The organism is Micrococcus sp. 093350064-1 (genome assembly GCF_053627955.1).
Genome location: NZ_JBSEYU010000001.1, coordinates 229334 through 286653 on the forward strand (window position 1 = coordinate 229334; position 57320 = coordinate 286653).

The 57320-nt window shown below is 74.4% G+C and carries 53 protein-coding genes (2 of these 53 running past the window's edge); 44 read left to right on the plus strand and 9 right to left on the minus strand.

Going from position 1 to position 57320, the window contains the following annotated elements:
* On the plus strand, positions 1–1075 hold the 3' portion of the coding sequence (locus tag ACUW6W_RS01055) for a thiamine-phosphate kinase (protein WP_052520027.1). Its footprint begins 74 nt before the window's first position; the window shows 1075 of its 1149 coding nt (coding positions 75–1149); its start codon lies beyond the left edge, outside the window; it ends in the stop codon at positions 1073–1075.
* A 27-nt stretch (positions 1076–1102) separates the two neighbouring features.
* On the opposite strand, the gene ACUW6W_RS01060 is transcribed toward ACUW6W_RS01055, so the two are convergent.
* Positions 1103–2569, minus strand: coding sequence for a UDP-glucose dehydrogenase family protein (locus tag ACUW6W_RS01060; protein ID WP_163720888.1), 1467 nt, complete (start codon positions 2567–2569; stop codon positions 1103–1105).
* A gap of 123 nt (positions 2570–2692) precedes the next feature.
* The gene (locus tag ACUW6W_RS01065) at positions 2693–3469 is read right to left on the minus strand and encodes an IclR family transcriptional regulator (protein ID WP_002856418.1); all 777 of its coding nucleotides are present in this window, start codon (positions 3467–3469) and stop codon (positions 2693–2695) included.
* Between the two features lie 229 nt (positions 3470–3698).
* Between ACUW6W_RS01065 and leuC the strand changes: the two genes are divergently transcribed.
* The 6 genes from leuC to ACUW6W_RS01095 all read left to right on the plus strand — a co-directional run bounded on the left by leuC (position 3699) and on the right by ACUW6W_RS01095 (position 10188).
* Positions 3699–5153 (plus strand): 3-isopropylmalate dehydratase large subunit, encoded by a 1455-nt coding sequence (gene leuC, locus ACUW6W_RS01070; RefSeq protein WP_036338082.1) that lies wholly within the window; start codon positions 3699–3701, stop codon positions 5151–5153.
* 3 nt (positions 5154–5156) lie between these two features.
* Positions 5157–5762, plus strand: a complete 606-nt coding sequence (gene leuD, locus ACUW6W_RS01075; protein WP_036338085.1) for a 3-isopropylmalate dehydratase small subunit — start codon at positions 5157–5159, stop codon at positions 5760–5762.
* A 172-nt stretch (positions 5763–5934) separates the two neighbouring features.
* Positions 5935–7263 carry a UDP-N-acetylglucosamine 1-carboxyvinyltransferase gene (gene murA, locus ACUW6W_RS01080; protein WP_002856412.1) on the plus strand — a complete coding sequence of 443 codons (1329 nt, stop codon included), beginning with the start codon at positions 5935–5937 and terminating at the stop codon, positions 7261–7263.
* Positions 7264–7268: 5 nt separating this feature from the next.
* The gene (locus ACUW6W_RS01085; protein ID WP_260845915.1) at positions 7269–8018 is read left to right on the plus strand and encodes a lysophospholipid acyltransferase family protein; all 750 of its coding nucleotides are present in this window, start codon (positions 7269–7271) and stop codon (positions 8016–8018) included.
* Positions 8015–9052: an NAD(P)H-dependent glycerol-3-phosphate dehydrogenase gene (locus tag ACUW6W_RS01090; protein WP_063190354.1), complete on the plus strand. Its 1038-nt coding sequence runs from the start codon at positions 8015–8017 to the stop codon at positions 9050–9052. The genes ACUW6W_RS01085 and ACUW6W_RS01090 overlap by 4 nt, the downstream gene beginning before the upstream one ends.
* The gene (locus ACUW6W_RS01095) at positions 9049–10188 is read left to right on the plus strand and encodes a D-alanine--D-alanine ligase family protein (protein WP_144826028.1); all 1140 of its coding nucleotides are present in this window, start codon (positions 9049–9051) and stop codon (positions 10186–10188) included. Before ACUW6W_RS01090 ends, ACUW6W_RS01095 begins: the two co-directional genes overlap by 4 nt.
* Positions 10189–10205: 17 nt before the next feature.
* Here the strand turns inward: ACUW6W_RS01095 and ACUW6W_RS01100 are convergent, their stop codons facing one another.
* Complete coding sequence (locus ACUW6W_RS01100; protein ID WP_044659164.1) at positions 10206–10685, minus strand: DUF3515 family protein; 480 nt, start codon at positions 10683–10685, stop codon at positions 10206–10208.
* A gap of 89 nt (positions 10686–10774) precedes the next feature.
* Here ACUW6W_RS01100 and ACUW6W_RS01105 point away from each other — a divergent pair, with 89 nt between their 5' ends.
* The 4 genes from ACUW6W_RS01105 to rsmD are packed head-to-tail and all read left to right on the plus strand — an operon-like array spanning position 10775 to position 15685.
* On the plus strand, positions 10775–11899 hold the full coding sequence (locus ACUW6W_RS01105; RefSeq protein WP_044659163.1) for an LCP family protein: 1125 nt from the start codon (positions 10775–10777) through the stop codon (positions 11897–11899).
* Positions 11896–12936: a DAK2 domain-containing protein gene (locus ACUW6W_RS01110; RefSeq protein WP_044659162.1), complete on the plus strand. Its 1041-nt coding sequence runs from the start codon at positions 11896–11898 to the stop codon at positions 12934–12936. Before ACUW6W_RS01105 ends, ACUW6W_RS01110 begins: the two co-directional genes overlap by 4 nt.
* Positions 12926–15118, plus strand: a complete 2193-nt coding sequence (locus tag ACUW6W_RS01115; RefSeq protein ID WP_122054211.1) for an ATP-dependent DNA helicase RecG — start codon at positions 12926–12928, stop codon at positions 15116–15118. The genes ACUW6W_RS01110 and ACUW6W_RS01115 overlap by 11 nt, the downstream gene beginning before the upstream one ends.
* A gap of 3 nt (positions 15119–15121) precedes the next feature.
* Positions 15122–15685 (plus strand): 16S rRNA (guanine(966)-N(2))-methyltransferase RsmD, encoded by a 564-nt coding sequence (rsmD, locus tag ACUW6W_RS01120; RefSeq protein ID WP_063190358.1) that lies wholly within the window; start codon positions 15122–15124, stop codon positions 15683–15685.
* 237 nt (positions 15686–15922) lie between these two features.
* Here the strand turns inward: rsmD and ACUW6W_RS01125 are convergent, their stop codons facing one another.
* Entirely contained in the window at positions 15923–17176 is a 1254-nt protein-coding gene (locus ACUW6W_RS01125) for an aminotransferase class I/II-fold pyridoxal phosphate-dependent enzyme (RefSeq protein ID WP_454179642.1), read from the minus strand.
* 132 nt (positions 17177–17308) lie between these two features.
* Here ACUW6W_RS01125 and coaD point away from each other — a divergent pair, with 132 nt between their 5' ends.
* The 14 genes from coaD to ACUW6W_RS01195 all read left to right on the plus strand — a co-directional run bounded on the left by coaD (position 17309) and on the right by ACUW6W_RS01195 (position 33123).
* Positions 17309–17782: a pantetheine-phosphate adenylyltransferase gene (gene coaD / locus ACUW6W_RS01130; RefSeq protein ID WP_077365999.1), complete on the plus strand. Its 474-nt coding sequence runs from the start codon at positions 17309–17311 to the stop codon at positions 17780–17782.
* A 68-nt stretch (positions 17783–17850) separates the two neighbouring features.
* Positions 17851–18765: a UTP--glucose-1-phosphate uridylyltransferase GalU gene (galU, locus tag ACUW6W_RS01135; protein ID WP_159228093.1), complete on the plus strand. Its 915-nt coding sequence runs from the start codon at positions 17851–17853 to the stop codon at positions 18763–18765.
* Between the two features lie 174 nt (positions 18766–18939).
* Positions 18940–19512: a YceD family protein gene (locus ACUW6W_RS01140; RefSeq protein WP_002856392.1), complete on the plus strand. Its 573-nt coding sequence runs from the start codon at positions 18940–18942 to the stop codon at positions 19510–19512.
* Between the two features lie 2 nt (positions 19513–19514).
* Positions 19515–19718: a 50S ribosomal protein L32 gene (rpmF, locus tag ACUW6W_RS01145; RefSeq protein WP_002856390.1), complete on the plus strand. Its 204-nt coding sequence runs from the start codon at positions 19515–19517 to the stop codon at positions 19716–19718.
* Between the two features lie 73 nt (positions 19719–19791).
* Positions 19792–20454, plus strand: coding sequence for a ribonuclease III (gene rnc / locus ACUW6W_RS01150; protein WP_012750822.1), 663 nt, complete (start codon positions 19792–19794; stop codon positions 20452–20454).
* A gap of 4 nt (positions 20455–20458) precedes the next feature.
* Positions 20459–21376, plus strand: a complete 918-nt coding sequence (mutM, locus tag ACUW6W_RS01155) for a bifunctional DNA-formamidopyrimidine glycosylase/DNA-(apurinic or apyrimidinic site) lyase (RefSeq protein WP_454179644.1) — start codon at positions 20459–20461, stop codon at positions 21374–21376.
* 50 nt (positions 21377–21426) lie between these two features.
* A complete protein-coding gene (locus tag ACUW6W_RS01160; RefSeq protein ID WP_095347292.1) occupies positions 21427–22572 on the plus strand; it encodes an LCP family protein in 1146 nt (381 codons plus the stop codon).
* Positions 22562–23734, plus strand: a complete 1173-nt coding sequence (locus ACUW6W_RS01165; protein ID WP_095347291.1) for a glycosyltransferase family 4 protein — start codon at positions 22562–22564, stop codon at positions 23732–23734. The genes ACUW6W_RS01160 and ACUW6W_RS01165 overlap by 11 nt, the downstream gene beginning before the upstream one ends.
* A gap of 82 nt (positions 23735–23816) precedes the next feature.
* Complete coding sequence (locus tag ACUW6W_RS01170; RefSeq protein WP_078026053.1) at positions 23817–24587, plus strand: hypothetical protein; 771 nt, start codon at positions 23817–23819, stop codon at positions 24585–24587.
* The gene (locus tag ACUW6W_RS01175) at positions 24584–26917 is read left to right on the plus strand and encodes a glycosyltransferase (protein ID WP_454179647.1); all 2334 of its coding nucleotides are present in this window, start codon (positions 24584–24586) and stop codon (positions 26915–26917) included. Before ACUW6W_RS01170 ends, ACUW6W_RS01175 begins: the two co-directional genes overlap by 4 nt.
* Before the next feature lie 175 nt (positions 26918–27092).
* Positions 27093–27728 (plus strand): hypothetical protein, encoded by a 636-nt coding sequence (locus ACUW6W_RS01180; RefSeq protein ID WP_144081946.1) that lies wholly within the window; start codon positions 27093–27095, stop codon positions 27726–27728.
* A complete protein-coding gene (locus tag ACUW6W_RS01185) occupies positions 27721–29913 on the plus strand; it encodes a glycosyltransferase (RefSeq protein WP_073115611.1) in 2193 nt (730 codons plus the stop codon). The genes ACUW6W_RS01180 and ACUW6W_RS01185 overlap by 8 nt, the downstream gene beginning before the upstream one ends.
* A gap of 98 nt (positions 29914–30011) precedes the next feature.
* Positions 30012–31268 carry a UDP-N-acetyl-D-mannosamine dehydrogenase gene (wecC, locus tag ACUW6W_RS01190; protein ID WP_073115608.1) on the plus strand — a complete coding sequence of 419 codons (1257 nt, stop codon included), beginning with the start codon at positions 30012–30014 and terminating at the stop codon, positions 31266–31268.
* Between the two features lie 49 nt (positions 31269–31317).
* Complete coding sequence (locus tag ACUW6W_RS01195; RefSeq protein WP_158183685.1) at positions 31318–33123, plus strand: glycosyltransferase family 4 protein; 1806 nt, start codon at positions 31318–31320, stop codon at positions 33121–33123.
* Positions 33124–33136: 13 nt separating this feature from the next.
* Here the strand turns inward: ACUW6W_RS01195 and ACUW6W_RS01200 are convergent, their stop codons facing one another.
* The 3 genes from ACUW6W_RS01200 to ACUW6W_RS01210 are packed head-to-tail and all read right to left on the minus strand — an operon-like array spanning position 33137 to position 36680.
* The gene (locus ACUW6W_RS01200) at positions 33137–34963 is read right to left on the minus strand and encodes a glycosyltransferase family protein (RefSeq protein ID WP_372970636.1); all 1827 of its coding nucleotides are present in this window, start codon (positions 34961–34963) and stop codon (positions 33137–33139) included.
* Positions 34921–35796, minus strand: a complete 876-nt coding sequence (locus ACUW6W_RS01205; RefSeq protein WP_073115600.1) for an ABC transporter ATP-binding protein — start codon at positions 35794–35796, stop codon at positions 34921–34923. Before ACUW6W_RS01205 ends, ACUW6W_RS01200 begins: the two co-directional genes overlap by 43 nt.
* Positions 35793–36680 carry an ABC transporter permease gene (locus ACUW6W_RS01210; RefSeq protein WP_123243957.1) on the minus strand — a complete coding sequence of 296 codons (888 nt, stop codon included), beginning with the start codon at positions 36678–36680 and terminating at the stop codon, positions 35793–35795. Before ACUW6W_RS01210 ends, ACUW6W_RS01205 begins: the two co-directional genes overlap by 4 nt.
* Before the next feature lie 177 nt (positions 36681–36857).
* On the opposite strand from ACUW6W_RS01210, the gene wecB reads away from it, so the two are divergent.
* A complete protein-coding gene (wecB, locus tag ACUW6W_RS01215) occupies positions 36858–38003 on the plus strand; it encodes a non-hydrolyzing UDP-N-acetylglucosamine 2-epimerase (RefSeq protein ID WP_100057394.1) in 1146 nt (381 codons plus the stop codon).
* A gap of 93 nt (positions 38004–38096) precedes the next feature.
* Here wecB and ACUW6W_RS01220 read toward each other — a convergent pair whose 3' ends face one another.
* Positions 38097–39401 (minus strand): MFS transporter, encoded by a 1305-nt coding sequence (locus ACUW6W_RS01220; RefSeq protein ID WP_206481482.1) that lies wholly within the window; start codon positions 39399–39401, stop codon positions 38097–38099.
* 296 nt (positions 39402–39697) lie between these two features.
* On the opposite strand from ACUW6W_RS01220, the gene ACUW6W_RS01225 reads away from it, so the two are divergent.
* The 18 genes from ACUW6W_RS01225 (at position 39698) to ACUW6W_RS01310 (ending at position 56582) form a co-directional block, all read left to right on the plus strand.
* Entirely contained in the window at positions 39698–41434 is a 1737-nt protein-coding gene (locus tag ACUW6W_RS01225; protein WP_185194693.1) for an alginate lyase family protein, read from the plus strand.
* A 47-nt stretch (positions 41435–41481) separates the two neighbouring features.
* Positions 41482–42690: a signal recognition particle-docking protein FtsY gene (gene ftsY, locus ACUW6W_RS01230; protein ID WP_181816366.1), complete on the plus strand. Its 1209-nt coding sequence runs from the start codon at positions 41482–41484 to the stop codon at positions 42688–42690.
* Between the two features lie 234 nt (positions 42691–42924).
* The gene (locus ACUW6W_RS01235; protein ID WP_044659143.1) at positions 42925–44190 is read left to right on the plus strand and encodes an ammonium transporter; all 1266 of its coding nucleotides are present in this window, start codon (positions 42925–42927) and stop codon (positions 44188–44190) included.
* Between the two features lie 123 nt (positions 44191–44313).
* Positions 44314–45900: a signal recognition particle protein gene (ffh, locus tag ACUW6W_RS01240; protein ID WP_060973685.1), complete on the plus strand. Its 1587-nt coding sequence runs from the start codon at positions 44314–44316 to the stop codon at positions 45898–45900.
* A gap of 200 nt (positions 45901–46100) precedes the next feature.
* Complete coding sequence (gene rpsP, locus ACUW6W_RS01245; protein ID WP_020628324.1) at positions 46101–46547, plus strand: 30S ribosomal protein S16; 447 nt, start codon at positions 46101–46103, stop codon at positions 46545–46547.
* A gap of 2 nt (positions 46548–46549) precedes the next feature.
* The gene (locus tag ACUW6W_RS01250; protein WP_029248213.1) at positions 46550–46789 is read left to right on the plus strand and encodes an RNA-binding protein; all 240 of its coding nucleotides are present in this window, start codon (positions 46550–46552) and stop codon (positions 46787–46789) included.
* A 105-nt stretch (positions 46790–46894) separates the two neighbouring features.
* Positions 46895–47482 (plus strand): ribosome maturation factor RimM, encoded by a 588-nt coding sequence (gene rimM, locus ACUW6W_RS01255; RefSeq protein WP_134416671.1) that lies wholly within the window; start codon positions 46895–46897, stop codon positions 47480–47482.
* 3 nt (positions 47483–47485) lie between these two features.
* Positions 47486–48232: a tRNA (guanosine(37)-N1)-methyltransferase TrmD gene (gene trmD / locus ACUW6W_RS01260; RefSeq protein WP_020625067.1), complete on the plus strand. Its 747-nt coding sequence runs from the start codon at positions 47486–47488 to the stop codon at positions 48230–48232.
* A gap of 248 nt (positions 48233–48480) precedes the next feature.
* Entirely contained in the window at positions 48481–48834 is a 354-nt protein-coding gene (gene rplS / locus ACUW6W_RS01265) for a 50S ribosomal protein L19 (RefSeq protein ID WP_002853821.1), read from the plus strand.
* Between the two features lie 36 nt (positions 48835–48870).
* On the plus strand, positions 48871–49614 hold the full coding sequence (lepB, locus tag ACUW6W_RS01270; RefSeq protein WP_400394667.1) for a signal peptidase I: 744 nt from the start codon (positions 48871–48873) through the stop codon (positions 49612–49614).
* On the plus strand, positions 49611–50210 hold the full coding sequence (gene lepB, locus ACUW6W_RS01275; RefSeq protein WP_095695602.1) for a signal peptidase I: 600 nt from the start codon (positions 49611–49613) through the stop codon (positions 50208–50210). Before lepB (ACUW6W_RS01270) ends, lepB (ACUW6W_RS01275) begins: the two co-directional genes overlap by 4 nt.
* Positions 50207–50959, plus strand: coding sequence for a ribonuclease HII (locus ACUW6W_RS01280; protein WP_454179650.1), 753 nt, complete (start codon positions 50207–50209; stop codon positions 50957–50959). Before lepB (ACUW6W_RS01275) ends, ACUW6W_RS01280 begins: the two co-directional genes overlap by 4 nt.
* Positions 50960–51075: 116 nt before the next feature.
* Positions 51076–51399 (plus strand): DUF2469 domain-containing protein, encoded by a 324-nt coding sequence (locus tag ACUW6W_RS01285; RefSeq protein ID WP_002853817.1) that lies wholly within the window; start codon positions 51076–51078, stop codon positions 51397–51399.
* A gap of 134 nt (positions 51400–51533) precedes the next feature.
* Entirely contained in the window at positions 51534–51953 is a 420-nt protein-coding gene (locus ACUW6W_RS01290; protein WP_036312824.1) for a YraN family protein, read from the plus strand.
* Positions 51950–53554 carry a YifB family Mg chelatase-like AAA ATPase gene (locus ACUW6W_RS01295; protein WP_454179651.1) on the plus strand — a complete coding sequence of 535 codons (1605 nt, stop codon included), beginning with the start codon at positions 51950–51952 and terminating at the stop codon, positions 53552–53554. The genes ACUW6W_RS01290 and ACUW6W_RS01295 overlap by 4 nt, the downstream gene beginning before the upstream one ends.
* On the plus strand, positions 53551–54819 hold the full coding sequence (locus tag ACUW6W_RS01300) for a DNA-processing protein DprA (protein WP_454179653.1): 1269 nt from the start codon (positions 53551–53553) through the stop codon (positions 54817–54819). Before ACUW6W_RS01295 ends, ACUW6W_RS01300 begins: the two co-directional genes overlap by 4 nt.
* 57 nt (positions 54820–54876) lie before the next feature.
* Complete coding sequence (locus tag ACUW6W_RS01305) at positions 54877–55908, plus strand: tyrosine recombinase XerC (RefSeq protein ID WP_256748707.1); 1032 nt, start codon at positions 54877–54879, stop codon at positions 55906–55908.
* 170 nt (positions 55909–56078) lie between these two features.
* Complete coding sequence (locus ACUW6W_RS01310; protein WP_036340144.1) at positions 56079–56582, plus strand: DUF3145 domain-containing protein; 504 nt, start codon at positions 56079–56081, stop codon at positions 56580–56582.
* 34 nt (positions 56583–56616) lie between these two features.
* Here the strand turns inward: ACUW6W_RS01310 and fabF are convergent, their stop codons facing one another.
* A protein-coding gene (gene fabF, locus ACUW6W_RS01315) for a beta-ketoacyl-ACP synthase II (protein ID WP_256748706.1) crosses the window boundary here: on the minus strand, positions 56617–57320 show its 3' portion. 541 nt of this gene lie beyond the right edge of the window; only the last 704 of its 1245 coding nucleotides appear in the window; its start codon lies off the right edge, out of view; its stop codon occupies positions 56617–56619.

Consider the following 57320-nt stretch of genomic DNA (forward strand, 5'->3'; position numbering starts at 1 on the left):
CGTCCTGACCGGGCTCGCCCCCGCCGTCCGGGACGGCCACTGGCCCGCCGGCACCGTCGCCCCGGGCGACGACGCCGCCCTCGTGCCCGCGCCCCGCGGCGGGACGCTCATCTCCACGGACGCGATGGGGGAGGGCACGGACTTCCTGCCCCGCTGGCCCGCCGGTCCCCGCACCCGCGGCCACGACGCCGGCTGGAAGGCCGTCGCCCAGAACCTCTCGGACGTCAACGCGATGGGCGGGACCGCCTCCGCGCTCGTCACCGCCCTCACCCTGCCGCCGACGACGCCGGTCGCCTGGGTGCGGTCGTTCGCCGCGGGCATCGTGGGCGCGGTGCGTCACCTCGGCGCGCCGGACTGCCGGGTGGCCGGGGGCGACCTGGGCACCGGCGGACGGGTCCACGCCGCGGTGACGGTGCTCGGGGACCCGCACCCCGGCGGAGTGCTGTGCCGCACGCCGGCCGCGGCGGACCGGGACCGCGTGCTCGTCGAGGGCGCCGACCTCGTCCATGCCCAGGCGGTGCCGGACGGTCCCCGGGCCGCCGCGCCTCCGGGTCCGGGGTGGGCCGCCGCCGGGCTCACCCTGCTGCTCACCGATCGCGCGGAGCTGGAGCGACGGGCGGACGCCCTCCCCGCCGCCGACCGGCCGTCACCGCGGGAGCTCGCCCGCGCCGTCCGCGCCCAGCTGCGACCGCGCCCGCCGCTGGCCCTCGGGCCCGCCGCGGTGACGGCCGGCCTGCTCACCCTCATGGACGTCTCCGACGGCCTGGGCAAGGACGCGCACCGCATGGCGGCCGCCACCGGCGGGGCAGGCCCCGCGCCGGCACCGTGGCTGGACGAGGCCTGGCTGGCGGAGGCCGCCGCACCCCTGCGCCGCGTGGCCGCCCTGGCCGGGACCAGTCCGGAGGCGCTCGTGACCGGCGGGGGCGAGGACTACGGTCTCCTGGGGCTGGCGTGGCCCGAGACCGAGCTGCCGCGGGGGTTCACGCGGATCGGCCGGCTCGTGCCGGCCGGTGCCCGGCCGCCGGCCGGGCACCGGCCGCTGTCCGAGTCCGGCTGGGACCCGTTCGCCGGCTGAGCGCCCGGGCTGAGGTCCGCGGGCGGGTCAGGCCGCGCGGAGGAGTCGCTCCGGGTCGAAGCGGTGGCCGAGGCCGATGACGTCCCACCCGTGCTCGCGCCACGCGGCGACGTCCAGGACGTTGCGCCCGTCGATCAGCAGGCGGGAGGCCACGCGTGCGCCCACGGCGTCCGGATCCATCTCGCGGAACTGGCGCCACTCGGTCAGCAGCAGGGTCAGCTCGGCGCCGTCCACGGCCGCCTCGAGCGAGTCCACGTAGTCGAGCCGCGGGAAGCGGGCGGCCGCGTTGGCGTTGCCCTCGGGGTCGTACACCCGGACGTCGGCGCCGGCCGTGTAGAGACGGTTGGCGACGTCGAGGGCGGGGGAGTCCCGGACGTCGTCGGAGTCCGGCTTGAACGTGACGCCCAGCACGGCGATCCGCGTGCCGTTGAGCACCTGCACGCTCGCGGGGGTGGGGGCGGTCCCGGAGGCGTCGGCCCGGCGGACGCGGCCGTCGCGAGCCGCGGAGAGCACCTGCACCGCCAGGTCCACCACGCGGTCACGGCGGCGCAGGTTGATGTCGTCCACCTCCGCCAGGAACCGCATGGTCCGGTCCAGGCCCAGCTCGGAGACGCGGGCCTGGAGCGCTCGGATGTCCTTGGGCAGGCAGCCGCCCCCGAAGCCCACGCCCGCGTTGAGGAACCGGCGTCCGATCCGCGCGTCGTGGCCGATCGCGTCCGCGAGGGTGCCGATGTCCCCGCCCACGTTCTCGGTGATCTCCGAGAACGCGTTGATGAACGAGATCTTCGTGGCCAGGAAGGCGTTGGCGGCCACCTTCACCAGCTCGGCCGTCTCGAGGTCCGTGCTGATCCACGGGGTGTCGGCCGCGAGCTGCCGCGCGTAGACGCGGCGCAGGATGCCCTCGGCGCGGGGCCCGTGCGTGCCGATGACGAGGCGGTCCGGGGTGAGCGTGTCCCTCACGGCGAAGCCCTCCCGGAGGAACTCGGGGTTCCAGGCGAGCTCGACCTCGCCCGGCAGTCCGGCCTCGGCGCGCACGGTGCGCACGAGCTCGGCCAGGCGGCGCGCTGTGCCCACGGGCACGGTCGACTTGCCGACGATCAGCGCGTCGCGGTCGATCGCCGCGGCGAGGGAGGCGACGGCGGCGTCCACATAGCTCAGGTCCGCCGCGGTCTCGCCCACCTTCTGCGGGGTGCCGACGCCGATGAAGTGGACGTCCGCCCAGCGGGCCGCCTCCGCGACGTCGGTGGTGAAGCGCAGCCGCCCGGAGGCGACGTGGGTGCGCAGCAGCTCGGGCAGGCCGGGTTCGTGGAAGGGCACCTCGCCGCGGGCCAGGCGCTCGATCTTGGCCGGGTCCACGTCCACGCCGAGGACCTCGAAGCCCAGCTCGGCCATGCAGGCGGCGTGTGTGGCGCCCAGATAGCCCGTGCCGATCACGGACAGCCGCGGCGCGGCCTCCTGCTCGGCGGGGGCGGCGGGCGCGGTCGTCTCGGTCACAGCGGACTCCTCGGTGGTGCGGGGGGCGGCGGTCGGGGACCTGGTTGACGCTAGGCCCCGCGGGTGAACGCGGGAAGAACGGGGTGTCTCCGCGGCGCGTCCCGTCGGTGGCGCGGGCGGGCCTCAGGCCTCGCCGGCGCGGATGAGCTCGGTGAGCCGCGTCGCGGCGGAGACGACGGCGTCCGCGTGCAGCCGGCCCGGCTGCCGGGAGAGCCGTTCGAGGGGGCCGGAGATCGAGACCGCCGCGATGACGCGTCCGCTGGGGCCGCGCACCGGTGCGGACACCGAGGCGACCCCGGGCTCGCGCTCGGCCAGGGACTGGGCCCAGCCGCGCCGCCGCACCGCCGCGAGGACGGTGGGTGTGAACACGGCGCCGGCCAGCCCCTCGACGAGCCGCTCGTGGTCCTCCCAGGCCAGGAGCACCTGCGCGGCGGAGCCGGCCTTCATGGACATGCGGGCGCCCACGGGGATGGTGTCGCGCAGGCCCCAGGGCCGCTCCGCGCTGGCCACGCACACGCGGGAGTCCGCCTGCCGACGGAACACCTGGGCACTCTCTCCCGTGGCGTCGCGCAGCCACAGCAGCACCGGACCGGAGGCCGTGGTGAGCCGGTCCTCGCCGGCGGCGGAGGCGAGCTCGGCCAGGCGGGTGCCCAGCACGTAGCGGCCCTGCAGGTCCTTGCCCACCATGCGGTGGTGCGTGAGGGCGGCCGCGAGCCGGTGCAGCGTGGGCCGCGCGATCCCGGTGGCGGTGACGAGCTGGGCGAGCGTGGCCGGGCCGGACTCGAGCGCGTCGAGGATCGCCACCGACTTGTCCACCACGCCGACGCCGCTGGGATGCCGGTGGAGCGAGGGGCCGATGAGGTCGTCCTCGGTGGGCGGGCGCACGGGCTCGGTGGTCATGGGGTGATCGTAGTCGTCTCACTGCTCGGACGGACCGGGGGTGTCGGTGTGCGTCGCATGTGACCGGGCCGGCCGGGGCCAGGTCCGGCATGTGAGACGAAATCTCACGATATGGAATATCGCGCCGCGTGGTCGAGAACGGCCCCGCCGCGCCCCACAGTGGTCCGTGAGCACCGGCGCCCCGCGCCGGGCGACGACCGACAGGTGCGTGAGCAGGAAGGTGCGGCACATGACGACGGCGACGACGCGGCCCAGGACGCTGGCCGAGAAGGTCTGGGACGAACACGTGGTGGTGCGTGGCGAGGGCGAGGGCGCCTCCCGCACCCCCGACCTGCTCTACATCGACCTGCACCTCGTGCACGAGGTGACGAGCCCGCAGGCCTTCGAGGGGCTGCGTCTGGCCGGGCGTCCGGTGCGCCGGCCCGACCTGACCATCGCCACGGAGGACCACAACACCCCGACGCTGGACATCGACCAGCCGATCGCGGATGCCACCTCGCGCACGCAGATCGAGACCCTGCGGGCCAACTGCGCCGAGTTCGGCGTCCGCCTGCACCCGTTGGGCGACGCCGAGCAGGGCATCGTCCACGTCGTCGGCCCCCAGCTGGGTCTGACCCAGCCCGGCCTCACCGTGGTCTGCGGCGATTCCCACACCTCCACCCACGGCGCGTTCGGCGCCCTGGCGTTCGGCATCGGCACCTCCGAGGTCGAGCACGTCCTGGCCACCCAGACCCTGCCGCTGAAGCCCTTCAAGACCATGGCGGTCACCGTGGACGGCACGCTGCGCCCGGGTGTGACGGCCAAGGACATCATCCTCGCGGTCATCGCGAAGATCGGCACGGGCGGGGGCCAGGGCTTCGTGCTCGAGTACCGCGGTGAGGCCATCCGGAACCTCTCCATGGAGGGCCGGATGACCATCTGCAACATGTCCATCGAGGCCGGCGCCCGCGCCGGCATGGTCGCCCCGGACGAGACCACCTTCGCCTACCTGAAGGGCCGTCCCCATGCCCCCGAGGGCGACGACTGGGATGCCGCCGTCGAGCACTGGCGCACCCTCGCCACGGACGAGGGTGCCGAGTTCGACGCCGAGGTGGTCATCGACGCGGACACGCTGGAGCCGTTCGTCACGTGGGGCACCAACCCGGGGCAGGGCGTGAGCCTGAACGACACCGTCCCCGCGCCCGAGGACTTCGCCGACCCGGTGGCCCAGGAGGCGGCCCGCAAGGCACTGTCCTACATGGACCTGGCCCCCGGCACCCCGATGAAGCAGGTCGAGGTCGACACCGTGTTCATGGGCTCGTGCACCAACTCCCGCATCGAGGACCTGCGGGCGTTCGCCGAGGTCGTCCGGGGCCGACGCAAGGCCGAGGGGCTGCGCGTCATGGTCGTGCCGGGCTCGGCGCGCGTGCGTCTGCAGGCCATGGACGAGGGCCTGGACAGGGTGTTCGAGGACTTCGGGGCCGAGTGGCGGTTCGCCGGCTGCTCCATGTGCCTGGGCATGAACCCGGACCAGCTCTCCCCGGGGGAGCGCTGCGCGTCCACCTCCAACCGCAACTTCGAGGGCCGGCAGGGCAAGGGCGGGCGCACCCACCTGGTGTCCCCGGTGGTCGCCGCGGCCACCGCCGTGCTGGGCCGCCTCGCCAGCCCGTCCGACCTGCCCGCCCTCACCCCCCAGGAGGCCTGAGCCATGGAGAAGTTCACCACCCACACCGGCGTCGGCGTGCCGCTGCGCGCCTCGAACGTGGACACGGACCAGATCATCCCGGCCGTGTACCTCAAGCGGATCTCCCGCACGGGCTTCGAGGACGCCCTGTTCGCCGGCTGGCGCCAGGACCCCGACTTCATCCTGAACACCGAGCCGTTCAGCGGAGGCACCGTGCTCGTGGCGGGCTCGGACTTCGGCACCGGCTCCTCGCGCGAACACGCCGTGTGGGCGCTCAAGGACTACGGCTTCCGCGCCGTGATCTCCCCGCGCTTCGCGGACATCTTCCGCGGCAACTCCGCCAAACAGGGGCTCGTCGCGGCCCAGGTGGAGCAGGAGGACGTCGAGCGCATCTGGAAGGAGCTGGAGAACCGTCCCGGGACCCCGGTCACCGTGGACCTCGTCACACGCACCGTCGAGTGCGGGGATGTGACCGCCCCCTTCCAGATCGACGACGACACCCGTCACCGGCTGCTCGAGGGCCTGGACGACATCGCCGTCACCCTGGGGCACCAGGCCGAGATCGACGCCTACGAGGCGGACCGCCCCGCGTACAAGCCCACCACCCTGCCGGCCCGCACGGCCGGCTGACCGGCCGCCGCCGGGAGCGCACCATTGCCGCGCGTGCCCGGCGACGCCCTATGCTGGGAGGCGATTCCGGGACCGCCCGCCGCACACGGCGGGCGGTCCCGTTCAGAGACCTCCCCGCTCCGGCGGAGTGGCCGAGACCGTGGCCCTGCGGCCGCGCTGAGGAAGGACGCGCATGGCGAAGCTCTTGACCATCCATGGCGGCAAGCCGCTGACCGGTGAGGTGACCGTGCGCGGCGCCAAGAACCTGGTGCCCAAGGCCATGGTGGCCGCCCTGCTCGGCAACTCGCCGTCCGTGCTCCGGAACATCCCCGAGATCAAGGACGTGGACGTCGTCAGCTCCCTCCTCGAGATCCACGGCGTGTCCGTGGAGTGGGACAAGGAGACCGGGCGGATCACGATGGACCCGGCCGGGGTGAAGTCGGCCCTGACCGCCGAGATCGACGCCCACGCCGGCGACTCGCGCATCCCGATCCTCTTCTGCGGCCCGCTCATGCACGCGATCGGGGAGGCCTTCATCCCCGACCTCGGCGGCTGCAAGATCGGCGACCGCCCGATCGACTACCACCTGGCCGTGCTGCGCAACTTCGGCGCCGTCGTGGACAAGCGCCCGGGCGGCATCTCCATCTCCGCCCCCAAGGGCCTGCACGGCGCCAAGCTCGAGCTGCCGTACCCCTCCGTCGGAGCCACCGAGCAGGTGCTGCTGACCGCTGTGAAGGCCGAGGGCATCACCGAGCTCAAGGGCGCCGCCGTCGAGCCGGAGATCCACGACCTCATCGCCGTCCTGCAGAAGATGGGCGCGATCATCACCGTGCAGACGGACCGCACCATCCGCATCGAGGGCGTGAGCGAGATGCGCGGCTACAACCACATCGCGCTGCCCGACCGCAACGAGTCCGCCTCGTGGGCCTCCGCCGCCCTGGCCACCCGGGGGGACATCTACGTCCGCGGCGCCGAGCAGCGCGACCTGACGGCGTTCCTGAACACCTACCGCAAGATCGGCGGCGAGTTCGACGTCGTCGACGACGGCATCCGGTTCTGGCACGCCGGCGGCGATCTCAACCCGCTCGTGCTCGAGACGGACGTGCACCCCGGCTTCATGACCGACTGGCAGCAGCCCCTCGTGGTGGCGCTGACCCAGGCCAAGGGGGTCTCCATCGTGCACGAGACCGTGTACGAGAACCGCTTCGGCTTCACCGACGCCCTCGTGCGGATGGGCGCCTCCATCCAGCTGCACCGCGAGTGCCTCGGCTCCGTGCCGTGCCGCTTCGGTCAGCGCAACTTCCTGCACTCGGCCGTGATCTCCGGCCCGACGCCGCTGCACGGCGTCGAGTTCGACATCCCGGACCTGCGCGGCGGCTTCTCCCACCTGATCGCCGCCCTCACCGCCGAGGGCACCTCCACGGCGACGGGCCTGGAGATCATCAACCGCGGCTACGAGCACTTCATGGCGAAGCTCGAGGGCCTCGGCGCCGACGTCGAGCTGACCGAACGCGACCGGTGAGCGGCGTGGACGCGCAGAGCCCTGCCGCCGCGGGGGGTCGTCCGACGCGTGCCGCGCGGGCCCCCTACGTGATCCCGGGGGCGATCGTGCGACCGGCGATGCGGGCCCTCGTCCGCCAGGTGTGGGAGGGGACCGAGCACCTGCCCGAGACCGGCGCGATCCTCGCCGTCAACCACATCTCGGAGGTGGACCCGCTCTCCGTGGCCCACATGGCCTACAACCAGGGCCTGCTGCCGACCTTCCTCGCCAAGGCCGAGCTCTGGAAGGTGCCCGTGCTCAAGCAGGTCCTCGAGGCCACCCGCATGATCCCGGTCGAGCGCACCCGCGACGGCGGCCGCTCGCTCGCCGCCGCCCGCGAGGCCGTCGCCACTGGCCGGGCGATCATCGTCTACCCGGAGGGCACCGTCACCCGCGATCCCGACGGCTGGCCGATGGCCGGGCGCAACGGGGCCGTGCGCCTCGCCCTGCAGACCGGCGCCCCGCTCATCCCCGTCGGTCAGTGGGGCATCCAGGAGCTGCTGCCGTACGGCGGCCGCTCCCTCCGCGTCCTCCCGCGCAAGACCGCCCGGATCCGGGTCGGCGCGCCCGTCGACCTCGCGGACCTGCGGGACCGCCCCGTGACGGCGGCGACCCTGCTCGAGGGCACCGGCCGCATGATGGCCGCGATCACCGACCTGGTCGCCGAGCTGCGCGGAGAACCGGCCCCGGAGGGCCGCTGGGATCCCACGGCCGGAGCGCGGGTGACCGGGGCATGAGCGATCCGCACACCGTCGCCGTCCTCGGGGCCGGCAGCTGGGGGTCGGCCTTCGCCCGCGTCCTGGGACTGAGCACCAGCCCCGAGTCCGCCCGCGCGTCCGAGATCGTGATGTGGTCCCGGCGGGCCGAGGTCGCCGAGGCCATCACCGAGCGACACGAGAACCCCGAGTACCTGCCCGGCATCACCCTGCCCACCTGCGTGCGTGCCGTCACCGACGCCGCCGAGGCGGTCCGGGGCGCCGGCGTCGTAGTGGTGGCCGTGCCCGCGCAGCACGTGCGCGAGACGCTGCGCACCGTGTGCGCCGACCTGGCCCCGGACGCCGTCGTGGTCTCCCTCGTCAAGGGCCTCGAGCGCGGCACCGACGCGCGGATGTCGCAGGTCTGCGCGGAGGAGCTGGGCCTCAGCCCGGACCGGTTCGCGGTGGTCTCCGGACCCAACCTCGCCCTCGAGATCGCGCGCGGCGAGCCCACCGCCACGGTGGTCGCCTCGGCCTCGCGCGCGACGGCGGAGCGCATCGCCGCCCTCACAGCCGGCCGGACCTTCCGGCCCTACACGAACACGGACGTCGTGGGCGTGGAGATCGGCGGCGTGGTGAAGAACGTCATCGCGCTCGCCGTGGGCATCTGCGACGGGCAGGGGCTGGGGGACAACTCCAAGGCCTCCGTCATCACCCGGGGCCTGGCCGAGACCACCCGGCTGGCCGTCGCGCTCGGCGGCGACCCGGCCACCATGGCCGGGCTCGCCGGCCTGGGCGACCTCGTGGCCACGTGCGCCTCGCCCCTCTCCCGCAACCGCACGGCCGGCCGCCACATCGGCACCGGCCTCAGCGCGGAGGAGGCGGTGGCCGCCATGAGCCAGACGGCCGAGGGCATCAAGTCCGTCTCCGCCATCGTGCACGCCGCCCGCGCCCACGGTGTGGAGATGCCCATCAGCGAGCTGATGGACCGGGTGGTCGCCGGGGACGTGGCCGTGGACCGCCTCGCCGAGCTGCTGCTCGCCCGTGACCTGAAGTCGGAAGGACGCACCGCATGACCGCCACCCCCGCCCCGGAGGCCGCCGCCGACGCGCGTCCCCGCGTGCTCCTGCTCTTCGGCGGCCGCTCGAGCGAGCACCCCATCAGCTGCGTGACCGCGGCGGGCGTGCTGCACGCGGCCGACCGTCAGCGCTGGGACGTCGTGCCGGTGGGTGTGGCCCGCTCCGGCCTGTGGTCGCACGACGAGATGGACGTGGCCTCGTTCCGCCTGGACGGCGACGCCCTGCCGGAGGTGCCGGAGCCCGAGGCCCCGGTGAGCCTGCGCGCCCTGCCGGACGGCACCGTCGAGCTGACCGCGGCCGACGGCTCCTCGCTGGGCCCGGTGGACGTCGTGTTCCCGCTGCTGCACGGCCCCTGGGGCGAGGACGGCACCCTTCAGGGCATGTTCGAGTCGCTGGGTCTGCCCTACGTGGGCTGCGGCGTGCTCGCCTCCGCGGTCGGCATGGACAAGCACTTCATGAAGGTCGCCTTCCAGGCCGCCGGCCTCGAGGTCGGCCCGTGGGAGACCATCACCGCCCGCGACTGGGCGCGCGATCCGGAGGCGGCCCTCGCCCGCGCCGGGGCGCTCGCCTACCCGCTGTTCGTCAAGCCCGCCCGCGCCGGCTCGTCCTTCGGCATCACCCGCGTCACCGAGCCCGCGGGTCTGCGCGCCGCCGTCGAGGAGGCCCGTCGCTTCGACCCCAAGGTCGTGGTGGAGGCGGGCATCGTCGGCCGCGAGATCGAGTGCGCCGTCCTCGACGGGCACGGCGCCGCCGCCCCGCGCGCCTCGCTGCCGGGGGAGATCGTCGTGGCCCACGACGAGGGCGAGACGCAGTTCTACGACTTCGAGTCGAAGTACCAGGACACCGGCACCACCCAGCTGTCCTGCCCGGCCGAGCTGCCGGAGGAGGAGATCGAGCGGCTGCGCGCCCTGGCGATCCGCGCCTTCGAGGCCGTGGACGGATCCGGCCTGGGCCGCTGCGACTTCTTCTTCACCCCGGACGGGCGGTGGGTGGTCAACGAGATCAACACCATGCCGGGCTTCACGCCCATCAGCATGTACCCGGCCATGTGGGAGCGGACGGGCCTGTCCTACGACGATCTGATCTCGGAGCTGCTGGACCTCGCCCTCGAGCGAGGCGTCGGCCTGCACTGACGCGGCTCGCGCCGGTCTCAGCCGACGGGTGTGGCGTCCTGCACGCTGACGCAGCCGCCGCTGGGCTCGATCTGCGCGACCGCCGAGGACAGGCCCACCATCACGGTGTCCGAGCTGGCCTGGTCCTTGCCGAACAGCACCTCCACGGCCGGGTCACGGCCGTAGGTGGTGATCCGCCAGTTCTCGTCCTCGTCCCGGACGACCCAGTCGATCCCGTCCACGGAGATGCAGCGGTCCGTGGTGGGGCCGGGGACCTCGGCGCCGCAGCGCAGGACGACGGCGGCCGGGTCGCCCCACACGGCCGTCGCCTGGCTGTCGGTGGGGCGCAGGTCGAGGTCGCCCAGGGCGTCGGGCATGGCCACCATGGCCGGGGCACACGCCGGGTCAGCGGCGTGGGGCGCGGCCTCCACCGTGGCCACCCGTCCGGTGCAGGCCGTGGCGCCGAGGGCGATCGCGGTCAGGAGGGGCACGAGACGACGCAGACGGCGGGATTCCATCCGCCCAGGATACGCGCGGCGCCGGGACCCGCGGGGGCCCGTGCCCTAGCATGGGCGAGACCGTTCCCGTCCCCGCCTCAGGAGCCCACGTGAGCAGCACCGCGGACCCCCGCCCCCGCCCCCCGCAGGAGGACGTCGCCGTCGGGCGGCGCCGCCGTCGTCGCCGCCCGTGGCTGATCGCCCTGGCGGTCGTGCTCGTGGCACTGCTGGCCGTGGGCATCGCGGCGGCGGTGTACGTCGGCGGGATCGCCCGGACCATCGACCAGGACACCCAGCGCTTCGACGGCGGCGCGTTCCCCGCCGAGTCGGGCCGCCCGGGCGCCGCGGGGGCGTCCGCCCAGCAGCCCACCGCGCCGCCGCCCGGCATGGACGCGGAACAGGCCGCCGAGGGCGCCCAGGGCCCCGTCGCCCCGGGCGCGGACGAGAAGGCGGACGAGCAGGCCCTCGACGTGCTGCTCGTCGGCGAGGACGCGGGCGCGGAGGGCCGTGACTCCGCCGGCCGATCGGACACCCTCATGTGGGTCCACGTGCCCGGGGACCGCAGCGAGATCCAGGTCATGTCCATCATGCGTGACATGTGGGTGCCGATCCCGGGGCACGGGGACCACAAGGTCAACGCCGCCTACCAGTACGGCGGCATCCCGCTGACGGTGGCCACCGCGGAGAACATGTTCCAGGCACGCGTGGACCACGTGATCGCCGTGGACCTCGCCGGCTTCAAGGGCCTCGTGGACGCCCTGGGCGGCGTCAGCGTGGACAACCCTGCCGCCTTCGTCTCGACCGGCGGCATCGACTTCCCCGCGGGCACCGTGCAGATGGACGGGGACAAGGCCCTGGCCTACGCGCGGGAACGGTACAACCTGCCGCGCAGCGACTTCGACCGCGTGGAGAACCAGCAGCGCCTGGTCAAGGCCATCGTGGCCGCGTTCCTCTCGCGGGACACCCTCTCGGACCCGAGCCGCGTGCAGGCCGCCGTCGAGGAGTTCGCCCCCTTCCTGACCCTCGACGACGAGCTCGACTCCGGCACCCTCGCGAACCTGGCGTGGTCCCTGCGCGACGCGCGCGACGCCCCGATCGTGACCAGCACGGTGCCGTCCGTGGGCGTGGGCTATACGGACACCGGCGAGGACGTCGTGTGGCCGGACTGGGCGGCGATCGCCCGCCTGGGCGAGGGCATCCGCACCGGCACCCTGGGGGAGGCCGTCGCGCAGTGAGCACGCCGTCCCGGCCGTCACTGGTACGGCACTGGCTCGCGCTCGCGGAGGAGCTCGTGGGCCGGGCCGCGCCGCGACTCGACGCCCTGAACCTCTTCCCGGTCCCGGACGCGGACACGGGCACGAACATGCTCGCCACGCTGACGGCGGCCCGCACCGCGGCCGACGCCTGCCCCGCACAGGACGACGCCGGCGCCGTGCTCGCGCACGCGGGGGCGGCCGCGCTGGACTCGGCCCGGGGCAACTCGGGCATGCTGCTGGCGGTCAGCCTGGCGGGGATGGCCGAGCCCCTGCGCGGCCGGGAGCGTGTCGACGCGTTCGCCCTGGCGGCGGCATTCGGGGCCGCCGACCGGGCCGCCCGGCAGGCCCTGTCGGATCCGCGCGAGGGGACGATCCTCACGGTGCTCTCCGCGGCCGCCCGCAGCCTCGCGCGCTCGTCCACCCAGGCCCCCGACACCCCCGCGGTGGCCGGGGACGCGGACCCGGCCGTGCGGCTCGGCCCGGCCGTGACCGTCATGCTGGCCGACTGCGTGCAGGCCGTGGAGGAGACCGAGTCGTTGCTCGCCCCGCTGACCGGGGCGCAGGTCGTGGACGCCGGTGCCGTCGGGCTGCTCTGGGTGTTCGAGGCGCTGCGCGCCGTCGTGACGGGCACGCCCGTGGACGAGGAGCTGGCCACCGCCCTCCCCGGCTACGGCGAGGGCGTCCACGCCGCGGAGGGCGAGCCCGCCGCCGCGGCGGAGGCGCCGGCCGAGGGGGCCGTCGAGGTGATGGGCACCCTGACGCTCACCCCGCTCGCCGCGGCCGAGCTGCGCCGACGGCTGGCCGACGTGGGGGACGCCGTGATCCTGGCCCCCCTCGGGACCGCCCGTGACGGGCAGGGCCGGGTCCCGTGGCGGGTCCACGTGCACGTGCCCCGCGCCGAGGACGCGATCGGCCCCCTGCGGGCCGCCGGCGACGTCGAGGGCCTGACCGTCACCGACCTGGCCGGGCCGTCGCACGGCGACGACGCCGCACCGGACGGGTGCCATGGCCGCTGAGGCCCCCGTCACCGACCTGCCCCTGTCCGAGGTGCTGGGCGGGAAGCTGCCCGCCCGCCTCGAGAAGGAGCTCGGGCTGACCACGGTCGGGGACCTGCTGGACCACGTGCCGCGCCGCTGGATCGAGCGCGGCGAGCTCACCCCCATCGCCGCGCTGCCGCACGACGCCGAGGTGACCGTCGTCGCCGTCGTGGAGTCGGTGACCACGCGGCGCATGCACAGCCGGCCCGGGTTCATCGTGGACGTCACCGTCGCGGACCCGTCCGTGGCGGGCGTGCCGGGGGCGAGCCTGTCCATGGCCTTCTTCAACGGCCACGACGCCCGCCGCCGCCTCGCCCCCGGGATGACCGCCATGTTCCAGGGCCGCACGACCGAGTACCGCGGCCGGATCACGCTGAACAACCCGGACTTCGCCCTCCTGGACGACGACGTCGCCCCGGGGGAGGTGGACGTGCGACCGGTCCCGCTCTACCGGGCCACGGGGAAGCTGCCGTCGTGGACGGTCCGCTCCGCCGTCGCCCGGGTGCTCGAGACCGTCGACCTGGGCCGCATCCCGGAACTGCTCACCGAGCGGATCCGCGCGGAGGCCGCCGCGGCGCTCGACCTGGACGCGCCGCTGCCGGGCACCGCCCAGGCGTACCGGGACCTGCACGCCCCGCACGACGTCGCCGCCACCGGGCCGGCGCGGACCGCGCTCGCCCTGCGGGAGGCGCTGCTCGTCCAGGCCGCGCTCGCCTGGCGCCGGGACCGGGAGCGGGCGGTGCCCGCCGTGCCCCGCCCGCCGCGGCCCGGCGGCCTGCTCGAGGCCCTCGACGCCCGCCTGCCGTTCGCGCTGACGCCCGGCCAGGTGGCGGTGGGGGAGCAGCTGTCCGCCGAGCTGGCCCGGGACGCCCCGATGAGCCGGCTGCTGCAGGGGGACGTGGGCGCGGGCAAGACGCTCGTGGCCCTGCGGGCGATGCTGCAGGTCGTGGACGCCGGCGGCCAGGCCGCCCTGGTGGCGCCCACCGAGGTGCTCGCCGCGCAGCACCACCGTGCCCTGCTGCGCCTGATGGGCCCGCTCGCGGAGGCCGGCACCCTCGGGGCCGGCGACGGCCCGGCCACGAGGGTCGCGCTGGTCACCGGCTCGCTCAAGACCACCGCGCGCCGCGAGGCGCTGCTGGCCCTGGCCTCCGGTGAGGCCGGGATCGCCGTGGGGACGCACGCCCTGCTCTCCGAGAAGGTGGGCTTCGCCGAGCTGGCCCTGGCCGTCGTCGACGAGCAGCACCGCTTCGGCGTGGACCAGCGCGAGGCCCTGCGGCGGGCCAACCCCGGCACGCACCTGCTCGTCATGTCCGCCACGCCCATCCCGCGCTCCGTGGCGATGACGGTGTTCGGCGACCTGGACCTGTCGGTGCTCGAGGGGCTGCCCTCGGGGCGACAGCCGGTCACCACGCACGTGGCGCGGATGGCCCACGGCCCGCGCGTGATCGGCCGGGTGTGGGAGCTGATCGCCGAGCACGTGGCGGCCGGCCACCAGGCGTTCGTGGTGTGCCCGCGCATCGACCCCGACGACGCCGACCCGGGTCACGCCAACGTGGAGGAGATGACACCCCGGCTGCGGAGTCTCCCGGCGCTGGCGGGGCTGCGGATCGACGCCGTGCACGGGCGCATGGACCAGGCCGAGCAGGACGCGGCGATGCAGGCCTTCGCGCGCGGGGAGACGGACGTGCTCGTGGCGACCACCGTCGTGGAGGTGGGTGTGGACGTGCCCAACGCGACGGTCATGGCGATCCTCGACGCCGACGACTTCGGCCTGTCCACCCTGCACCAGCTGCGCGGCCGCGTGGGCCGCGGGCCCGGGGCGGCGGTCTGCCTGCTGGCCACGCGCCTGCCGGACGGGCACCCGTCGCTGCGCCGGCTCGAGGTCCTGGCCCAGGAGCAGGACGGCATGCGCATCGCGCAGGAGGACCTCGCGCAGCGCGGCGTCGGCGACGTGCTCGGCGCCGCCCAGTCCGGGCTGGCCTCGGGGCTGCGCCACGTGGACGTCATCGCCGACGCCCCGCTGATCGCCGTGGCCGCCGACGCCGTCACGCGCGTGATGGCGGCCGGCCCCGGGCTCTCCGCCCACCCGGCGCTCGCCGCCGAGGTGGCCCGCTGGGAGGCCGAGCACCTCACCGCCGCCGACTACCTCGAGAAGGGCTGAGCCATGTCCCGCATCATCGCCGGCGCGGCCGCCGGGCGGCCCCTGACCGCCGTCCCCGGCACCGGCACGCGCCCCACCACGGACCGCACCAAGGAGGCCCTGTTCTCGTGGCTCGAGGCCCGCGACTGGCTGGACGGGACGGCCGTGCTCGACCTCTACGCCGGCTCCGGCGCCCTGGGGTGCGAGGCCGCCAGCCGCGGAGCGGCATCGGTGCTGCTGGTCGAGCGGGACCGGAAGGCCGTGACCGCGTGCCGCGCGAACGCCGCGCTGGTCAACCGGGCGCGCGGGGCCGACGTCGTGCGCGTGCGCGCCGGGAGCGTGGAGCAGGCGCTCGCGGCGGAGGCCGCGCCCGTGGACCTGATCCTGGCCGACCCGCCGTACCCGGTGGCCGGCGCGCCGCTCGAGGCCGTGCTGGAGGCGGCGGCCGGGCGGCTTGCCCCGGGCGGGCTGTTCGTGCTGGAGCGGGCGGCCCGGGACGCGGCGCCGCGCCGGCCGCGCGGCCTCGAGGAGGTCGAGGTGCGCGTCTACGGCGAGACCGCCCTGTACCTCTGGCAGGACGAGCGCTGACCCCACCCACCCGTTTTCGTTCGGGAAACGGCGGCGTCTCGGCCCGTTTTCGTTCGGGAAACGGCGGCGTCTCGTCCCGTTCTCATTGGGGCGACGAGAGGGCGGAACGGACTGTGCTCAGCACCGAACCGCGAGCACGGCGGCCGCCGTTTCCCGAACGCAAGTGCTCCGGGGACCGCCGTTTCCCGAACGAAAATGCTCTGGGGGCCGCCGTTTCGTCAACGAAAGCGTCGGGGGTCAGGGCGCGCGCAGCCGCGGGGCCGCCTCGGCCAGGCGGCGCATCGCCTCGTCGATCGCATCCGGGGACTTGCAGAACGCCAGCCGCAGCCACGACCGCAGGTGGCCCCCGTCCGGGCGGCAGAGCGCGCCCACGGGGATGCCGGTGACGCCGGCCTCACGCGTCCACTGCACCGCGGCCTCGGCCGCGTCCGTCACACCCCACGGGGCCAGGTCCACGACGACGAAGTAGCCCGCCGCCGGGACGACCGGGTCCAGGCCCGCCTCGCGCAGGCCCGCCACGAGCCGATCCCGGGCGTCGCGGTACCGCTCGCGCTGGCCGGCGAGGTGCCGCTCGGCGTTGTCGGTGGGCAGGTAGGCACCCAGCGCGCGCTGGAAGGCGGGGCCGGAGGAGTAGGTGAGGAACTGCTTGACGGCGCGCGCGGCCCCGACGAGCTCGGCCGGGCCGGTCAGCCAGCCGACCTTCCACCCGGTGACCGCGAACGCCTTGCCCGCGCTGGAGACCGTCAGGGCGATGTCCTCGGCGCCCGCGACCGAGCGCAGGCTGACGTGCTCGCCCTCGTAGACGAGGTGGTCGTAGACCTCGTCCGAGAGGATCAGCACGCCCCGGGACCGGCACAGGGCCACGAGCTCCTCGAGCAGCTCCCGCGGATAGACCGCGCCCGTGGGGTTGTGCGGCGTGTTCACGATGAGCAGGCGCGTGCGGTCGGTGATCGCGTCCGCCACCCGCGCCGGATCCGGAAGGAAGTCCGGCGCCTCCACCGGCACGCTCACGTGCCGGCCGCCGGCCAGGGCGATCGTGGCGGCGTGCGAGTCGTAGAACGGCTCGACCGTGATGACCTCGTCGCCCGGGCGCACGAACGCCAGGACCGTCGAGGCGATGCCCTCGGTCGCGCCCGTGGTGATCATGACCTGCGTGGCGGGGTCCTCCGTCACGCCCCAGTGGCGCCGGCGGTGCTCCGCGACGGCCTGCCGCAGCACGGGGTCGCCCGTGCCGGGGGCGTACTGGTTGGGGCCCGCCAGCACGGCCTCGGCCGCCAGCCGCAGCAGCGCGTCGGGGCCGTCGGCGTCGGGGAAGCCCTGGCCGAGGTTCACGGCCCCGTGCTCGACGGCGAGGCCCGTCATCGTCTCGAACACGGTGGGCACGGGGCCGACGTCACCGAGCAGGCCCGCGGCCGCCGCCGTGCGACGCCACGGCGCGTCCACGTCGACGTCGTGCCGTGCCGATCCGGGGGTGGGCTGGGTTCCGTCCATGGCCGCACTGTACCCATCGCCGCGGACCGCACACGGCGGCGCATGCCGCGTCCGTCACGACCGCGACGCGCCGGAGCCGGACCGGACGGGCGTCCGTCGCCGCTCGGCGCGGCCCCCGCTAGGCTGGCACCCATGCGTCGTGCCGTCTGCCCTGGTTCGTTCGATCCCCTCCACAAGGGGCACGTCGAGGTGATCGCGCGAGCCGCGAACCTCTTCGAGGAGGTGGTGGTCGCCGTGTCCGCCAACCCGGCCAAGACGTACCGCTTCAGCGTGGACGAGCGCATCGCCATGATCGAGGCGACGGTGTCCTCCCTCGCCGGTGTCGTGGTCCGGCCCATGGGCCCGGGCCTGCTGGCCGAGTTCTGCCGGCAGATCGGCGCGGACGCGATCGTCAAGGGGCTGCGCGGCGGCGCCGACCTCGAGTTCGAGGCACCGATGGCCGCGATGAACCGCCACCTGACCGGGGTCGAGACGGTCTACCTCCCGGCCGACGCCCGGTACACCCACGTGTCCTCCTCGCTCATCAAGGAGGTCCATGGACTCGGCGGCGACGTCGCCGAGTTCGTCCCGGCCGCGGTCCTGCGCGGCCTCGACGGCGGGGCCTGACCCCGCCCGGCCCACCCGCGGGCCACCCCTCCGCTCGTCCCACCGCATCAACCGCAGGAGAACCGCCGATGACCGTCCCGCCCCCCTCCCGCCCTCGCACCCGCAAGGCCGTCATCCCGGCCGCCGGCCTGGGCACCCGCTTCCTGCCGGCCACCAAGGCCATGCCGAAGGAGATGCTGCCGGTGGTGGACCGGCCGGCCATCGAATATGTGGTGACGGAGGCCCGGCGTGCGGGCCTGGCGGACGTGCTGATGATCACGGGCCGGAACAAGCGGGCCCTCGAGGACCACTTCGACCGCCATCCCGCGCTGGAGGCCGCGCTGGAGCACAAGGGCGACGCCAAGCGGCTCGCGCAGATCCACGAGTCGGACCTGGTGGGGGACATCCACTACGTCCGTCAGGGCGAGGCCCTCGGGCTCGGCCACGCGGTGAACTGCGCACGCCGCCACGTCGGCGAGGAGCCGTTCGCGGTCCTGCTGGGCGATGACATCATCGGCGACGGCGAGGCGCTGCTCGAGCGCATGATCGACGTGCAGCAGCGCCTCGGCGGCTCCGTGATCGCCCTCATGGAGGTCCCGGAGGAGGCCGTCTCGGCCTACGGCGTGGCCGCGGTGCAGGCCGTGCCGGGCGAGGGCGACGACGTCGTCCGCGTCACCGACCTCGTGGAGAAGCCGGCCCGCGAGGACGCCCCCTCCACCCTCGCGATCATCGGCCGCTACGTGCTGGCCCCGCAGGTGTTCGACGTGCTGGACGAGACCCCGCCCGGCCGCGGCGGGGAGATCCAGCTCACCGATGCGCTGCAGAGGCTGGCCACGGAGGACGGCGAGGGCCGCGGCGTGCACGCCGTCGTCTTCGACGGCCGCCGCTACGACACGGGGGACAAGCTCGGCTACCTGCAGGCGGTCATCGAGTTCGGGGCGCGGCACGAGGACCTCGGGGCCGACCTGCGGGCCTGGCTCCGGGAGTTCACCGCCGGTCTCTGAGCCGGGCCGACGACGCGCGGACCGCGGACGGCTTTGGCCGAGGCGGACCCACCCGGTAGGATGGGCTGTCGGTCCGTCGTGGCTGGACCCGTGTCCAGGCCGCATCGCACCCCCGCAGAGGGCGTGCGGACGGGCCGTGTACCCCCGCCGTCCCACCCGCCGAGAGGAGCGACCATGGACAGCATCCAGCACCACGGCGCCGACTCGCCGTGGGTGATCCCCGTGCGCGATCTGACGCGCGGGGCCGGAGTCCAGCGCGAGCTGACGGCCGAGTGGCCCGCCCCCGCGGGCGTCTCCACGCCGCTGCTGGGGATCCCCGAGGGGGACCCCGTCGAACTGGACCTGCGTCTGGAGTCGGTGCACGAGGGCGTCCTCGTCACCGGCACCGCGGACGCGACCCTGAAGGGCGAGTGCGGCCGTTGCCTGCGCCCGCTGCACGAGGGGATCACCGTGGACCTGCAGGAGCTGTACCTCACCGGCACGTCCGAGGACGACGCCGGCGAGCAGCCGCTCGTGGTGCGCGAGACCGTGGACCTGGAACCCGTGTTCCGGGACGCCGTGGTCATCGCCCTTCCGTTCCAGCCGCTGTGCCGGCCGGACTGCGAGGGCCTGTGCGCCGACTGCGGCATCCGCCTCGAGGACGCGCCCGAGGGGCACGCCCACGAGCGCGTGGACCCGCGCTGGGCCGCCCTGGCCCACCTCGCGGGCACCTCAGAGACCTCCATCACCGAGACAGAAGAGAGATAGTCGTGGCAGTCCCGAAGCGGAAGATGTCCCGTGCCAACACCCGTGCCCGCCGGTCGCAGTGGAAGGCCACCGCGCCCGCCCTGGTGAAGTCCGTCGAGAACGGTCGCGTCTCGTACCGCCTGCCCCACCAGGCCGAGCTGAAGACCGACGCCGCCGGCACCCCCCTGTTCTTCGAGTACAAGGGCCGCAAGGTCGCCGACGCCTGAGATGGCGTCCCCGTCGGCTCGCCGCGGGCCTGAGCCCGCGCCCGAGCCAGAAGAGCTGTTCGAGCGTCTCGGCGTGCACATCACCGCCGGGACGCTCGAACGCGCTCTGACGCACCGCTCGTTCGCCTACGAGCAGGGCGGGCTGCCCACCAATGAGCGCCTCGAGTTCCTCGGGGACTCGGTGCTGGGCTACGTGGTCACCGACCACATCTTCACGGTGTACCCGGACCTGGCCGAGGGCGATCTCGCCCGCCGCCGGGCCGCCGTCGTGTCCACGCGTGCCCTGGCGAAGGTGGCGCGCCGGATCGGCATCGGCCCGTTCGTGCGCCTGGGCACGGGGGAGCGCCGCACCGGCGGGGCGGACAAGGACTCGATCCTCGCCGACACCCTCGAGGCGCTCATCGGCGCCGTCTACGTGGACCACGGGGCCGTGGCCGCGGCCGCACTCGTGCACCGCCACGTGGTGCCGCTGCTGGACGAGCCGGACCTGCTGCGCGAGAGCACCGACTGGAAGACGGTCGTGGCCGAGGCCGCCAGCCGCCACGGTCTCGGCGCCGTCCGCTACGCGATCGAGGGGCAGGGCCCCGCGCACGACCCCCGCTACCGGGCCACCCTCGTCGTCGGCGAGCGCGAGTACGGCTCCGCCGTCGCCAGCTCCAAGAAGCAGGCCGAGCGGGACGCCGCGGCCGCCTCCTGGCCCGCCCTCGAGGCGGATCTGCCGGCCGCGGGGCGCTGAGCCCGTGCCGGAGCTGCCCGAGGCCGAGGTCGTCCGGCGCGGCCTGGCCCGGTGGGCCACGGACGCCGTCGCCGCGGAGCTCGAGGTCCTCGACCCCCGCTCGCTGCGTCGCAGCCCCGGCGGTGCGGACGCCCTCCGGGAGCGGCTGCGCGGCGCCCGGCTGGCCGAGCCGGCTCGCCGCGGCAAGTTCCTCTGGCTGCCCCTGGCCGAGGGCGACGACGCCGTCGTCGTGCACCTGGGGATGAGCGGGCAGATCCTCGTGGACGAACCGGGGGCCGCCGACCAGCGACACCTGCGCCTGCGCCTGCCCGTCACCGCCGTGGACGGCTCCGCCCGCGAGCTGCGGTTCGTGGACCAGCGGATCTTCGGCGGCTGGTGGCTCGACGCGCTGCGGCCCGACGACGCCGCCGGCGGCGAGCGGATCCCCACCACGGCCGCCCACATCGCCCTGGACCCGCTGCACCCGCTGTTCGACCCCGCGGCCGTGCACGCGCGCCTGGCGCGCCGCCGCTCCACCCTCAAGCGCGCGCTGCTGGACCAGTCGCTGGTCTCCGGGATCGGCAACATCTACGCGGACGAGGCCCTCTGGGGCGCCCGCCTGCACCCCGAGCGCCCGACCGAGCGCATGCGCCGGGCGGACACGCTGCGCCTCCTGGCGGCCGTCCAGGACGTGATGCGCCGGGCCCTGGAGGTGGGGGGCACGAGCTTCGACGCGCTCTACGTCAACGTGGACGGGCGATCGGGCTACTTCGCCCGCTCCCTGGCGGCCTACGGGCGCACCGGGCAGCCGTGTCGCCGCTGCGCCGCCGAGGGGATCGACTCCCGCATCGTCCGCGAGCCGTTCATGAACCGGGCGAGCCACCTGTGCCCGCGCTGCCAGCCCAGGCCGCGCCGTCGCCGGGCCGCGGTGGCCGACGCCTGACGAGGCGTCCGTAGACTGGCCTGACCCCCGACCTCGAGCAGGAGACCCGAGTGAGCCATCCCCCGGCCGCGTCCTGGACGCCCGAGCCCCTGCCGCGTCCCGCGTCCCCCCGCGACGACGCCCCGCCGGTCTCGCGGCGCCGCCGGCGCTGGCCGTGGGTCGTCGGCGTGCTCGCCGTCCTGCTCGCGGCGCTGCTCGGTCTGGGCGCCTGGTACGCGGGCTCGCTCGGGCGCACCTTCGACGACCACCGACAGACGGTGGACGTGGGGGCGCTCGAGCAGGCGGCCGGGGACGGCCCGCTGAACGTGCTCGTCCTGGGCTCCGACTCCCGTGAGGGCGAGGGCGAGCAGGACATGGGCCAGCGCTCGGACACCATGATGCTCGTGCACATCCCCGCGGACCGACGCCAGGTCTACGTCATGTCCGTGCTGCGGGATTCGTGGGTCACCGTGCCCGGCCACGGCGAGGCGAAGATCAACTCGGCCTTCGACACGGGCGGCTACGCGCTCGCCGTGGACACGGTGGAGCTGCTGCTGGGAGTGCCGATCCACCACGTCCTGGAGGTCGACTTCCAGGGCTTCCGGGGCGTGACGAACGCGCTGGGCGGCGTCGAGGTCTGCAACCCGCAGGCCTTCTCCTCCGGTCAGGCCAACCCCTCGTACTACCCGCGCGGGCACATCCTGCTGCAGGACACCGCCGCCCTGCGCTACGTGCGCGAACGGCACGCCTTCGACGACGGCGACGTCACCCGCGTGGAGAACCAGCAGCGCTACCTGGCCGGGGCGATGGACCGCTTCCTCAGCCCGCAGATCCTGGGCAATCCCGCCCGCACCACCGAGGTCGTCGCCACGTTCTCCGACCACCTCGGTGTGGACGAGGGGCTCACGTCCGGCGTGATCGCCTCGCTCGCGTGGCAGCTGCGCGACGTCCGCGGCGACGACGTCGAGATGTTCACGGTGCCGCGCAAGGGCTTCGCGGAGGGGCCGAACGGCGACGCCATCGTCGAGCTCGACGAGGACAAGCTGGCGGACCTGCGGTCCGCCCTCGCCGACGACGACGTCCAGCGCTATGTCGACGAGCACGAGCCCACGAAGGAGAAGAAGGCCCAGGCCGCCGGCGGGCCCGCCCCCGTGCTGACCCTGCTGACCGGCACCACGCCCGCACCCGCCCTCGGGGAGGACCCCTGTGACGACTGAGCCGCGCCGCCCCCGCCTCCTGCTGGTCTCCCACTCCTACCGGCCCGAGCGCACTCCGCCCGCGCGTCGCTGGGGCGCGGTCGTGGCGGCGCTGCGGTCGGCGGGCTGGGACGTCGACGTCGTCGCGCCCGGGGGCGTGCGCCCCTTCGCCGGGCCCGACGGCGAACGCGTCCTGCCCACGCCTCGCCTGCCCCTGGGGGAGGCCGGCCGCAACGGCCGCTTCGCCGAGGCGGTGGTCCACGCCCTGCTCGCCGTCCCCCGCGGGATGGCCACCCGACGCCCGGACGTGGTGGTGGCCACCGTGCCCGCCCTGCCCGTGGTGGTGCCCGGCGTCGTGCTCTCCCGCCTCTGGCGCCGTCCCCTCGTGCTGGAGATGCGCGACGCCTGGCCGGATCTCGCCCACGAGGCCGGGGTCCACCAGGGCCTGCTGGGCGCCGCGATGGAGCGTGTCGTGACCGGCGGCCAGCGCGCGGCCCGACTCGTGGTGACCGTCACGGACGGCTTCGCGGAGACGCTGCGCGGGCGGGGCGTGCGGGTGGTCCGCACCCTGGGCAACGGCGTGGACCTGGCCCGCCTGGCGGTGGCGCCGCGGCGCGAGCGGGCCGCCGGTGAGCTCCACGTGCTGTATCTGGGCAACATGGGCGAGAGCCAGGGGCTCGAGCGGCTCGTCGACGCCGCGGCGACGCTGCGTCGCACCCGGCCGGGGGTGCGCGTCCGGCTGGTCGGGGAGGGGACCCGTCGTCCGGCGCTGGAGGCCCGCAACGCCGAGCTCGGCTCGCCGGCCGAGATCCTCGGACCCGTCCACGGCGCGGCCGTGGCCGAGCAGTACGCGTGGGCGGACACGCTGGTGGTGGCCCTGCGTCCCGACTGGCCGAGCTTCCGGCACACCGTGCCCTCCAAGACCTACGAGGTGCTCGCCGTCGGCCGGCACGTCACGGGCCTGGTGACGGGGGAGGCCGCCCGCACCCTCGAGGCGGCCGGCGGCGCCGAGGTCATCGGCCCGGACGTGGACGACCTGGTGCGGCACCTGACGGCGCTCGCGGACGACCCGCACCGCACCGACGTCGGCGCGGGCGGACGCGACTGGGTGCGCCGCCACGCCGACCTGCCGGCCGTGGCCCGCCGCTACGAGCGACTGCTGCGCCGCGTCGCCGGTCGCTGAGCCCGACGTCGGCCCCTTGCTAGGGTTGACGCCGCCGCACCCGGCCGGGTGCACTCCACCGGGACACCGAGGAACAGTTCTGATGCCAGCTGGGAAGTCCATCCGTCGGGTCGCGCGCGCGGGCGCTCGCCTGCTGCCGCCCGAACAGCGCCGTCGGGTGCGCCGCACCGGCGGCGCGCTGCTGCGCAGGCTGCCGCCGCAGGTGGCCGAGGAGGTCCGCGGCGTGTTCGGCATCCGCTGGGGCGACCGTCCGGCGCACGCCCGGCCGGCCGACGCCCTGGGCCTGGCGGGCGGTCCGGCCCGCACCCGCCCCGGCAGCGCCTCCCTCACCGGCCGCGGTGCGGCCGCCGTCGGCGCCGATCCGGAGGCCGCGGCCCGTCTCGAGCGGGTCCTGGGCCTGGCCGACACGTCCCGCACCGAGCGGGGCGGGCGGGCCGTCGGCGTCGTCGCCGCCCCGGACGTGCGCGCGGCCCTCGCGGCCGCCGGGCACCGCGTCGTGCCGCTCGTGCCGGGCACCGCGGCCGCGGTGGCCGAACGCGTGGAGGCCGTCGTCGTGGATGTGGACGGCGTGGACGGGCCGTGGGCCGGGGCCCTCGACGCCGCCGGCGCGGCCCTCTACCTCGAGCTGCGAGGTGCCGTGAGCGCGGCCGCCGCGCGCGGGGTCACCGTCTGGGTGCTCTCCCGGGGCCGTCACCAGCACCGGCTCGGGGCCCTCGCCCTGCTGCACGCCGAGGACGTCATCGTGGTCGAGGCCGGCGCGGACCGGACGCCCCTGCACTTCACCGAGGACCCGGGCGACGCGCCCCAGGGGATCGCCGACGTCCTCGCCGCCTGCCCGGAGGAGAGCGCATGAACACGCACCACCCCGACCGCCTGACCGACGCCGCCGGCGTGCGCGTCCTGCTCTACGGCGACGTCGACCTGAACGTCATCGACGGCTCCGCCACGTGGCTGCCCTCCCTGGCCGAGACCCTCGCCCGCACGGGTGCGAGCGTGGACGTCCAGCTCAAGGCCGTCGAACGCCGGGACCTGCTCACCGCTCCGCTGCGCGCCCTGACGGGGGTGCGCGTGCTCACCGCCGAGCCGGCGGCCGGGCAGGGGGGGATGACCCCCTCCCGCGCCGCGGACGTGCTGGCCCGCCGGGACGAGGAGTCCCGGTACGACGTGGTGCTCGTGCGCGGCATCCACGCCTGCCTCGAGCTCGCCGACCGCGGCGCCTTCCCGGGGCGGCTGTGGTCCTACGTGACCGAGTACGGCTACGTGGAGGACGGCTTCCCGGCCGGGCGCGTCGAGGAGCTCGGCCGCATCGCCGCGGCGAGCCGTCTGATGCTGGCCCAGACGCCCCAGGCCCGCGCCGTGCTCGAGGCGATGGTCCCGGCCGCCGCCGGGCGCACCGAGCTGCTCTCGCCGATGGTGCCGGACGGGCTCGTTCCGGCCGAACGCGCCGAGGCGCCCGCCGACGGCCCGGTGCGTCTCGTGTACACGGGCAAGTTCGCCCACGACTGGCGCACCGACCTCATGCCGGACGTGCTGACCGCCCTCCACGAGGCCGGCGTCCCGGCCACGCTCACGATGGTGGGGGACAAGGTCCACCCCGAGCGGGACCGGCCCGGCTGGGCCGCGGCGATGCGCTCCCGCCTCGAGGCCGAGCGGCCCGACTTCGAGTGGACCGGAGCGCTCTCCCGCGAGGAGTCCATGGCCCGCACCGCGGCCGCGGACGTCTCTCTGGGCTGGCGCGCCCCCGCCCTGGACCTCTCGCTCGAGATCTCCACGAAGGTGCTCGAGAGCTGCGCGGTCGGAGTGCCGCCGCTCCTGAACCGGACCGTGGCGCACGAGGAGCTGCTGGGGGCCGACTACCCCCTGTTCGTGGACGGGGTGAGGGACTCAGCCCGGGACGTGGCCGCCCGCATCGCGGCCGCCCGCCACGACCTGCCGGCCCTCTCGCGACGCGTCGTCGAGGCCGCCGCCCCCTACCGCATGGCCGCGCGCGCACGCGCCCTGACAGGCGTCATGGACCGGCTCGGTCTGCTCGACCGACGGCCCGCCCGCGGCGGGTCACGCACCCGCGTGGTCCTGGCCGGCCACGACCTGAAGTTCGCGGGCGAGCTCGTCGACCTGCTGCGGGACGACCCGGGCGTCGAGCTGCGCATCGACCACTGGCAGGGTCTGCACCGCCACGACGAGGCCGCCTCACGCCGCCTCGTCGAGTGGGCCGACGTCGTGGTGTGCGAGTGGGCGGGCCCCAACGCGGTCTGGTACGCCCGCCACAAGCGGCCCGGCCAGCGGCTCGTGGTCCGCCTGCACATGTTCGAGCTGCGCGGCGGCTGGCTCTCCGCGCTCGAGACCGAGGCCGTGGACCGCCTCGTGACCGTCTCCGATCTCTACCGGGACCTGGTGCGCGAGCATCTTCCCATCGAGCCCACGCGGGTCACGGTGATCCCCAACGCCGTGTCCGTGGCGGACCTGGACCGTCCCGGCCTGCCCGGTCGCCGGTTCCGGCTCGGCCTCGTCGGCGTGGTGCCGTTGCGCAAGCGCCTGGACCGGGCCGTGGACCTGTTGGAGATCCTGCGCGCCCATGACGAACGGTTCACCCTGCACGTGCGCGGCCGCATGCCGTGGGAGTACCCGCACGAGTGGCGCAAGCCCCTCCAGCGCGAGGGCTACCTCGACCTGTTCGCCCGCCTCGGCGCCGGTCCGCTGCGCGAGGCCGTCGCCTTCGAGCCCTTCGGGGCGGACATGGGCTCGTGGCTGACGAAGATCGGCTGGGTGCTCTCGCCGTCAACCACCGAGAGCTTCCACCTCGCGCCCGCCGAGGGCATGGTCTCGGGCGCGGTCCCGCTCGTCTGGGACCGGCCCGGCGCGAGGGGCGTGTTCGGCGACGAGTTCGTGCTCGACGACACCGACGCCGCGGCGCGGCGGGTGCTCGAGGCGGTCGCCGACGACGCGCGGTGGGACGCGCTCTCGGCCCTGGCCCGGGAACGGGTGCGCGCGTACGACGAGCGCGTCGTGGCCGGCCTGTGGCGCGAGGCGCTCGGACTGGCTGACACTGCAAGGCCACGAGCCAGGCGCCTGGCCGGGGTTGACGCGTCGGCCCAGGACCAAGCACGCGGCCTCCCACAATGGCTGAGGCGGCTGCCCCGCGGCTGGGTCCGATCCACCACAAAACGCCCTGGTACTCTCTGAGAGTTTCGCCTCCACGGGCTGTTCTTTGTTCATCACCATAGAAGGCAACACGCTGAAAATGCCGAATTCTGATTTCCAACGAGGGGTTCGCCGCGTGGCGGCATTCCTTCCACCGCAGGCCCGACGCACCGTGCGGCGCGGCGGTGGTGCGCTCCTACGAAGATTGCCGAAGCCCGTGGCGCAGGAGATCCGGGGAGTCTTCGGGGTGCGCTGGACCGTCAGCTCAAAACCGGACCAGCTGGCCGGCCGTGGCGCGCAGGACCGCGACTCAGGCCGTGTCGCACCGGGCCGAGCCGCCGCGACTCCGGCAGCGGACCCGGCGAGGAGTGCACGGCTGGAGCGGATGCTGGGGCGTCCTGACCTGGGACGCGACGTGGCCGGGAACCGGGCCGTCGTGGGTCTCCTGAGCGCCGACGCACGCCGCCTGCTGGAAGGGGCAGGGCATCGCGTCGTGCCGATGACGCCGGGGACCAGCGTGGCGGTGGCGGAGCGCACGGACGTGCTCGTGCTCGACCTGGAAGGGTTCACCGGCGTGTGGGATGGCGCGCTGAGCACTTCGGGCGTCGCGTTGCTGCTCGAGGTGCTCGCCGCTGTGCATGCAGCCCATCGCGCTGGGGCCACCTGCTGGCTTATCGACCGTGGCCCTCGCCGGTCAGAGATCGGGGCGCTCCTGCTACGTCGGCAGTCCACACTGATGCCCGTGCAGCCGGGCACTCCCCGGCCAGCCGGACATCACACCGAAGACGCGGGGGACGCCCCCACCGAGATCGCAGACCTACTGCGAGACATGGAGGAGACCAGCCGTGCATGACACGCCCACGAGCAACATCGCGGACGTCCGCATCCTCCTCTACGGCGACGTCAATCTCAATGTCATGGACGGGTCGGCGATCTGGTTACCGTCCCTCGCTGAGACCCTGTCCCTGACAGGCGCCCAAGTGCATGTGCAGCTCAAGGCCGTCGAGACCCGGGATCTCTTGAGCGGCCCCCTCCGCCGTCTGTCTGGCGTCACCGTCCACGACGCGCCGGTGGCTGAGGCAGAGGATGCCATGGAGAGAGGACAGGCGGCGGAAGCCTTGGAGGCGCTGGACGCGGCGTTGGACTTCGATGTTTTGCTTGTCCGTGGTAGTGAAATGTGCCTCGAAATCGTTGAGCGCGGCACCTTCGAAGGCCGGCTGTGGTCGTACGTCACCGAGTACGGGTATATCGGCGGAGGATTCCCTGATGATCTCATCCGTCGGCTCAATCGGGTGGCTGCGGGAAGTCGGCTCATGCTGGCCCAGACGGAGCACGCGCGGGCGGTCCTTGAGGCTCTCGTGCCCGCAGCTGCGGGTCGCACCGAGTTACTGTCCCCGATGATCCCCGACTCTGTCCGTCCCCACGGCAGTGACTCGCGGGAGCGCAGATCTTTGAGGCTTGTGTACACCGGGAAGTTTGCCCACGACTGGCGGACGGACCGCATGCCCGAAATCCTCACTGAGCTCCGCGACCGTGGAGTCGAGAGCTCGTTGACCATGGTGGGCGACAAAGTGCACCGGGAACCGCGCCACCCGGGGTGGGCATCGAGCATGCGTGCCGTGCTCGAGTCCGACGAGCCGGGATTCTCCTGGGTGGGAGCTCTGAGCCGCGAAGAGAGTATGGAGGTCATGGGGGACGCCGACGTATCCCTCGGGTGGCGCGCCTCCGATCTCGACCTGTCTCTCGAGATCTCGACGAAGGTGCTCGAGAGTTGTGCTCTCGGTGTGCCGCCCCTGGTTAACCGGACTACCATCCACGAAGACCTGCTTGGCGCGGACTATCCATTGTTCGTCGATGCGCTGGACGACACGCCGGCAGACATCGCGGATCGGCTTGTCGCCGCTGCACCGCGGCTCGACGCCCTGTCCGAGCACGTATTCCGGGCCGCCGCGCCGTATCGCATGTCCGCGCGCGCCGACGCATTGCGGGCCGTGATTGAACGCGTGGGCGCGTTGGAACGCCCTCGCGCTCTCGCCGCCCCTCGTGACCAGCGACGGCGGATTGTGCTTGCCGGTCATGACCTGAAATTCGCGGGTGAACTCGTGGACATGCTCCGCGCGGATCCGGACGTGGAGTTGCGCATTGATCACTGGACGTCGTTGCACGCTCACGACGAGGACGCGTCCGAAGCCCATCTTGAGTGGGCCGACGTCGTCATCTGTGAATGGGCTGGCCCCAACGCTGTCTGGTATTCCCACCGCAAACGGCCTGGCCAGCGGCTCGTGGTGCGGCTGCACATGTTCGAGCTGCGCGGCGCGTGGCTTCCGGACATCGACACAGCCACGGTCGACACTCTCGTCGTGGTCTCAGAGTTGAACCGTGGGCACGTCCTGGACGCGATGGACATCCGCCCGGACGCGGTACGCGTTGTCCCGAACGCCGTGTCCATTGCAGACCTGGAGCGCCCTGGGCGGGCGAACCGCCAATTCCGACTGGGGCTGGTAGGGATCGTGCCCATGCTCAAAAGACCGGACCGCGCGATCGACCTGCTCCGGCGCCTGCGCGCCGAGGACGGCCGCTTCACGCTCCATATCCGTGGCCGCATGCCGTGGGAGTACCCGCACATCTGGCGCAAGATGTACGAGCGTGAGGGATACGCGGGCCTCCTGGCCCGACTCGGAGCCTCGGATCTGCGTGATGCTGTCGCATTCGAACCGTTCGGTGCGGACATGGGGACCTGGTACACCAAGGTCGGCTGGATGCTGTCGCCGAGTGCGACGGAGAGTTTCCACCTGGCCCCGGTGGAAGGGATGGCCTCCGGGGCAGTTCCGATCGTGTGGGACCGGCCCGGCGCAAGGGGCGTGTTCGGCGAGGAGTTCGTGCTCGACGACACCGACGCCGCGGCGCGGCGGGTGCTGGAGGCGACGGCCGTCGACGCGCGGTGGGACGCGCTCTCGGCCCTGGCGCGGGACCGGGTGCGCTCGTACGATGAGCGCGTCGTGGCCGGCCTGTGGCGCGAGGCGCTGGGGCTGGACTGAAGCAGGCCGGGCGTCGGCGGTAGGGTGGGACGCGTCCGCCCCCCGCCCGCCGGTGCCTGGGGCCGCCGTCGTGAACCATTCCCCATCGAGGAGACCCCGTGAAGAAGATCGAGACCGTTGCCGTCATCGGCCTGGGCTACATCGGACTGCCCACCGCCGCCATCCTCGCCGAGAACGGCGTGAAGGTGCTCGGCGTGGACGTCTCGGACCGCACGGTGGACGCCGTGAACGCGGGCACGGTGCCCTTCGTGGAGCCGGACCTGGCCGGGTTCGTCGCGCGCGGCGTCGAGAAGGGCCTGCTCAGCGCCTCGAAGACGACCCCGGCCGCGGACGCTTACATCGTCGCCGTGCCCACCCCGTTCAAGGACGGACACTCCCCGGACCTGGGCTACATCGAGGCCGCCGCCCGCGGCCTGGCCCCGCAGCTGACCGGCGACGAGCTCGTCATCCTCGAGTCCACCTCGCCCCCCGGCGCCACCGAGCACATGGCCGAGGTGATCTTCGCCGAGCGTCCTGAGCTGCGCGAGTCCGAGCTGGACTTCGCCCACTGCCCCGAGCGGGTGCTCCCGGGCCGCGTGATGGTCGAGCTCGTGACCAACGACCGGATCGTCGGCGGCTCGACCCGGCGCGCGGCCGAGCGGGCCCGCGACCTCTACCGCACGTTCTGCGAGGGCGAGATCCTGCTGACGGACACCCGCACCGCGGAGATGGCCAAGCTCGTGGAGAACTCCTTCCGCGACGTCAACATCGCCTTCGCCAACGAGCTGTCCGTGATCTGCGCCGAGCAGGGCATCGACGTGTGGGAGCTCATCGAGCTCGCCAACCACCACCCCCGCGTGAACATCCTGCAGCCGGGCCCCGGCGTGGGCGGCCACTGCATCGCCGTGGACCCGTGGTTCATCGTGGACGCCGCCCCGCAGACCGCCCGGCTGATCCGCGCGGCCCGGGAGATCAACGACGGCAAGCCCCAGTGGGTCCTCGACCAGGTCAAGGCCGCGGCCTTCGACGTCCAGCAGGAGACCGGCCGCGCTCCGGTCGTCGCCGCCCTCGGCCTGGCCTTCAAGCCGAACATCGACGACCTGCGTGAATCCCCGGCCCTGAACATCGCGGCCGAGCTGGCGGGCCAGTTCTCCGGGTCCGACGTGCTCGTGGTCGAGCCGCACGTCACGGAGCTGCCGGCCGCGCTGCAGGGCAAGGACAACGTCCGCCTGGTCGCGGCCGACGAGGCCCTGGACGCCGCCGACATCGTGGTGCTGCTGGTGGACCACTCCGCCTTCGCCGACCTCGGCGACCGCGTGGCCGACAAGCGCGTGATCGACACGCGCGGCCAGTGGCGCACCGGCCCGTCCCTCTGACCAGACTCGGCCCGCGCCCCGCCCGCCCCGCCGACAGGAGCCCGCACCGATGACCGCACGCGAGCGCCCCGCGTCGTCCCGCCGCCCGCTGCTGCGGTCCCTGGCCCTGACCGCCCAGACCGTCCGCGAGCACGTGACGGACGACCCGGTGCTGCTGGCCCTGCAGGTCTCCCGTCGGCTGCCGCCCGCGGTGGCGGGCGGGGCGGCCGGCGTCCTCACCCGCCTGGGCCGGAACGGCGTCGTGCCCGCGCTCGGCCACGAGATGCGGGGCGAGCGCGCGGCGGCCCTGGCCGCCCTCGGCGTGGACGAGGCCGGCCGGCCCGTCCGCGCGTCCCGTCCGGGGGCGGGCGGCGGCCGCGGGCTGGTCCACCGGGCCGACGCGGCCCTCGGCATGGGCCGGCCCGACATCGCTGAGACGCTGCTCGGCAGCGTGCCGGAGGAGCATCGCGGCGCGGCGTGGACGGCCGCCGCCGCACGCCTGGCGGCGCACCGCGGCGACCTGGGCGGCGCGGCCGCGCTCGCCGCGCGGCATCCCCGCAACCGTCATCTCGCCCGCCGCATGGCGGGGGAGCGGGACGCGTTCCGCGGCGTCGCCCCGACCGTGCCGACCGAGCCCGGCTACCGCCCGGTCCCGGGGCGGGTGCTGCACGTGCTGACCAACTCCCTGCCCCACACCGGGTCGGGATACGCCCAGCGCAGCCACGCGATCCTCACCTCCCTGCGGAACGAGGGCTTCGAGGTCGCCGCCGTCACGCGGCCGGGCTACCCCGTGCAGATCGGCGTGCCCTGGGCGGCACAGCGGGATGTCGTGGACGGGATCGGCTACGCCCGGCTGCTGCCGGCGCGGCTCGCCCAGGGCCAGGCCGCCCGCATCCAGCAGCACGCCGAGCTGCTGGCCGCGCACGTGCGACGACACCGTCCCGCCCTGCTGCACACGACCACGCACTTCGTCAACGCGCTCGCGGTCGAGGCCGTGGCGCGGGCCTTCGGGATCCCGTGGGTCTACGAGGTCCGCGGGCAGCTCGCGGACACGTGGGCGGCGGTGCGCGGGCCCCAGGCCCTGGCCTCGGAACGGTACCGGCTCTTCCAGGAGCGGGAGGCCGAGGCCGCCCGCCGCGCCGACGGGGTCGTGACGCTCGGGGCGGGCATGCGCGACCGCCTGGTCGCGGCCGGGGTGGCCGAGGAAGCCGTCGTGCTCTGCCCCAACGCCGTGGGCCCGGCCTTCGTTGCCGAGCCGGCGGACCGGGACGAGGCACGCGCCCGGCTGGGCTGGGACCTGCCGACCGACGCCTTCGTGGTGGGCACCGTCTCGAGCCTCGTGGACTACGAGGGCCTGGACACCCTGCTGCGCGCCGCCGCACGGCTGGCCCCGCACCGTCCCGGGCTGCGCGTGCACATCGCCGGCGACGGCGTCGCCCGGCCCGGGCTGCAGGCCCTGGCCACGGAGCTCGGCATCGCTGAGCTATGCGCCTTCCCCGGGCGGGTCGACCGCGAGGATGCGCGCCTGCACCACGCCGCCCTGGACGTGTTCACGGTCCCGCGCCGGGACCTGCCCGTCACCCGCGCGGTGACGCCGATGAAGACCGTCGAGGCCTCGGCCACCGGCCGGCCCGTCGTCGCCTCGGACCTGCCGGCCCTGGCCGAGCTCGTCGAGGACGGGCGGACCGGTCTGCTCGTCCCCGCGGAGGATCCCGCCGCGCTGGCCACCGCCCTCGACCGGCTCGCGGAGGACCCGGCCGAGCGGGCGCGCCTCGGCGCGGCCGGCCGGGACTGGGCCCTGCAGACGCGCACCTGGGAGGCCAACGCGCGCCGCTATCGGTCGCTCTACGACCGGCTGGGCATCACGCCCCACTAAAGAGGCAGCGTAGTCAAGGACAGATCACCGCGTCCGTCAAACGTCTCGTCACAGGGGCGGTGTCGTAGTGGTGACCCACGTGAACCCGGGCCTGGGCCACGGCGGACCGCCAGGCCCGCGCGTCGGCCGTCGCCCGGCGAAGGGCCTCGGCCATGGTGGCCACGTCCGGGCTCAGCCACGCGGCGGGGTAGAGCAGGTCGGCGCCCGCCCACGCGAGCGCGGCCGGCAGACAGCCGTGCGCGGCGCCGTCGGGCAGCGTGAAGTGGAACGACTCGAAGTCCGAGACGGAGAGCGCGACGCCCACCCGGGCGTACCACGCGGGCATGTCCGGCCCGTGGGGGTCCCAGGTCACGGCTCCGGCGAGCACCGGGTCGGTCTCGATGCGGCGCAGCTGCGCCCGGTAGTAGGCCGCCGCGGCGGGGCGCTGCGCCATCCAGCCGACCTCCTCCGGGTGGTGGCCACGGATCCGGAGCGTGTAGCGGGGCTCGACCCGGCGGAGCGCCGCCAGCAGGTCGAGGGCGCGGTGCAGCCCCTTCCGCTCGGGCAGCACGCCGACCAGCCCGAGCACGAAGCGCCGGTCGTCGTCGCCGTCCGGGAGCGTGGGCGGCACGGCCACCGCGTTCGGCACCACCGAGGTCCGCGACGCCGGGAAACGGGTGTCCCGCAGCACCTGGGCGCGCACGTGCTCGGCCACGAACACCCACTCGTCCAGGGCGTCCTGCCGCACCCGGGACGGGAACGCCGTGCCCGCCTCCTGCAGGTGGAGCCTGCTGGTCAACCGCGTGGTGCGGTGCGGGGAGTCCAGGTGCCGGGAGTACCAGGCGAGATTGCCGAGGCTCCATTCGCAGTGCACCACGTCCGCCCACGCGGCCAGGGCGCGGCTGCGCTCGACGTCGTGGCGGGCGTGGCCGCGCCAGGCGTCCACGCGCACCTCGTGCCCGTCGGCGCGCAGCCGGTCCATCAGCGCGCCCGCGAACTTCAGGTCGTGGCCCGCGACGACGACGCGCCGCGGCTCTGCGGTCACCCGCACCCGGGGGGCCGGTGCGGCGGGTGGGCCGGCGGCCTCGGCGGGCGTGAGCGCGTCCAGTCGCGCCGCCCGGCCAGCGGCGGCCAGGCGCTCCCACGTCTCAGCTGCCCGGTCCGGTCCGATCACGGCGCGGCCCGCGCGTGCGGCCGCGCGGGCGAGCGGGGGGTCCAGCCGGGTTCCCTCCGGGGCGAGGACCGCGTCGACGAGCCCCAGTGCGGCCAGGACCCGCGCCCGGCCGGCCGCCGTCGCCGGGTCCGGGCACGCGACGACGAGCACCCCGGGGAGGCGGCCGCCGGCGGTGCGCAGGGCGGCGGTCAGGGCCCGGCGGGAGGCCGGGTCAGACATCAGCACCGTGTGCAGGCCGGGCGCGCCGGCGGGCATCTCCAGGTCCGCGCAGCGCCGGGCGGCCAGCTCGGCGGCCGCCTCGACGGACCAGCCGCGCGCGGCCGGCTCGTCCACCGGCAGGAGCAGGACGGCCGGCGCGGCGGCCGGCCGGGGCCCGAGGGGGGAGAACGCGTCGAGGGAGGGGACGCGCGCACCCGTCAGGGCGCGGCGCAGCACCGCCGCCGCCGGGAGCGGGAGCGCGGCCGACGCGTCCGGCACGTGCACGTCCGCCGCACGCCAGGTGCGCTCCGGGAGGGTGGCCAGGCCCCGGGCGCCGCGCGCCGCGCGGAGGGCCGAGGCGCCGGCGTCGCCGGCCGTGGCGGCCGCGCGCTCGCCCACGATGCGGGCCCGGCCCGCCCAGCGACGCAGCCGCGCCCCGGCCACGTTCACAGCGCGGTGATCCCGGTGGGCCGCTCGCCGCCGCTCCACGCGATGCGCTCCCGCACGAGCTCTGACTGCTTGCGCTCGAGGATTTCCTGGGCCTCCTCGGTCCGCCCCTGGGCCATGGCCCGGGCGTAGAGGTTGTAGCCGCGCGTCACGGCGCGAGGGCTGCCGTCCATCGTCAGGACGCCCCGCTCGATCCAGATCACGCGCTGGCACATCTCCTGGATGGTGCTGAGGGAGTGGCTGACCAGGAACACGCAGCCGGCCTGCTCGCGCAGCTCATCGAGCCGCTGGCGCGTGCGCTCCCGGAACTGGGCGTCGCCCGTGTTGAGCGCCTCGTCGATCACGAGGATGTCCGGGTCCACCGAGGTGGCGATCGCGAACTGCAGGCGCGCGGCCATGCCCGAGGAGTACGCCTTGAGCGGCAGCTGGAGCGCGTGGTCGTCGAGGCCGGACAGGGCGACGACGGCGTCCCGCTTGGCCTCCGCCTCCGCGCGGGACATCCCCATCGCCAGGCAGCCCAGACGGATGTTGTCCTCACCGGAGACCTGGCGCACGAGCGCGGCGTTGACGCCCAGCATCACGGGCGTGGAGGTCGCGTAGATGTGGCCGGTGGTCGGGCGCATCTGGCCGGTGATGAGCTTCATCAGGGTGGACTTGCCGGACCCGTTCGTGCCGATCACGCCCACGGACTCGCCGCGCCCCACCACGAACGACAGCGGCTGCAGCGCCTGGACCTCCGTGGTGCGCACGCCGCGGGCGGCGCGGACTCGACCCCGCAGGCCCCGGTGGGGCTGGACCGCTTCGGCCGAGAGGACGCGGTAGGTCATGGACGCCTCGTCGACGACGACGGAGGGGGTCAGCGGCTCCGCGCTCATCGTTCCTCCCCGTAGGTCTCCTCGGCGCGCCAGAACACCACGGTCCCCACCACGAGCAGGGCCGCCGTCCACGCCGCGAGGACGATCCACCGCATCGGGTCCGCGTCGGAGGCGTACAGCAGGGACTGTCGCGCGATGTCCAGGACGCAGAACAGCGGGTTCAGATGCATGGCGGTCATCATCGGCGGGAAGTCCGCGAAGCGGTCGGCGCTGAAGAACACGGCGGACACGTAGAGCCAGATCCGGGTGCCGAACGCGATGAGGTTGGACAGGTCGGACCAGCGGGCCACGTAGCGGGCCAGCAGGAGGGAGGCGCCGACGTTGAACAGCGTCTGCAGCGCCAACAGCGGGATCAGCAGCAGCCAGCGCCACGTGATCTGCTCCATCGGCGGGATGGCCAGGACCAGCACCAGCATCACCACCAGTGTCGGGCCGAAGAGCATCAGCTCTCGGATGTTCGTCGCGATCGGCAGGGTGGCCCGCGGGAAGCGGAAGGCGCGGACGATGGAGAGGTTGGTCGAGATCGAACGCGACCCCGCCGTGATCGCGCTCGAGGTGTAGCGGAACAGGAACACGCCGATGATCAGGTAGCCGAGGAAGTTCGGCACGCCACGGCCGGTGCCCAGCAGCAGCCCGAACACGAGGAAGTACGCCGCGCCGTCGAGGATCGGGTTGAGGACCATCCAGACGCGGCCGAGCGCGTTGACGGAGTTCGCCCCGGCGATCCGGGAGCGGGAGTCGAACAGGATGAACGAGCGGTACTCCCAGAGGGAGGCCAGGTAGCGCGCCAGGCCCGGGCGGGCGCCCACTCGGCGCAGGGTGGCTCCGTCCACGGTGAGGACCGCGGTGCCGCTCGGGGCGCGGGGATCGCCGGTGTCTGCCATGCCGTCGCGGCCTCTCTTCATGCAGGCGGGAAGGCGGGCCGGGGCGGCCCGCCGCGAGTCGCCACTCTAGCAACCGGCGGTGCCGCGGCGCCGTCAGTAGACTGGCGACAGCTCGCGCCCGCGTCGAGCCTGATCGGGCCGCGGCCGCGGTCGGTCGTCCAGTCAAGAGGAGCAACTGTGCCCAAGGTCATGCCCATCTACGGAACCCGCCCGGAGGCGATCAAGGTGGCCCCCATCGTCAAGGCGCTGCAGGCCGACGAGCGGTTCGAGTGCGTGGTGACCGTCACGGGGCAGCACCGCGAGATGCTGGACCAGGTCAACGAGCTGTTCGGCATCGTCCCGGACCACGACCTGAACATCATCCAGCCCCGGCAGACCCTCAACGGCGTGTTCGCCCGCACCCTGGACGGGCTCGACGCCGTCCTGGAGCAGGAGCGGCCGGACGCCGTCGTCGTCCAGGGCGACACCACGACCTCGACGGCGGGCGCCGTCGCCGCCTTCAACCGCGGCATCCCCGTGGTCCACGCCGAGGCAGGCCTGCGCAGCTTCGACATCCTCTCCCCGTTCCCGGAGGAGGCCAACCGCAAGATCACCAGCCAGATCTCGGCGCTGCACCTGCCCCCGACCACCGTGAGCCGGGACAACCTGCTGCGTGAGGCCGTGGCCGCGGAGGACGTCTACGTCACGGGCAACACCGTGATCGACGCACTGCTGGAGGCCGTCAGCCACCAGGTGCCGTTCGAGGACGAGCGTCTGGCCGAGCTGGAGGCGTCCGGCCGTCGCGTCGTCCTCGTGACCACCCACCGGCGCGAGAACCAGGGCGATGCGATGCGCGGCGTGGGCCGCGCCCTGGCCCGCCTGGCCGCGGACCACCCCGAGGTCACCTTCGTGCTGCCGGCGCACCGCAACCCGGTGGTGCGCGAGGCGATCCTGCCGGAGATCGAGGGCCGCGAGAACGTGCTCGTGACCGAGCCCCTCGCCTACGGCGAGTTCACCCACCTGCTGTCTGTGGCCACCGTCGTGCTGACGGACTCCGGCGGCGTCCAGGAGGAGGCCCCGTCGCTGGGCAAGCCCGTCCTCGTGATGCGCGAGAACACCGAGCGTCCCGAGGCCGTGACCGCCGGCACCGTGCGTCTGATCGGCACGGACGAGGAGGTCGTGGTCACCGAGGTCACCCGCCTGCTGACGGACGAGGCCGCGTACAGCGCGATGTCCCAGGCCGTGAACCCCTACGGCGACGGCCGCGCGGCCGAGCGCACGGTCTCAGCGATCGCCGAGCTGCTCGGCGTGGGCGAGCGGCTGCCGGCCTTCGACGGCGCCTGAGCCGCACCACACCCCCGGACGGGGACACCCACCCCGTCGACGTCACGAGGCCGCCGTCCCCGCGGGGACGGCGGCCTCGTGCCTGCCCCGACGTCACCCGTCCTCGCGCGGGGTCACCCGGGCGTCCTCCGGGCGGACCAGCGGCAGGGACCCGGTGCGGGGCCCACCGGGCACGATCGGCAGATTGGTCTCCGGAGCACGCCACCACGCGAGCGCGCCGAGCAGGATGACGCCGCCGGTGAGCGCGAACGCCCATCCGTAGCCGGCGGTGTCCACCACGAGCCCGGCCAGCAGCGGACCGGAGATGGCGCCCAGGTCGGCGGACATCTGGGCGGTGGACATCACAGCGCCGGCGCGCCGCCCCTGGCCGACGACGTCGCCGATGGCCGCCTGCTGCGGGGCGTTCAGGGTGCCCGTGCCCGCGCCGGCCAGCAGGCACGCGAGCAGGAAGAGCGCGGGCGAGCTCATCCAGCCGATCACCCCGGTGGTGACGGCCATGACGAGCAGGCCCGTCAGGATCAGCGGCCGGCGCCCGTGCACGTCGGACAGCCGCGAGCTGAACGTCACGGCCGTGACGTTGCCGAGCGCGAACACGGACAGGGCCAGGCCCGCCATGAGCGCGCCGTCCACCTCCCAGCCCAGCAGCGCCGTGCCGGCGAACGCGCTCGCCGCGAACAGGGGCATCACCGAGTTCCGCACCCCGAACGTCGCCCAGCCGTTGGCGAAGAAGGAGACCAGCGCGGCCCGGTAGGACGGGTTGGCCAGGGCCTCCCGGATCGGCATGGCGGGGCGGACGTCGCGGACGGCGCGGTCCGCGAGCCGGGTGTCCTTGAGCAGGAAGAACACGAGGGCCGCCGCCACCACCAGGGAGCTGCCGTAGATCAGGAACGGGGCCCGGTACCCGAACACGGCCAGGGCGGAGCCCACGATCGGCCCCACGATGTTGCCGATCAGAAAGGCGGACGCGTAGGCGCCCGAGATCCTGCCGCGCATCGTGGGCGGGGACTTCCGGGCCAGGAACGCCATCGCGGACACGGTGAACAGGGTGGAGCCGATGCCGCCGATCGCGCGGAAGAGGATCAGCTGCGGGAAGGTCTGCGCGAAGGCGATCAGGAACATGGACGCGGCCACGATCAGCACGCCCGTCATGTACACGGGCGTCTCGCCGAGCCGGTTCGTCAGCTTGCCGGAGACCGGGGCGAACAGGAGGCGGGTCAGCCCGAACGCGGACACGACGGCGGCCACCCCGACGGCGGACGCGTCGAACGTCGCCGCGTACTGCGGCAGCAGCGGGGCGATGATGCCGAAGCCGATCGCGATGATGAACGCGGCGGCGACGAGGACCTTGATCTCACGGGGCAGGGGGACCCGCGAGGAGCGGGCGGACGACAACGGCATGACCGCCATCTTCGCACGGCGCCGGGTGTGCGACCCGGGGCGACGTCCGCCACGCCTCGTGGGACACTGGTGAGATGGACCACCGGTCTTCCTCCGGCCGTCGCCGGATGTTCCGCGTCTGCGCCGGCCTGCTGGCCGCTGCCGTCGGGTTGGCGGGCTGTGCACCTCACCCTGCCGCGGCGCCCGGCGACGAGTCCGGGGATCCTCCCCAGACAGCTGGCCACCCCATGACCGCCGTCGAACGCGCAAGCCTCTCTCCGTGTCGAGGCTATGGGCAGCTCCAGAGATTCAACACCGTGGAGACCAACGCGCGGGACGTCTACGGGTGGCGCCAGTTCGATCCCGTCGCGGTGGGTGACGGATCGGGTGACATCGACTGGGATGTAGATCCTTACCAGGACGAAGGCTGGCGTCTGTGGCTGTCTTCCCTCAGGTGGATCGGGCCCAGCATCGAAGCCGGCCGGGAAGGCGACGAGGAGGCCCTCGGTGTCGCTGAGCGGGTCATACGCGATTGGCGGGCTGACCACGAGGGCGGATGGGGCGGCGACCATGATGATGCGGAGGCCAACCATCATCGCATGGGGGTCCTCCTCTGCTTCCGTGAAGTGGTCGCCGACCGCGCAGCACGTTCTGCTGAACTTGCCAAGGACGGCAGTCTGCCGGAGGAGTATGCCTGGCTGGATGATCTGATCGGCCAGCACGCAGCGCAGAACATGGCGCGCTACTCGAAGCGGCACAATCACGGGTCGATGGAGAATCTGGCTCTTCTGGGCGCCGGGTGCGTTCTGGGCCGACCGGACTGGATGGAGCACGCCATGGAGCGCGCCGAAGGAGATATCCCCTTCCAGGTGGACGACCAGGGCCTCAGCAACGAAGCGGCACCGCATTACGCGCAATTCAACTATGTGCTCTTCCAAGCCATCGATGAGACGGCAGCCCGATGCGGGGTCGAATCCGGCGCCTTCGAGGATGGGGTGGAAAAAATGGGTCAAGCCCTTCCTCATATGGTTGATTCGACGGGCTCATATTGGCAATACGGGGACAGTGCAGAGTTCCCTGTCAAGCCATTCGACGGCATGAGCGATGAGCTGCGCTACGCGGCCACCGACGGGGCGGAGGGCGTCGCGTCCGCCGACCGTGTCCGTGCTTTTGACTCCGGCCCCGTATTCGGCCGGTCATCCTGGGGAACTCCCGACGACGGCTTCGCGGACGCCGCCGCGTGGATGCTGCGCACGGGCACGGGGCGGGAGACGAAGTCCCACCGCGGTGATCTGATGCAGTTCCTGTACACGGCGCGCGGTCGCCAGATCGTCGAAGACGGGGGACATCCCGGCATCGTCGAGGACAGTTGGCGACCGTGGGGTCTGGGGCCGACTGCGCACAACGTGATCCACATTCCGACGCTCGACGAGTACCCGGGCGCGGGTCCCGCCGAGCGGGGTGATGTGTGGGTGTCGTCGGATGGCTCTGCCGACGGTGCGACGGCGCGCCAGAACCTGGACGTCGGCGGGGAGCGGGCCCGTTCTGTTCTCGTGCTCACCGACCCGGACGTCGCCGTCATCGTGGATCGCACTCGCATCCTCGACGGCCGGACGGACCATGTGGTCGAGACGCTCTGGAATCTTCCGGCGGAGTTCTCGGCAGAGAGGGTCTCCGAGGACACCGTCCGGGCGGTGGACGCAGGCTCCGGCGAATCGACGACCCTGGTGCAGGTGCGCCTGGACGGTGAGCCGGTGCCGCGTGGCGGTGTGCACCTGCGACGGGGCGAGACCGACGTCGAGGGCGGCCACGCCCACCACGGATGGCACTACCCCGCAGAGCAGGAACGGGAGGAGGCGACTCAGGTCGCGTTCCGTTCGACCGGAGCCGAGTCCGCGATCGTGAGTGTGCTCGTCCCGGCCGCCGCGGGCGACGCCGTGAAGGTGGACAGTGAGAGCGCCCCCGACGGCTCCGTCATCCTCACGGTCCGGAGCGAGGATGGGCACGCCCGAGTCGCGGTGCAGCAGGACGGCACCCTCTCCCGCCTGACGTGAACCGTGCGGCCCGGGGCGGGCGACGGCCCGTGTGACAGACTGGGCCCGTGGAAATCGTGCTCATAGTCTCAGTCGTGGCCGCCCTGCTGCTGGGCGGCGTGCTCGTCGGCCTGCTGGACCGGCGCCCCGCCCCGCCGAAGGGGTCGTACCAGGAAGTGCGGGACGCGGACGACCCGCGCCCGAGCCCGCGGCACGCGGCCCCGTCGGGCTCCACCGCCGTCCTGGAACGCCCCGAGGTCGACGAGGCGCCGCCCGTCGTCGCCGAGCCGGAGCCCACCGTCGTCGAGGAGGCGGAGACCGCCCCGGCGAAGCCCGAGTACGAGCGGCCCGAGGCCGCCGGCTCGCGCCTGGCCCGCCTGCGGGCCCGCCTGCTCAAGTCCAACAACGTCTTCGGCAAGGGCCTGCTGGCGCTGCTGTCCCAGGACCGCATCGACGACGACGTGTGGGACGAGATCGAGGAGACGCTGCTGATGGCGGACCTCGGCACCGAGCCCACCCTGGAGCTCGTCGACCGCCTCAAGGCCCGCGTCACGGTCGAGGGCACGCGTGACCCCGAGCAGGTGCGCACCCTGCTGCGCGAGGAGCTCGTGGCGATGGTGGACCCCTCGATGGACCGCCGTCTCGCCGCGACCCGCAAGGGCGACCGCCCCGCCGTGACCATGGTCGTGGGCGTCAACGGCGTCGGCAAGACCACCACCGTGGGCAAGCTCGCCCGCGTGCTCGTGGCGGAGGACCGCACCGTCGTGCTCGGCGCCGCGGACACCTTCCGCGCCGCCGCCGCCGAGCAGCTCGCCACGTGGGGTGCCCGCGTGGGCGTCGAGACCGTCCGCTCCGAGAAGGAGGGCGCCGACCCGGCGTCCGTCGCCTTCGAGGCCGTGGAGCGCGGCATCGCCGAGGGCGTCGACGTCGTGCTCGTGGACACCGCGGGCCGCCTGCAGAACAAGGCCAACCTCATGGACGAGCTCGGCAAGATCAAGCGCGTCATCGAGAAGCAGGCCGAGGTGGACGAGGTCCTGCTCGTCCTCGACGCCACCACCGGCCAGAACGGCCTGACCCAGGCGAAGGTGTTCGCCGAGGTCGTGGACGTCACCGGCATCGTGCTGACCAAGCTGGACGGCACCGCCAAGGGCGGCATCGTGATCGCCATCCAGCGCCAGCTCGGCGTGCCCGTCAAGCTGATCGGCCTCGGCGAGGGCCCCGATGACCTCGCGCCGTTCACCGCCGAGGGCTTCGTGGACGCGCTGCTGGCCGACTGACCCGCCGCGCCGCGCACCGGGCCCCTTCCGACGTCGTCGGGAGGGGCCCGCTGCGTCCCCGGTCACCCCCGGCGGCGCGGCGCGTCACATTGCGTCCGATTCCGTGCGCGCCACCGTGCCGCGCCTCACGCTCCGCTACGCTCCTTGAGCAACGGTCCGATCCTGGACCGGGCGACGACGCCGGACGAACGGCGTCGACGCGGCGGGCGTCCGGCTCAGACCGAGGAGACGCCCATGAACGAGATGACCCTGGACGCCGGAACCGTGTGGATGGTGGTGAGCGCAGGCCTCGTCCTCTTGATGACACCGGGGCTCGCCTTGTTCTACGGCGGGATGACCCGCTCGAAGTCCGCGCTGAACATGATGATGATGTCCTTCGTCTCGATGGGCCTGGTCGGCGTCGTGTGGATCCTCTGGGTCTCCGGCATGACCGGCGGCGAGGGCTGGCTCGGCCTCGTCGGCAGCCCGCTGGCCGACCCCGGCCTCACCACCGCGATGGAGGAGGGCGGTCTGATCGCCGCCGGCTTCGGCGCCACCTTCGCCATCATCACGGTGGCCCTCATCTCGGGCGCGGTCGCGGACCGCGCCCGCTTCCTCACCTGGTGCGTGTTCGTGCCGGTGTGGGTGACCCTGGTCTACGCGCCGCTGGCCTACATGGTGTGGGGCGGCGGCCTGCTCGCCGAGGAGGGCGCCATCGGCTCGCGCCTCGGCGAGGCCCTGGACTTCGCCGGCGGCCTCGTGGTGCACATCAGCGCCGGCGTGGCGGCGCTCGTCCTGGCCCTGATGATGGGCAAGCGCAAGGGCTTCGGCGTGGACCCCGGCCACAAGCCGCACAACGTGCCCTTCACCATGCTGGGCGCCGCCCTGCTGTGGTTCGGCTGGTTCGGCTTCAACGGCGGCGCCGCCGGCGACACGGGCCAGCTCGGCCTGATCTGGATCAACACCCTGGCCGCCGCCGCGGCCGGCATGCTCGGCTGGGTCGTGGTGGAGTGGGTGCGCCGCGGCCGCCCGACCTCGATCGGCACCGCCTCCGGCATCGTGGCCGGCCTCGTCGGCATCACTCCGGCGTGCGCCTTCGTCAGCCCGCTCGGCGCCCTGGTGATCGGCGTGGCCTCCGGCGCGGCCAGCGCCCTGGCCGTGAACCTCAAGTACCGCCTCGGCTTCGACGACTCCCTCGACGTGGTGGGCGTGCACCTGACCGCCGGCATCCTGGGCACCGTGCTCATCGGCTTCTTCGCCCTGCCCTCCGAGGGCCCCGCGGGCCTGTTCTACGGCGGGGACGGCCGTCTGCTGCTGGCCCAGACGGTGGCCGTCGTCGTGGCCGTGGTGTTCACCGCGGTGCTCACCTTCCTCATCGCGCTCGTGCTCAAGGCCACCCTGGGCCTGCGCGTGAGCGAGGAGGACGAGGAGCGCGGCGTGGACCTCACCCTGCACGACGAGTCGGCCTACCACTACGACGTCGGCTTCGGCGGGGTGCCCGTCCCCGCCGAGGCGCGGTGAGCCGCCGCGGACGGGTGAGGCCGGTCGGTTGCTAGGCTTGGCGGGCGCCGCGGTGGATGCCGCGGCGCCCGCGACCGACCGCGTCCGGCTCAGTCGACCCCGCTTCGAAGGATCACACCCGCCGTGTTCAACTCCCTGTCCGACCGCCTCACAGCCACCTTCCGCAGCCTCAAGGGCAAGGGGCGGCTGAGCGAGGCGGACATCGACGCCACCGCACGCGAGATCCGCCGCGCCCTCCTGGACGCCGACGTCGCCGTGCCCGTGGTCCGCCAGTTCATCGCGCAGATCAAGGAGCGCGCCCTCAGCGCCGAGGTGGCCCAGGCCCTGAACCCGGGCCAGCAGGTCGTGAAGATCGTCAACGAGGAGCTCGTGGGCATCCTCGGCGGTGAGACCCGGCGCATCCAGCACGCCAAGACGGGCACCACCGTCATCATGCTCGTGGGCCTGCAGGGCGCCGGCAAGACGACCCTCGCCGGCAAGCTCGCCCACCTGCTCAAGTCCCAGGGCCACACCCCGCTGCTCGTGGCCTGCGACCTCCAGCGCCCGAACGCCGTGAAGCAGCTGCAGGTCGGCGGCGAGCGCGCCGGCGTCCCGGTCTACGCGCCGCACCCCGGCGTCTCCTCCGAGTTCGAGGCCGCCTCCGGCGACCCGGTGCAGGTGGCCCGCGACGGCGTCGCCGAGGCCAACACGAAGTACCACGACGTGGTCATCATCGACACCGCGGGCCGCCTCGGCGTGGACGCCGAGCTCATGCAGCAGGCCGCAGACATCCGCGCCGCCGTGGACCCGGACGAGGTGCTCTTCGTCATCGACGCGATGATCGGCCAGGACGCCGTGGCCACGGCCCAGGCGTTCAACGAGGGCGTCGGCTTCACCGGCGTCGTGCTCACCAAGCTCGACGGCGACGCGCGCGGCGGCGCCGCGCTGTCCGTCCGCCACGTGACCGGCAAGCCGATCATGTTCGCCTCCACGGGCGAGGGCCTGAAGGACTTCGAGGTCTTCCACCCGGACCGCATGGCCTCGCGCATCCTCGACATGGGCGACGTGCTCTCCCTGATCGAGCAGGCCGAGCAGAACTGGGACCGCACCGAGGCCGAGAAGATGGCCCGCAAGTTCGCGGACCAGGAGGACTTCACCCTCGACGACTTCCTCGCCCAGATGCAGCAGCTCAAGAAGATGGGCTCGCTGAAGAAGATGCTCATGATGATGCCGGGCGCCCAGGGCATGCGGCAGCAGCTTGAGCAGTTCGACGAGTCGTCGATCGGCCGCGTCGAGGCGATCATCCACTCGATGACCCCGCACGAGCGCGTGGCCCCCAAGATCATCAACGGCTCGCGCCGTGCCCGCATCGCCCGCGGCTCGGGCGTGAGCGTGTCCGAGGTCAACGGCCTGCTCGAGCGCTTCGCCGAGGCGCAGAAGATGATGAAGCGCATGGCCGCCGGCGGTGGCATCCCGGGCATGCCCGGGATGCCGGGCGGCGCCTCCCGCAAGACGAAGGGCAAGGGCAAGAACGCGAAGCGCGATCGCGTGAAGTCCGGCAACCCGGCCAAGGCCGCGGCCGAGCGCAAGGCGATCGAGGAGCGGCGCGCCCGCGCCGCCCAGGCGCAGGCCGGGGCGGTGTTCGGCCGCGACGGCGCGGGCATGGAGGGCTTCGACCCGTCCACCCTCAACCTGCCGGCGGGCTTCGAGAAGTACCTCAAGGACCGCTGAGCCGCCCGCTGCTCGGTCGCGGCGCGCCGGGTGTGCACCGGCCCGCCCGATCTGGCAGAATGGCACGGTACTGAGCGTGAGCCCGGACGACCCTCTATCCTCCGCTGCGCTCCGTTCCGTGTGCCAGGTCGTCGACGCCCGCTGCCCCCACGCGGCGTCGTGCCCCGGCCCCCCAGATCCACTGAAGGAGAACCACACTCGTGGCTGTCAAGATTCGTCTGAAGCGGTTCGGCAAGATCCGCGCCCCGTTCTACCGCGTCGTCGTCATGGACTCGCGCACCCGCCGCGATGGCCGTGCCATCGAGGAGATCGGCAAGTACCACCCCACCGAGGAGCCCTCGTTCATCGAGATCGACTCGGAGCGCGCCCAGTACTGGCTCTCCGTCGGCGCCCAGCCGACCGAGCAGGTCGCCGCGCTGCTGAAGGTCACCGGTGACTGGCAGAAGTTCAAGGGCGAGTCGGGCGCCGAGGGCACCCTGAAGTCCAAGTCCGAGAAGGAGGCCTTCGTGGCCCCCGAGAAGGGCTCGGTCATCCTGCCGGAGGAGCCGAAGCAGGAGGAGGCCCCGGCCGAGTCCGAGCAGGCCGCCGAGGCTCCGGCCGAGGAGGCCGCTGAGGCGCCGGCCGAGGACGCCGAGAAGTCCGAGTGACCATGCTGACCGAGGCCCTCGAGCACCTGGTGCGCGGCATCGTGGACACGCCCGAGGCGGTCCGCGTGGACGCCCGCTCCCAGCGGCGCGGCGACATGCTGGAGGTCCGCGTGGCCCCCGAGGACCTGGGTCGCGTGATCGGCCGCCAGGGTCGCACCGCCACCGCGCTGCGCACCGTGCTGGACGGCCTGGCCGGCCACCCCGTCCGCGTGGACGTGGTGGAGACCGACCGCCGCTCCTGACGGCCCGTGACGCACGGCCCGCCCGCCCCTCACCGGGCCGGCGGGCCGTCGTCGTCTTCCGGCCCCGCCCCCTCCCGCCACCGACCGTCCCACCCAGGAGAGCCCATGAGTCCCGCAGCCCAGGACGACCTCGTCCGCGTCGCCCGCATCGGCAAGCCGCACGGCATCCGCGGCGAGGTGACCGTGCAGGTCTTCACCGACGACCCGGATGCCCGCTTCGCCCCCGGCGAGCGCCTCGTGGTGCGCGACGGCGCCCCGGGCCTGCCGGCGGAGCTCACCGTCACCCGCGCCCGGTGGAACAAGCAGATCCTTGTGGTCGGCTTCGCGGAGTCGCCGGACCGCAACGTCGCCGAGACCCTGCGCGGCGCCCAGCTGTTCGCCGTTCCCGCCGCGCCCGAGGAGTCCGACGAGTGGTACGAGGAGGACCTCGTGGACCTCGAGGTGCGGGTCGACGGCGAGCGCGTCGGCGTCGTCACGGCCCTGACCACCGGGGCGGTCCAGGATCTGCTGCACGTCGCGTTGGACGGCGTCGAGGAGGAGGCCCTGGTGCCCTTCGTCGAGGAGATCGTCCCGGAGATCGACCCCGAGGCCGGCGTGCTCGTGCTGACCCCGCCGCCGGGGCTGCTCGAGCTCGCCACCGGCGAGGACGAGGGCGCCGCAGACGGGCCCACCGATGCGGATGCGGAGGACTGAGCGGTGCGCTTCGACGTCGTCACGATCTTCCCCGAGTACCTCGCGGTGCTCGACGTCTCGCTGCTGGGCCGTGCCCGCCGCGAGGGCCTCGTGGACGTGCACGTCCACGACCTGCGCGACTTCACCTTCGACCGGCACCGCACCGTGGACGACACGCCCTACGGCGGCGGCGCCGGCATGGTGATGAAACCGGAGCCGTGGGCGCTCGCGCTCGAGCACGTGGCGGCCCAAGGGCCCGTGTCACCGGCCCCCGCCGAGTCGTCGTCGGCGGAGCCGGGGGACCGCCCCGTGCTGCTCGTGCCGACGCCCTCGGGGGAGCGCTTCACCCAGCGGTTCGCCCGGGAACTGGCGGGCCGGGAGCACGTGGCGATCGCGTGCGGCCGCTACGAGGGGATCGACGAGCGCGTCTTCGGCTGGGCCGAGGAGCTCTTCGAGGTGCGGCTGGTCTCGCTGGGCGACTACGTGCTCAACGGCGGCGAGGTCGCGGCGCTGGCGATGATCGAGGCCGTCGGCCGCCTCGTGCCGGGCGTCGTGGGCAACCCGGCCTCGCTCGTCGAGGAGTCCCACGAGGACGGCCTGCTGGAGTACCCGGTCTACACCAAGCCCGCGGACTGGCGGGGCCGTGCGGTGCCGCCCGTGCTGCTCTCGGGCGACCACGGCAAGGTCGCGGCCTGGCGTCGGGCCCAGCAGGAGGAGCGCACGCGCGAGCGGCGACCGGACCTGTGGGCGGCGTACGACTCCGAGGACTGACCCGCCGCGCCCGACGCGCCGGCCGGGCGGTGCGCCCTCGTCGGCTGTGGCATAATGGATCCTCGTGTCCGCCGGACGCCCGACCTGCCACAGGGGGCGCGCGTCAACGGATCGGACCCCGGGACCGCACCCCTCGTGCGGGGCCCGGCCCTCGGCTCGGGACCCGGCCCCCTCGTCATGCGGACGTGGACGGACCGTGCGCCCGCCTACCACGCGGTTGACCTGTGGCATCCGCCAGGAGAGACGACATGCACATTCTCGACTCGTTCGACAAGAAGACGCTGCGCGACGACATCCCGGAGTTCGCCCCCGGCGACACCGTCAAGGTGCACGTGAACATCATCGAGGGCAAGACCGCCCGCGTCCAGGTGTTCCAGGGCTACGTCATGGGCCGTCAGGGCTACGGCGTGCGCGAGACCTTCCGCGTCCGCAAGGTGTCCTTCGGCATCGGCGTGGAGCGCGTGTTCCCGGTGCACTCCCCGGTCATCGACAAGATCGAGGTCGTCACCAAGGGCGACGTGCGCCGCGCGAAGCTGTACTACATGCGCGACCGCCACGGCAAGGCCGCCCGCATCCGCGAGAAGCGCGCCGACGCCAAGTGATCATCCCGGTCGGCCCCGCCGACCGGTGATCGACCCATGCGCACCTCGGAGCCCCGTGACCCCCGCCGGTCACGGGGCTCCGTCGCGTCCGGGGCCGGCTCCTCCTCGGGCCCGACGGCGGCCCCCGCCTCCGGCACGAGCCGCTGGTGGGCGTGGCTCGGCCTGACCGTGGTGGCCGCCGTCGTGGTGGCCGCCGTGCTGCGGGCCCTCACCGGCCCCGTCTACCTCATCCCCTCCGGGTCGATGGAGCCGACCCTGCAGCCCGGCGACCGCGTGCGGGTGGACGCCGCCGCGGCGGGCGGGCAGGGCCTGCACCACGGCGACGTGGTGGTGTTCGACGGCGCCGGCAGCCTGGCGCCGTACCGTTCGGCCGGATCGCTCGAGCGCGGCCTCGAGGACGTCGCCCGGTGGTGGGGTGTCGGCGCGGCCGAGGACGTGTTCGTCAAGCGTGTGCTGGCCCTGCCGGGGGACCGCCTCGAGTGCTGTGCCCCGGACGGCCGGCTGCTGCGCAACGGCGAGCCGCTGGACGAGCCGTATCTCGGCAGGCCCGTGACCGCGGACGAGCCGGCCGCGGCGGGGACCTGGTCCTTCGAGGTGCCCGACGGGCGCATGGTGGTCCTGGGCGACCACCGCGCCGCCTCCCGGGACTCCCGCGCACTGCTGGGCGCCCCCGGCGGCGGGCTGATCCCGCTCGAGCGGGTCGAGGGCCGGGCTGCGGAGATCGTGTGGCCCCTGGCCCGCCGCGGGACCGTGGACGCCCCCTCCGGGGACACGCCGTGACGGGGCGCCGCACCGCGCTGATCGCGGCCGCCGTGACCGTACTCGCCTGCGTGCTGGCGTGGGCCTTCCTGGCGCGCATGTACGCCATCCCGTCCTCGTCCATGGAGCCCGGGCTGCGGGCCGGCGACCGCGTGGTCGCCACGCTGCTCACCCCGGATCCGTTCCCGGTGCGCCGCGGTGACGTGGTGGTGTTCGAAGACACGAAGGGCTGGCTGCCCGGGGGCGGCCACGTGATCAAGCGGGCCGTCGGGCTGCCGGGGGACATCGTCTCCTGGACGCCCGGCGAGGAGACGCTGCGCGTGAACGGGGTGCCCGTGGAGGAGCCGTACCTCGCGCCGGGGGAGACGCCCGCGCAGGAAGCGTTCGAGGTGACCGTCCCCGCGGGGCGGCTGTGGGTGCTCGGCGACCATCGCTCGGCGTCGGCGGACTCCCGCGCGCACCGCGCCGGGCCCGGGGGCGGGTTCGTGGCCCTCGACGACGTGGTGGGCCGCGCCCGGTTCGTGGTCTGGCCGCTGGACCGGATCGGCGGCGCCGGTGCCGACCCCGACGCGTTCGCCGCCGTGCCGGACGCGCCCGCGCTGGAGGAGCGCACGTGACCCCCCGCGGGAGCGGTGGCCGGCCGACGGTGCGCGCGGGCCTGGACGTCGAGGCGGGGCTGGCCGGGCCGGTCCTCGCCGCGCGGGGAGTGGACCGGGTGCTCGTGGCGGGCATGGACGAGGTGGGCCGGGGCGCACTGGCCGGGCCCGTCGTCGTCGGGGTGTGCGCCGCGTGGCTGCCCGCCGCGGGGCAGATCCCTCCGGTGCGCGACTCGAAGGCGCTCACGGACCGACGCCGGCGCGCCCTGGTCCCGCAGATCGAGGACTGGGCGGCCGGGGTGGCGCTGGGGGAGGCCAGCCCCGCGGAGATCGACGCGCTCGGGATCTCGGCGGCCCTCGGCCTCGCCGGGCGCCGGGCCTGGGCGGCACTGTGCGCCGCGGTGGGGCAGGAGCCGGTCGCCCTCGTGCTCGACGGCCGGGACGACTGGCTGAGTCGCTCCGATCCCGACGCCGGCCCCGCGCCCGCGCCGCGCCCGCTGCCGCCCGTGCCCACGATGCTGGTGCGGGCCGAGGATCGGTGCGCGACGGTGGCGGCCGCGTCGATCGCCGCGAAGGTGGCCCGCGACGACGTCATGATCGCCCTCGACGCGGAGCACCCCGGGTACGGGTGGGCCGGGAACAAGGGGTACGGCTCGGCCGCGCACCGGGCCGCCCTGGCCGAGCGCGGGGCGAGCCGGCAACACCGGCGCAGCTGGAACCTCGGGCTGCCGGGCGCGCCCGCGCAGGCGCCGCCCACCCTGTTCGACTGAGCCCCTGGGGTCGGGCGCGGCCGCCCGTTCGACGTGCGACCCCCGGACGGGGGAGGATGGAGACCGTGCGTGCCCGGACTGTCGCGGGTGCGCGGCGAACACTGAGGAGGCATGTCATGAGCGCAGACGACGTCGAGGACTTCGAGGCCGAGGCCGAGCTGCTGCTCTACCGCGAGTACCGGGACGTGGTGGGCCTGTTCCGCTACGTCGTGGAGACCGAGCGGCGCTTCTACCTCGCCAACGACGTGCGGCTGACGCCCCGCCAGGCGGACGGGGACGTGTTCTTCGAGATCCTGCTCGAGGACGCCTGGGTGTGGGACGTGTACCGCACGCAGCGGTTCATCAAGCGCGTGAAGGTGCTGACCTTCAAGGACGTGAACATCGAGGAGCTGCCCACCGAGGACCTGACGGTCCCGCCGGACGGCCAGCTGCCGAGCTGACCCACCCCTGAGCGGTCCAGAGGACGGGACGCCGACGTCCACTCCTGCACAGGCGTCCGGCCCCGCACAATCCCCGCCGCCGCCCACCCCGCGGCCTCGCCCGGGACCACCCTGGTGCCCAGGAGGTGGTCGGGATGACGGGGACCGCGGAACAGATCGGGGCGCAGCCGCCCGGAGAGAGGCGCGCCAGCCGCGCGCACACGGCGCTGGGCCGGTTCGGTGAGGACGCCGCCGCGCGCTGGCTCGCCGAGCGCGGCTACGTGATCGCCGACCGCAACTGGCGGGGCGAGGCCGGAGAGCTGGACATCGTGGCCCACCACGCCGGCTGGTGGGTGGGCGTCGAGGTGAAGACCCGCTCGGGCCTGGCCTTCGGCGACCCGTTCGAGTCGATCGACCGGCGCAAGCTCACCCGGCTGCACCGCCTCACCGCGGCGTGGGTGCGGGCCCACGCCGCGGACCGCCGGGGGACGCCCTGGCGCGTCGACGCCGTCGCCGTGCTGGTGCCGCGCACGGGCGGGATCCGCTTCGACCTGCTGCAGGACGTGCGGCCGTGAGCGGCATCGGACGCACCCGCTCCATCACGCTGGCGGGTCTGCGCGGGGAGGTCGTGCACGTCGAGGCGGACATCGCCCAGTCCCTGCCCGGGTTCACCCTCCTCGGCCTGCCGGACCAGGCGCTGCAGGAGAGCCGGGACCGCATCCGCTCCGCCGCGCGCAACGCCGGACTGCCCCTGACCCGGCGGCACCTGACCGTGAACCTGCTGCCAGCGGGGGTGCACAAGCGGGGCGCCTGCCACGACCTGGCGATCGTCCTGGCCGCCTACGCCGCGGACGGGCGGGTGCGGAACGTCGAGGGGCCCGTGTTCCTGGCCGAGCTCGGTCTCGACGGCGCCCTGCACCGCTCGCCGGAGACCGTGGCGATGGTGATGGCCGCCGTCGACGCGGGGTGCTCCGAGGTGGTCGTCGCCGAGGACGCGGAGGCCGAGGCCCGCCTGGTCCCCGGTGCCGAAGTCCGCGGCTTCGCCCATCTGCACGACGTCATCCGCGCCTTCGGCGGGGAACCGGACGGAGAGGCGCCCCGCCGCCCGGCCCGGCGGCAGGTGACAGCCCCGGAACCGGAGCCGGCCCGTGCGGTGCCCGACCTGGCCGAGGTCGCCGGACAGGCCGAGGCCCGGTTCGCGCTCGAGGTCGCCGCGGCCGGCGCCCACCACCTGCTGCTCATGGGCGCCCCGGGGGCGGGCAAGACCATGCTCGCCGAGCGCCTGCCCGGGATCCTGCCGCCCCTGGACCGGCGCACCGCGCTCGAGTGCGCCGCCCTGCGCTCCCTTCGCGGCGGCGACGCCCGTGTCCGGCGCAGGGGCGGGACGTCCCAGGGGTTCGACGGCGAGATCGACCGGACCCCGCCGTTCGAGGCACCCCATCACTCGGCGTCCCGCTCGGCCCTCGTGGGCGGCGGCAGCGGCCTCGCCCGGCCGGGAGCGGCCTCCCTCGCCCACGGCGGCGTGCTGTTCCTGGACGAGGCCCCCGAGTTCGAACGGCGCACCCTCGAGGCGCTGCGCCAGCCCCTCGAGTCCGGGGAGGTGCTGCTGCACCGGGCCCTCGGCGCCGTCGTCTACCCGGCCCGGTTCCAGCTCGTGCTGGCCGCCAACCCCTGCCCGTGCGGCAAGGGCGGTGGCACGGGCGTCGAGTGCCGGTGCAGCGTGCCCGAACGCCGCCGCTACGCCCAGCGGCTCTCCGGGCCGCTGCTGGACCGCGTCGACCTGCAGGTCACCGTGCGGCCCGTCGAAGCGCGGCAGCTCACGGGGGCGCCCGCGTCCGAGACCACGTCGCAGGTGGCCGCCCGGGTCGCCGCGGCCGCCGACCGCCAGGCCCGGCGCTGGGCCACCGCCGCCGAGCGCGGGCTCGCCCCGTCCGGGCTGCGCCGCAACGCGCACGTCCCCGCCGGGGTGCTGCGGCACGGCCCGTACGCCGTGCCCCGGGCGGCCCGCCGGCCCGCGGACGACGCCGTCGACCAGGGCCTGCTGAGCGCGCGCGGCCACGCCCGCGTCCTGCGCCTCGCCTGGACCCTGGCAGACCTGCGCGGCGCCGAACGGCCCGCACCCGAGGACACCGACGTGGCACTCACGCTGCGCCACCAGAACGAGGAGGACGCATGACCACCCACGTCACCCCGGCGGCAGACCACGTCGCCGGGCCGCGCCGGCCGGACGCCGCCCGGCTCGCCCGCGCCGCCCTGACCCGGCTGGTCGAGCCCGGGGACGCGCTCGCGGTGCAGACCGTCACGGCGCTGGGGCCGGAGCGGGCGCTCGCCCTGCTCACGGGCCGGGAGACGATCCAGCCCGCCGAGCGCGATCTGCTCGCCGATCTCGCCGGCGCGCCCGACACGCTGCCCCGGCGCTGGGCCGCGGGGCTGGCCCGCTGGGCGCCCCGGGCCGCCCGGCTGGAGCCGGAGCGTGACCTCGTGACTCTCCACCGGCTCGGGGGAGGCCTGCTGATCCCCGAGGACGACGCCTGGCCCGCCGCCCTGGCGGACCTGGGCGAGGAGGCGCCCCTGGGCCTGTGGTTCCGCGGCTCCGGAACGCTGCCTCCCGCGGACCGGATGCTCGCCGTCGTCGGCAGCCGGGAGGCGACCGCGTACGGACGGACCGTGACCGCCCGCTGCGCCGCCCACGCCGTCCAGCAGGGCGCGTGCGTGATCTCCGGCGGCGCGTACGGCATCGACGGCGCCGCCCACCGGGCCGCGCTGCAGGCGCCCGCCGCACCGGAAGACGTGGCGGATCGCGACGGCGTCCCGCCCACGGTGGCGGTGCTGGCCGGCGGCCTCGACCGGTTCTACCCGGCCGGCCACGAGGACCTGCTTCGCGCGGTGATGGCCGCCGGGCTGCTCGTGTCCGAGATGCCGCCCGGTGCGAGTCCCACGCGGTACCGGTTCCTGCAGCGCAACCGGGTCATCGCCGCGCTCGCGGGGGCCGTGCTGGTGGTCGAGGCGCGCTGGCGGTCGGGAGCGCAGAACACGGCGGGCCACGCGTTCGGCCTCGGCCGCGAGGTGGGCGTGGTCCCCGGCCCCGTGACCTCGCCCAGCTCCGCCGGCTGCCACCGTCTGCTGCAGGAGAGCCCCGCCCGTCTCGTGACCACCGAGCAGGAGGCCCTCGCCCTGCTCGGTCAGGGGCCCGCCCGGAGCGGCGGCGCGGGCGGGAGGACCTCTACCCGGGCAGCTCCCGAGCCCGCCGCGCGGCCCACCGACGGGCTCACGATGGAGGAGGCCCTCGTCCACGAGGCGCTGCCCCTGCGCCAGGCGGTGCCCGTCGACCGGATCACCGTCAGCGCCGGGCTCGCGCTGCCCACCGTCCTGGCGTGCCTGTCCCGGCTGCAGCGGGCGGGCCTGGCCGAACGGGTCGAGGACCGGTGGCGGCGGGGATGACCTCCGGCCGCGTGCTCCCGGGCGGCGCCGCCCTGGGGCGGATGGCAGAGTGGGGGGATGACCCCGTCGTCCTCCGTCCGTCCCGTCCCGGTCCCGCGCGCCCCCTCGCCCCGGGACACGGCCTGGCTCGAGGCGTTCGAGGAGCACCTGCGCCACGAGCGGAACCGCAGCCCCCAGACCGTGCGCGCGTACCTCGCCGATCTGCGCGCCCTCATCGACCACGTCGCCGGCACCGCGGCGGCGCCCGCCGTGGACGACGACGCCCCTGCCCGCCACGCGTCCAGCGCACCGGACGTCCTCGCCGAGCTGGACATCGAGGACCTGCGCGGCTGGCTGGCGGCCATGAGCGGGGCCGGCCTCGCCCGCGCGACCCTGGCCCGCCGGGTGGCCGCCGTCCGCACCTTCACGGCCTGGCTGCGCCGCGAGGGCCTGCGCTCGGACGACCCCGCCCTGCGGCTGCGCTCGCCCCGACCCGAGGGGACGCTGCCCCACGTGCTCCAGGAGCAGCAGGCGACCCGGCTCCTCGCGGCTTCCCAGGAGCGTGTGGACGCCGCCGCCGCGGGCGACGACCCCGCCGCCCACGCGCTGGCCCTGCGGGACGCCGCCCTGCTCGAGCTGCTCTACGCCACGGGCGCCCGGGTGGCCGAACTCTCCGCCCTGGACGTGGACGACCTCGAGGCCGGCCGCGGCGTCGTCCGGCTGACCGGCAAGGGAGACCGGCAGCGCACCGTCCCCTACGGCGCACCCGCGGGCCGCGCCCTCCAGGCGTGGCAGCGGCTCGGTCGCCCCCGCCTGGCCCGGCCGGACTCCGGCCCCGCCCTCTTCCTCGGCGCACGCGGCGGCCGGCTGGGGGTGCGCCAGGCGCGCACCGTCGTCGACCGGGCGCTCGAGGGCCTGGGGGACACCGCGGCCCGCGGGCCCCACGCGCTGCGCCACACGGCCGCGACCCACCTCCTCGACGGCGGCGCCGACCTGCGCAGCGTGCAGGAGCTGCTGGGCCATGCGTCCCTGCGCACCACGCAGGTCTACACACACGTCTCGATCGATCGCCTCCGCGAGGGCTACCGGCAGGCCCACCCACGCGCCTGACGCCTCCCCGGAGCGCCCCCGGCCCCTCCACTGCGCCACCGCGACACGCAGGGCGCCGCGCCGCCTCGTTGCCGGCCCAGCATCCCTGGTGCACAATGGCCCCAGGATCCACCGGAGCCGCGACGTGGTCGTAGGGGAAGACGCACCGCATCGCACCCTCGGAGGCATCCATGACCAGCACCCATACCCGCGGCGTGGTCCACATCCTCTCCGCCCCCACCGCCCTCTGCCCCCACGTGGAGTGGGCGCTGAGCTCCGTGCTCGGCCCCGCGACCTCGGTGGAGTGGGAGGGTCAGCCGGTCGCGCCCGGCCAGCACCGCGCCGAGGTGCACTGGACGGCGCCCGCCGGCACCGGCGCGCGTCTGGCCTCCGCTCTGCGTGGCTGGCCGCACCTGCGCTTCGAGATCACGGAGGAGCCGTCCGCCGGGGTCGACGGCTCGCGCTGGTCCCACACCCCGGACCTCGGCATCTTCCACGCCACCACGGACGTCTCCGGCAACATCATGGTCTCCGAGGACCGCATCCGGTACGCCTACGAGGCCGGCGCGGGCGACCCCAGCGTGCTGATGCACGAACTCTCCCTCGCGCTCGGCGAGGCCTGGGACGATGAGCTCGAGCCGTTCCGGCTGGCCGCCGCCCACGCCAACGTGCGCTGGCTGCACCGCGCCGTCTGAGCCTTCGCCCGGCTGGCGCGGGCGGCGCTCCGGCTCAGACGCTGCGGAACACGGCCACCGCGTTGTGGCCGCCGAACCCGAACGAGTTCTTCACGGCCACGCGCGGCCCCTCGGGCAGGCGAGCGGGGGAGCCGGTGACCACGTTCAGCGGGATCTCCGGGTCCTGGTGGTCCAGGTTGATGGTCACGGGCGCCTGGCCGTGGTGCACGGCGAGCACGGACAGGATCGACTCGATCGCCCCCGAGGCGCCCAGCAGGTGGCCGGTCTGGGACTTCGTGGCCGAGACCTGCACCTGGTCCAGGTGGTCGCCGAACACGGCCCGCATGGCCAGGTATTCCGGGGCGTCGCCCTTGGGCGTGGACGTCGCGTGGGCGTTCACGTGGCACACGTCCTCGGGGGTGATGTCGGCCGACCTCAGAGCGGCGCGCATCGCACGGGTCGCGCCCAGGCCCTCGGGCTCGGGCGCGGTGATGTGGTGGGAGTCGGAGCTGACGCCCGTGCCGGCCAGCTCGGCGTAGACGCGTGCGCCGCGGGCCTTCGCGTGCTCCTCCGACTCGATCACCATGACGCCGGCGCCCTCGCCGAGGACGAAGCCGTCGCGGTCCACGTCGTAGGGGCGGGACGCGGCCTGCGGGTCGTCGTTGCGCTTGGACAGCGCCTGCATCGCGGCGAACGCGGCCATCGGCAGCGGGTGCACGGCGGCCTCGGCGGCGCCGCAGATCACGACGTCGGCCTGGC

Bases quoted from the DNA above. Each gene is read 5' to 3' on its own strand.
- ACUW6W_RS01210 (WP_123243957.1), bottom strand. From the start codon at position 36,680: ATGGCAGACACCGGCGATCCCCGCGCCCCGAGCGGCACCGCGGTCCTC.
- rimM (WP_134416671.1), top strand. From the start codon at position 46,895: ATGAGTCCCGCAGCCCAGGACGACCTCGTCCGCGTCGCCCGCATCGGC.
- leuC (WP_036338082.1), top strand. From the start codon at position 3,699: ATGACGACGGCGACGACGCGGCCCAGGACGCTGGCCGAGAAGGTCTGG.
- ACUW6W_RS01310 (WP_036340144.1), top strand. From the start codon at position 56,079: ATGACCAGCACCCATACCCGCGGCGTGGTCCACATCCTCTCCGCCCCC.
- leuD (WP_036338085.1), top strand. From the start codon at position 5,157: ATGGAGAAGTTCACCACCCACACCGGCGTCGGCGTGCCGCTGCGCGCC.
- lepB (WP_400394667.1), top strand. From the start codon at position 48,871: ATGCGCACCTCGGAGCCCCGTGACCCCCGCCGGTCACGGGGCTCCGTC.
- galU (WP_159228093.1), top strand. From the start codon at position 17,851: ATGACCGTCCCGCCCCCCTCCCGCCCTCGCACCCGCAAGGCCGTCATC.
- ACUW6W_RS01170 (WP_078026053.1), top strand. From the start codon at position 23,817: ATGCCAGCTGGGAAGTCCATCCGTCGGGTCGCGCGCGCGGGCGCTCGC.
- ACUW6W_RS01100 (WP_044659164.1), bottom strand. From the start codon at position 10,685: ATGGAATCCCGCCGTCTGCGTCGTCTCGTGCCCCTCCTGACCGCGATC.
- ACUW6W_RS01220 (WP_206481482.1), bottom strand. From the start codon at position 39,401: ATGCCGTTGTCGTCCGCCCGCTCCTCGCGGGTCCCCCTGCCCCGTGAG.
- ACUW6W_RS01300 (WP_454179653.1), top strand. From the start codon at position 53,551: ATGACCACCCACGTCACCCCGGCGGCAGACCACGTCGCCGGGCCGCGC.
- rsmD (WP_063190358.1), top strand. From the start codon at position 15,122: ATGTCCCGCATCATCGCCGGCGCGGCCGCCGGGCGGCCCCTGACCGCC.
- ACUW6W_RS01235 (WP_044659143.1), top strand. From the start codon at position 42,925: ATGAACGAGATGACCCTGGACGCCGGAACCGTGTGGATGGTGGTGAGC.
- ACUW6W_RS01090 (WP_063190354.1), top strand. From the start codon at position 8,015: ATGAGCGATCCGCACACCGTCGCCGTCCTCGGGGCCGGCAGCTGGGGG.
- ACUW6W_RS01305 (WP_256748707.1), top strand. From the start codon at position 54,877: ATGACCCCGTCGTCCTCCGTCCGTCCCGTCCCGGTCCCGCGCGCCCCC.
- ACUW6W_RS01125 (WP_454179642.1), bottom strand. From the start codon at position 17,176: ATGGACGGAACCCAGCCCACCCCCGGATCGGCACGGCACGACGTCGAC.
- ACUW6W_RS01250 (WP_029248213.1), top strand. From the start codon at position 46,550: ATGCTGACCGAGGCCCTCGAGCACCTGGTGCGCGGCATCGTGGACACG.
- ACUW6W_RS01095 (WP_144826028.1), top strand. From the start codon at position 9,049: ATGACCGCCACCCCCGCCCCGGAGGCCGCCGCCGACGCGCGTCCCCGC.
- murA (WP_002856412.1), top strand. From the start codon at position 5,935: ATGGCGAAGCTCTTGACCATCCATGGCGGCAAGCCGCTGACCGGTGAG.
- ACUW6W_RS01065 (WP_002856418.1), bottom strand. From the start codon at position 3,469: ATGACCACCGAGCCCGTGCGCCCGCCCACCGAGGACGACCTCATCGGC.
- ACUW6W_RS01290 (WP_036312824.1), top strand. From the start codon at position 51,534: ATGACGGGGACCGCGGAACAGATCGGGGCGCAGCCGCCCGGAGAGAGG.
- ACUW6W_RS01140 (WP_002856392.1), top strand. From the start codon at position 18,940: ATGGACAGCATCCAGCACCACGGCGCCGACTCGCCGTGGGTGATCCCC.
- ACUW6W_RS01115 (WP_122054211.1), top strand. From the start codon at position 12,926: ATGGCCGCTGAGGCCCCCGTCACCGACCTGCCCCTGTCCGAGGTGCTG.
- coaD (WP_077365999.1), top strand. From the start codon at position 17,309: ATGCGTCGTGCCGTCTGCCCTGGTTCGTTCGATCCCCTCCACAAGGGG.
- ACUW6W_RS01285 (WP_002853817.1), top strand. From the start codon at position 51,076: ATGAGCGCAGACGACGTCGAGGACTTCGAGGCCGAGGCCGAGCTGCTG.
- ACUW6W_RS01205 (WP_073115600.1), bottom strand. From the start codon at position 35,796: ATGAGCGCGGAGCCGCTGACCCCCTCCGTCGTCGTCGACGAGGCGTCC.
- rplS (WP_002853821.1), top strand. From the start codon at position 48,481: ATGCACATTCTCGACTCGTTCGACAAGAAGACGCTGCGCGACGACATC.
- ACUW6W_RS01175 (WP_454179647.1), top strand. From the start codon at position 24,584: ATGAACACGCACCACCCCGACCGCCTGACCGACGCCGCCGGCGTGCGC.
- ACUW6W_RS01195 (WP_158183685.1), top strand. From the start codon at position 31,318: ATGACCGCACGCGAGCGCCCCGCGTCGTCCCGCCGCCCGCTGCTGCGG.